This window comes from Stenotrophomonas maltophilia complex sp. Om-AH-Sm3 (assembly GCF_059337855.1).
Genome location: NZ_JBYBLQ010000007.1, coordinates 114,573 through 172,243 on the forward strand (window position 1 = coordinate 114,573; position 57,671 = coordinate 172,243).

The 57,671-nt window shown below is 67.0% G+C and carries 49 protein-coding genes and 1 tRNA gene (2 of these 50 cut by a window edge); 21 read left to right on the forward strand and 29 right to left on the reverse strand.

Features of this window, described 5'->3' with window-relative positions; translation table 11 throughout:
* From AC10QF_RS10735 to AC10QF_RS10755, 5 genes are all read left to right on the forward strand, one after another.
* Positions 1–995, forward strand: partial view of an amidohydrolase family protein gene (locus AC10QF_RS10735; RefSeq protein ID WP_494542169.1) — the 3' portion only. It extends 268 nt beyond the left edge of the window; 995 of the gene's 1,263 nt are visible here — the last part of the coding sequence; its start codon lies beyond the left edge, outside the window; the stop codon is at positions 993–995.
* A gap of 25 nt (positions 996–1,020) precedes the next feature.
* Positions 1,021–1,653, forward strand: coding sequence for a 2-hydroxychromene-2-carboxylate isomerase (locus AC10QF_RS10740; RefSeq protein ID WP_005419225.1), 633 nt, complete (start codon positions 1,021–1,023; stop codon positions 1,651–1,653).
* Positions 1,654–1,748: 95 nt separating this feature from the next.
* Positions 1,749–2,690, forward strand: a complete 942-nt coding sequence (locus AC10QF_RS10745) for a DegV family protein (RefSeq protein WP_053501128.1) — start codon at positions 1,749–1,751, stop codon at positions 2,688–2,690.
* Positions 2,691–2,767: 77 nt separating this feature from the next.
* A complete protein-coding gene (locus AC10QF_RS10750; protein WP_494542170.1) occupies positions 2,768–3,106 on the forward strand; it encodes a hypothetical protein in 339 nt (112 codons plus the stop codon).
* Between the two features lie 155 nt (positions 3,107–3,261).
* On the forward strand, positions 3,262–3,921 hold the full coding sequence (locus AC10QF_RS10755) for a DUF3916 domain-containing protein (protein ID WP_494542171.1): 660 nt from the start codon (positions 3,262–3,264) through the stop codon (positions 3,919–3,921).
* A gap of 277 nt (positions 3,922–4,198) precedes the next feature.
* On the opposite strand, the gene AC10QF_RS10760 is transcribed toward AC10QF_RS10755, so the two are convergent.
* The 6 genes from AC10QF_RS10760 to AC10QF_RS10785 all read right to left on the reverse strand — a co-directional run bounded on the left by AC10QF_RS10760 (position 4,199) and on the right by AC10QF_RS10785 (position 9,572).
* Positions 4,199–5,644, reverse strand: a complete 1,446-nt coding sequence (locus AC10QF_RS10760) for a GGDEF domain-containing protein (RefSeq protein WP_494542172.1) — start codon at positions 5,642–5,644, stop codon at positions 4,199–4,201.
* Positions 5,645–6,001: 357 nt separating this feature from the next.
* Positions 6,002–6,832: an S-formylglutathione hydrolase gene (fghA, locus tag AC10QF_RS10765; protein WP_494542173.1), complete on the reverse strand. Its 831-nt coding sequence runs from the start codon at positions 6,830–6,832 to the stop codon at positions 6,002–6,004.
* A gap of 22 nt (positions 6,833–6,854) precedes the next feature.
* Entirely contained in the window at positions 6,855–7,199 is a 345-nt protein-coding gene (locus tag AC10QF_RS10770) for a YqcC family protein (RefSeq protein ID WP_005419244.1), read from the reverse strand.
* Between the two features lie 8 nt (positions 7,200–7,207).
* On the reverse strand, positions 7,208–8,317 hold the full coding sequence (locus AC10QF_RS10775) for an S-(hydroxymethyl)glutathione dehydrogenase/class III alcohol dehydrogenase (protein ID WP_053500575.1): 1,110 nt from the start codon (positions 8,315–8,317) through the stop codon (positions 7,208–7,210).
* 58 nt (positions 8,318–8,375) lie between these two features.
* The gene (frmR, locus tag AC10QF_RS10780) at positions 8,376–8,651 is read right to left on the reverse strand and encodes a formaldehyde-responsive transcriptional repressor FrmR (protein WP_005411009.1); all 276 of its coding nucleotides are present in this window, start codon (positions 8,649–8,651) and stop codon (positions 8,376–8,378) included.
* Positions 8,652–8,894: 243 nt separating this feature from the next.
* The gene (locus AC10QF_RS10785) at positions 8,895–9,572 is read right to left on the reverse strand and encodes an SMI1/KNR4 family protein (protein WP_494542174.1); all 678 of its coding nucleotides are present in this window, start codon (positions 9,570–9,572) and stop codon (positions 8,895–8,897) included.
* 96 nt (positions 9,573–9,668) lie between these two features.
* Here AC10QF_RS10785 and AC10QF_RS10790 point away from each other — a divergent pair, with 96 nt between their 5' ends.
* Positions 9,669–10,103, forward strand: coding sequence for a VOC family protein (locus AC10QF_RS10790; RefSeq protein WP_065185381.1), 435 nt, complete (start codon positions 9,669–9,671; stop codon positions 10,101–10,103).
* A 126-nt stretch (positions 10,104–10,229) separates the two neighbouring features.
* Here the strand turns inward: AC10QF_RS10790 and AC10QF_RS10795 are convergent, their stop codons facing one another.
* A complete protein-coding gene (locus AC10QF_RS10795; RefSeq protein ID WP_188217688.1) occupies positions 10,230–11,114 on the reverse strand; it encodes a LysR family transcriptional regulator in 885 nt (294 codons plus the stop codon).
* 107 nt (positions 11,115–11,221) lie between these two features.
* Here AC10QF_RS10795 and AC10QF_RS10800 point away from each other — a divergent pair, with 107 nt between their 5' ends.
* A complete protein-coding gene (locus AC10QF_RS10800) occupies positions 11,222–12,280 on the forward strand; it encodes an NAD(P)-dependent alcohol dehydrogenase (RefSeq protein WP_111176753.1) in 1,059 nt (352 codons plus the stop codon).
* 121 nt (positions 12,281–12,401) lie between these two features.
* Here the strand turns inward: AC10QF_RS10800 and AC10QF_RS10805 are convergent, their stop codons facing one another.
* Positions 12,402–13,766, reverse strand: a complete 1,365-nt coding sequence (locus AC10QF_RS10805; protein ID WP_139727650.1) for a glutamate--cysteine ligase — start codon at positions 13,764–13,766, stop codon at positions 12,402–12,404.
* A 152-nt stretch (positions 13,767–13,918) separates the two neighbouring features.
* Here AC10QF_RS10805 and AC10QF_RS10810 point away from each other — a divergent pair, with 152 nt between their 5' ends.
* Together AC10QF_RS10810 and AC10QF_RS10815 are read left to right on the forward strand one after the other, a co-directional pair.
* The gene (locus AC10QF_RS10810) at positions 13,919–14,623 is read left to right on the forward strand and encodes a VIT1/CCC1 transporter family protein (protein WP_069139202.1); all 705 of its coding nucleotides are present in this window, start codon (positions 13,919–13,921) and stop codon (positions 14,621–14,623) included.
* Entirely contained in the window at positions 14,620–15,444 is an 825-nt protein-coding gene (locus tag AC10QF_RS10815; protein ID WP_494542175.1) for a helix-turn-helix transcriptional regulator, read from the forward strand. Before AC10QF_RS10810 ends, AC10QF_RS10815 begins: the two co-directional genes overlap by 4 nt.
* Before the next feature lie 603 nt (positions 15,445–16,047).
* Here AC10QF_RS10815 and pepQ read toward each other — a convergent pair.
* The 7 genes from pepQ to rph all read right to left on the reverse strand — a co-directional run bounded on the left by pepQ (position 16,048) and on the right by rph (position 23,294).
* Positions 16,048–17,379 (reverse strand): Xaa-Pro dipeptidase, encoded by a 1,332-nt coding sequence (pepQ, locus tag AC10QF_RS10820; protein ID WP_494542176.1) that lies wholly within the window; start codon positions 17,377–17,379, stop codon positions 16,048–16,050.
* A 75-nt stretch (positions 17,380–17,454) separates the two neighbouring features.
* Complete coding sequence (locus AC10QF_RS10825) at positions 17,455–17,829, reverse strand: PilZ domain-containing protein (RefSeq protein WP_171955734.1); 375 nt, start codon at positions 17,827–17,829, stop codon at positions 17,455–17,457.
* Positions 17,826–20,105, reverse strand: a complete 2,280-nt coding sequence (locus AC10QF_RS10830) for a DUF1631 family protein (protein ID WP_494542177.1) — start codon at positions 20,103–20,105, stop codon at positions 17,826–17,828. Before AC10QF_RS10830 ends, AC10QF_RS10825 begins: the two co-directional genes overlap by 4 nt.
* Before the next feature lie 201 nt (positions 20,106–20,306).
* On the reverse strand, positions 20,307–21,533 hold the full coding sequence (gene hemW, locus AC10QF_RS10835) for a radical SAM family heme chaperone HemW (protein ID WP_111128981.1): 1,227 nt from the start codon (positions 21,531–21,533) through the stop codon (positions 20,307–20,309).
* 56 nt (positions 21,534–21,589) lie between these two features.
* Positions 21,590–22,186, reverse strand: coding sequence for an RdgB/HAM1 family non-canonical purine NTP pyrophosphatase (gene rdgB, locus AC10QF_RS10840; RefSeq protein WP_069139265.1), 597 nt, complete (start codon positions 22,184–22,186; stop codon positions 21,590–21,592).
* A complete protein-coding gene (locus AC10QF_RS10845) occupies positions 22,183–22,572 on the reverse strand; it encodes a VOC family protein (protein WP_005418968.1) in 390 nt (129 codons plus the stop codon). The genes rdgB and AC10QF_RS10845 overlap by 4 nt, the downstream gene beginning before the upstream one ends.
* A complete protein-coding gene (gene rph, locus AC10QF_RS10850; RefSeq protein WP_494542178.1) occupies positions 22,569–23,294 on the reverse strand; it encodes a ribonuclease PH in 726 nt (241 codons plus the stop codon). The genes AC10QF_RS10845 and rph overlap by 4 nt, the downstream gene beginning before the upstream one ends.
* A 124-nt stretch (positions 23,295–23,418) precedes the next feature.
* On the opposite strand from rph, the gene AC10QF_RS10855 reads away from it, so the two are divergent.
* The gene (locus AC10QF_RS10855; RefSeq protein WP_494542179.1) at positions 23,419–24,279 is read left to right on the forward strand and encodes a YicC/YloC family endoribonuclease; all 861 of its coding nucleotides are present in this window, start codon (positions 23,419–23,421) and stop codon (positions 24,277–24,279) included.
* A gap of 57 nt (positions 24,280–24,336) precedes the next feature.
* Here the strand turns inward: AC10QF_RS10855 and selD are convergent, their stop codons facing one another.
* The 9 genes from selD to fdnG form a co-directional block, all read right to left on the reverse strand.
* The gene (gene selD / locus AC10QF_RS10860; protein ID WP_494542180.1) at positions 24,337–25,416 is read right to left on the reverse strand and encodes a selenide, water dikinase SelD; all 1,080 of its coding nucleotides are present in this window, start codon (positions 25,414–25,416) and stop codon (positions 24,337–24,339) included.
* A 26-nt stretch (positions 25,417–25,442) separates the two neighbouring features.
* Positions 25,443–25,538, reverse strand: a tRNA-Sec gene (locus AC10QF_RS10865).
* 24 nt (positions 25,539–25,562) lie between these two features.
* The gene (gene selB / locus AC10QF_RS10870; protein ID WP_494542181.1) at positions 25,563–27,494 is read right to left on the reverse strand and encodes a selenocysteine-specific translation elongation factor; all 1,932 of its coding nucleotides are present in this window, start codon (positions 27,492–27,494) and stop codon (positions 25,563–25,565) included.
* Positions 27,491–28,915, reverse strand: coding sequence for an L-seryl-tRNA(Sec) selenium transferase (gene selA, locus AC10QF_RS10875; protein ID WP_494542182.1), 1,425 nt, complete (start codon positions 28,913–28,915; stop codon positions 27,491–27,493). Before selA ends, selB begins: the two co-directional genes overlap by 4 nt.
* 3 nt (positions 28,916–28,918) lie before the next feature.
* On the reverse strand, positions 28,919–29,902 hold the full coding sequence (gene fdhE, locus AC10QF_RS10880; protein WP_069139269.1) for a formate dehydrogenase accessory protein FdhE: 984 nt from the start codon (positions 29,900–29,902) through the stop codon (positions 28,919–28,921).
* Positions 29,883–30,185, reverse strand: a complete 303-nt coding sequence (locus AC10QF_RS10885) for a hypothetical protein (RefSeq protein WP_494542183.1) — start codon at positions 30,183–30,185, stop codon at positions 29,883–29,885. The genes fdhE and AC10QF_RS10885 overlap by 20 nt, the downstream gene beginning before the upstream one ends.
* Positions 30,186–30,250: 65 nt before the next feature.
* The gene (locus tag AC10QF_RS10890) at positions 30,251–30,898 is read right to left on the reverse strand and encodes a formate dehydrogenase subunit gamma (RefSeq protein WP_005418959.1); all 648 of its coding nucleotides are present in this window, start codon (positions 30,896–30,898) and stop codon (positions 30,251–30,253) included.
* On the reverse strand, positions 30,895–31,812 hold the full coding sequence (fdxH, locus tag AC10QF_RS10895) for a formate dehydrogenase subunit beta (RefSeq protein WP_111178726.1): 918 nt from the start codon (positions 31,810–31,812) through the stop codon (positions 30,895–30,897). Before fdxH ends, AC10QF_RS10890 begins: the two co-directional genes overlap by 4 nt.
* 10 nt (positions 31,813–31,822) lie before the next feature.
* Complete coding sequence (fdnG, locus tag AC10QF_RS10900; RefSeq protein WP_146257516.1) at positions 31,823–34,891, reverse strand: formate dehydrogenase-N subunit alpha; 3,069 nt, start codon at positions 34,889–34,891, stop codon at positions 31,823–31,825.
* A 290-nt stretch (positions 34,892–35,181) separates the two neighbouring features.
* On the opposite strand from fdnG, the gene gmk reads away from it, so the two are divergent.
* The 5 genes from gmk to recG all read left to right on the forward strand — a co-directional run bounded on the left by gmk (position 35,182) and on the right by recG (position 41,212).
* A complete protein-coding gene (gmk, locus tag AC10QF_RS10905) occupies positions 35,182–35,847 on the forward strand; it encodes a guanylate kinase (RefSeq protein ID WP_005410878.1) in 666 nt (221 codons plus the stop codon).
* 110 nt (positions 35,848–35,957) lie between these two features.
* Positions 35,958–36,257, forward strand: a complete 300-nt coding sequence (rpoZ, locus tag AC10QF_RS10910; protein WP_005410877.1) for a DNA-directed RNA polymerase subunit omega — start codon at positions 35,958–35,960, stop codon at positions 36,255–36,257.
* A gap of 106 nt (positions 36,258–36,363) precedes the next feature.
* A complete protein-coding gene (locus tag AC10QF_RS10915) occupies positions 36,364–38,526 on the forward strand; it encodes a RelA/SpoT family protein (RefSeq protein ID WP_005410876.1) in 2,163 nt (720 codons plus the stop codon).
* Positions 38,527–38,706: 180 nt separating this feature from the next.
* A complete protein-coding gene (locus tag AC10QF_RS10920) occupies positions 38,707–39,093 on the forward strand; it encodes a RidA family protein (protein WP_005418954.1) in 387 nt (128 codons plus the stop codon).
* A 7-nt stretch (positions 39,094–39,100) separates the two neighbouring features.
* Positions 39,101–41,212, forward strand: coding sequence for an ATP-dependent DNA helicase RecG (gene recG / locus AC10QF_RS10925; protein ID WP_494542184.1), 2,112 nt, complete (start codon positions 39,101–39,103; stop codon positions 41,210–41,212).
* Between the two features lie 340 nt (positions 41,213–41,552).
* On the opposite strand, the gene AC10QF_RS10930 is transcribed toward recG, so the two are convergent.
* From AC10QF_RS10930 to AC10QF_RS10940, 3 genes are all read right to left on the reverse strand, one after another.
* Positions 41,553–44,384 carry an autotransporter family protein gene (locus AC10QF_RS10930; protein WP_494542185.1) on the reverse strand — a complete coding sequence of 944 codons (2,832 nt, stop codon included), beginning with the start codon at positions 44,382–44,384 and terminating at the stop codon, positions 41,553–41,555.
* Positions 44,385–44,598: 214 nt separating this feature from the next.
* A complete protein-coding gene (locus AC10QF_RS10935; RefSeq protein WP_447906233.1) occupies positions 44,599–45,318 on the reverse strand; it encodes a fimbrial biogenesis chaperone in 720 nt (239 codons plus the stop codon).
* Positions 45,319–45,376: 58 nt separating this feature from the next.
* Complete coding sequence (locus AC10QF_RS10940; RefSeq protein WP_447906234.1) at positions 45,377–45,889, reverse strand: fimbrial protein; 513 nt, start codon at positions 45,887–45,889, stop codon at positions 45,377–45,379.
* 219 nt (positions 45,890–46,108) lie between these two features.
* Between AC10QF_RS10940 and AC10QF_RS10945 the strand changes: the two genes are divergently transcribed.
* From AC10QF_RS10945 to AC10QF_RS10965, 5 genes are all read left to right on the forward strand, one after another.
* Positions 46,109–46,531: a hypothetical protein gene (locus AC10QF_RS10945; protein WP_447906235.1), complete on the forward strand. Its 423-nt coding sequence runs from the start codon at positions 46,109–46,111 to the stop codon at positions 46,529–46,531.
* A complete protein-coding gene (locus AC10QF_RS10950; RefSeq protein ID WP_494542186.1) occupies positions 46,518–47,141 on the forward strand; it encodes a fimbrial protein in 624 nt (207 codons plus the stop codon). Before AC10QF_RS10945 ends, AC10QF_RS10950 begins: the two co-directional genes overlap by 14 nt.
* 81 nt (positions 47,142–47,222) lie before the next feature.
* Positions 47,223–49,715 carry a fimbria/pilus outer membrane usher protein gene (locus AC10QF_RS10955; protein ID WP_447906237.1) on the forward strand — a complete coding sequence of 831 codons (2,493 nt, stop codon included), beginning with the start codon at positions 47,223–47,225 and terminating at the stop codon, positions 49,713–49,715.
* A gap of 30 nt (positions 49,716–49,745) precedes the next feature.
* The gene (locus tag AC10QF_RS10960; protein WP_494542187.1) at positions 49,746–50,255 is read left to right on the forward strand and encodes a fimbrial protein; all 510 of its coding nucleotides are present in this window, start codon (positions 49,746–49,748) and stop codon (positions 50,253–50,255) included.
* Positions 50,252–51,232, forward strand: a complete 981-nt coding sequence (locus AC10QF_RS10965) for a fimbrial protein (protein ID WP_494542188.1) — start codon at positions 50,252–50,254, stop codon at positions 51,230–51,232. Before AC10QF_RS10960 ends, AC10QF_RS10965 begins: the two co-directional genes overlap by 4 nt.
* Before the next feature lie 88 nt (positions 51,233–51,320).
* Here AC10QF_RS10965 and AC10QF_RS10970 read toward each other — a convergent pair whose 3' ends face one another.
* Positions 51,321–51,728, reverse strand: coding sequence for a hypothetical protein (locus tag AC10QF_RS10970; RefSeq protein WP_494542189.1), 408 nt, complete (start codon positions 51,726–51,728; stop codon positions 51,321–51,323).
* A 534-nt stretch (positions 51,729–52,262) separates the two neighbouring features.
* The gene (locus AC10QF_RS10975; protein ID WP_494542190.1) at positions 52,263–54,653 is read right to left on the reverse strand and encodes an autotransporter family protein; all 2,391 of its coding nucleotides are present in this window, start codon (positions 54,651–54,653) and stop codon (positions 52,263–52,265) included.
* Between the two features lie 313 nt (positions 54,654–54,966).
* Here AC10QF_RS10975 and AC10QF_RS10980 point away from each other — a divergent pair, with 313 nt between their 5' ends.
* Positions 54,967–57,671, forward strand: the 5' portion of a protein-coding gene (locus AC10QF_RS10980; protein WP_494542191.1) for an autotransporter family protein. The gene runs 544 nt beyond the window's last position; 2,705 of the gene's 3,249 nt are visible here — the first part of the coding sequence; its start codon is at positions 54,967–54,969; its stop codon lies beyond the right edge, outside the window.

The window sequence follows — 57,671 nt, forward strand, 5'->3', positions numbered from 1 at the left end:
TCACCGAGATCGGCATCGAAGAGGTCTCCGGTGAAGCGAGCACGGTCGACAGCACGTTGAAGATCGGCGAACAACCGTTGCGCCCCGAGTTCGATGTCACCCTGGCGTACAACCCGGCCTCGGTGCTGATCCCGGTGGCGCGCCTGGACGGCATCGGCTTCACCGCCCTGGGGGCGGCCACCGGTGGCGGCTTCGTTGCAGGCCAGGGTGGCGTGATGCGGCTGGACGGCAGCGCCGATCCCCTCGGGCCGCGCGCGCTGTTCCTGCGCCTGGGATCGGCCGCAGTGGAGCTGACCGGGCATTCGCGTGCGGCGCAATGGATGCTGCTGCAGCAGATGGTGGACGAGGCACGCGGCCAGGTCGCCGCGGACTCGCCGCATGCGCTGCTGACCCCGGCCGGGCGCCGCACGCTGGGCCGCTACCTGGCCGGCCAGGGCCGCATCGTGGTGGAGGTGGACCGCGCGGCGGACATCCGCCAGCTGCTGCGCTGGGCCGCCCGCGAGCAAGTGAAGATCGCCATCGCCGGTGGCAGCGAAGCCTGGCAGCTGGCGCCGGAGCTGGCCGCCGCACAGGTACCGGTGTTCGTCGATGTGTTGTCCAACCTGCCGGCCAGCTTCGACCAGATCGGTGCCACGCTGGAAAATGCGGCACGCCTGCAGCGTTCCGGCGTGGCGGTCTCGTTCGTGCAGCGAGGCGACGCCTCGCACAACGCCCGCAAGATGCGCCAGCTGGCCGGCAATGCCGTGGCCAATGGCCTGCCCTGGGCCGACGGCCTGGCCGGCCTGACCCGGGTGCCGGCGCGGGCGTTCGGCGTGGCCGACCAGATCGGCAGCATCGAGCCGGGCAAGCGTGCCGACCTGGTGCTGTGGGAGGGCGACCCGCTGGACGTGGCGCACTATGCCGAACAGGTCTGGCTGGGCGGCCGGGCGATGCCGATGCGCTCGCGCCAGACCGAACTGCGCGACCGCTACCTGCAGCGCAACGCGCAGCCCTGACCTCCAGTTATCCAAGGAAACCCGCATGGCCACCCTGCGCTGGTACTTCGACTTCGTCTCGCCCTATTCCTACCTGCACTGGCAGAAGCTGAAGCAGCTGCCCCAGTTCGCACAGATCCAGACCGTGCCGATCGCCTTCGGTGCCGTGCTGCATCACCTGGGCAACCTCGGGCCGGCCGAGATTCCGGCCAAGCGCCGCTTCATGTACCGCCAGCTGCTGTGGACTGCGCAGGCCGAAGGAACACCGCTGCGGTTCCCGCCGGGCCACCCGTTCAACCCGTTGTCTGCCCTGCGGCTGTGCCTGGCCGCCGGTGGCAGCGTGCAGGCGGTAGACGTGCTGTTCGACTGGATCTGGCGCGACGGCAATGCCGCCGATAGCGCCGAGGCCCTGCGCGAACCGGCTGCGCGGCTGGGGATCGAGGATGTCGCCAGCGCCACCGCGGCCCCCGCGGTCAAGGAGCAGCTGCGGAGGAACACCGAGGCCGCCATTGCTGCCGGCGTGTTCGGCGTACCGACCCTGGCCATCGATGACGAACTGTTCTGGGGCAACGACGCCCATCCGTTGATGGCCGCCGTGCTGGCCGATCCCGCCCTGCTGCAGCAGCCCGAATGGCAGCGCCTGGCCGAACTTCCGGTGGCCGTGCAGCGCAGTCGCTGAACAGGGCCTGGCGCGTTTCCCTCGCGCGCCACGCCAGAATTTGAGATAGATTTCACGTTTCCGAACCTACAACCGCCCTGGAGGGGGAGCCGCGGATGCGCATCGGAATCGTCGTCGACTCGGCCTGCGACCTGCCGCAGGACTTCATTGCCGAGCACAACATCGTGCTGCTGCCGATCACCGTACGAATCGGTGAAGCGGTTCTGGCCGATCATCGCGATGAGCAGGCCACGCTGAGTTTCCTGCATGCACACGTGGCCGAGCACGGTGCCGAGGCGGAGACCATCCCCTTCAGTGTCAACCAGATCCGCGACCTGTTCCTGCAGCAGCTGGTGATCGATTACGACCACGTGTTCTGCATGACCATCACCAAGACCCGCAGCCCGATCCACGACAATGCGCTGCAGGCCAGCTTCGCCATCCTCAACGATTACAAGCCGGTGCGGCAGGCAGCGGGCTACAACTCGCCGTTCGCCCTGCGCGTGCTCGATACCCAGAACCTGTTCGCTGCGCAGGCCGTGACCGCAGTGGAGGCGGTTCGCCTGCGTGACAGTGGTGCCAGCGTGCAGCAGATCCGCGAACGGCTGGAAGAACTGGCCGGCAATGTGCACGGCTACATGATCACCCGCGACCTGTACTACATGCGCGCGCGTGCACGACACAAGGGTGACCGCAGCGTCGGCCTGCTCAGCGCCGCACTGGGCAGCGCGCTGGACATCAAGCCGGTGCTGCACGGCTACCGTGGCCAGACCGGGCCGGTGGCCAAGATCAAGGGCTTCGACAGTGCCGTGCAGAAGCTGTTCGCGGTGGTCAGCCAGCGCGTGCGTGCCGGGCTGATGACGCCGACGGTATGCGTCAGCTACGGCGGTGAGCTGGATGAGCTGCGCAGCCTGCCCGGCTACGCACAGATGAAGGAGGTCTGCGCCGGCCATGGCGTGACCGTGTACGAATCGGTGATGAGCCTGACCGGCATGGTCAATGTCGGCAAGGGCGCGGTCACCGTGGGCTTTGCCGATGGGCCACATCGGTTTGAATGAAGGCCGACCGTGGCTGGAATCTGCACATCGATTCCACCGCGGTTGTGCCAGTCTTGCCGCACTTCAAGGAGAACTCCATGCCTGCGCAGTACCACATCAGCCTGCCCGATCCGTCCAAGGCCCGCGGCAACGACCCTGACCTGTCCTTCCATTCGCAGGGCGCCGCCGGTTTCGCCGAAGAGCTGCAGGACGCCCTGCGCAGCGGCACGCTGTTCGAACGGTGGAAGGCCAAGCAACCCGACCCGGATGCGGTGGAACCGCAGTGGGGCGTGACCGATCCGGACGCCACCGTGACCGGCGAGCAGAAGGACCTGCGCATCAACCTGGTCGCCACCACCCGTATCGACAGTGACGTGTTCAAGCAGCGCCTGCGCCTGCTGGCCGGCGGCCATTGGGAACTGCGCGACGTGCGTTGAGGCCCCCTACCCCGCCGGGCACGGCGCGGCGCTAACGTGCCCGTGTCGTGATCGACCCGGTGCCGATGACCATGCTTGGGTGGACGCCAACCTTGGGCGGCGCTTGCACAAACGACTGCCAACCAAGGGTGGCAATTACTGATGCACCGTCGGACATGGCCCGGCGCTTCCGAGGCATGCATCCGGTAGATGCCAACCTTGGTTGGCGCTTTCCAACGCGCCGCGCATGTGGCTGGCACACTGTGGGAATGAGAAACAGAGATGCCATCACCCGGCCGGGTACGCGCGGCGAGAAGAAGCTGCGCGATGCCCCACGCCGACTACGCGACCTGCAGCATTGGGCTGACTGCTTCAGCGGTGCGTTTCCCTCGTCGGAGGAGCTGGGCAGTCAAGCTCGCTACTGGAACTACAAGGTTCCGACCCGAGCAGGTCTGATCGAAGGCCCGGCCACCACCCTGAGAATCCAGCGTGCCTGCGCCCAATCGCTCATCAGCGCCTGCGCAAATCTGATCCAGTCGCGGCCCGCTTCACAGGCTACTGTGCGGGTAACCTGCTGCATCGCCCAGCCAGGGATGTTCTCCAGCGAGATTTGCCTTTACCTGGACGAAGCGTACTTCCAGGGCCACGTCGCCTCGACAGCGGATGGCCAGGTCACCGCCATCACCTCGCGCAGCCTTTCCGCCGAATGGCAGCTCGCCCTGCCTCGAGGCGTTGAGGAGCGAGGTGTGCAGGTCAGCATTCCTCCCACCGACCACGATGACGGTCTGGAACAGGAGTACTGGTTCTACGGCGAGGTCGCCGACAGGCGTTGGTGAACGAGGACGCAAGCTCGGTCGGCGCTTCCGGGAGGCGCTGCCAACCAAGGTTGGCAACTACCGAACCGCCGGGTAGTGCCCGCCGCTACCCAGCGCGCGGTACAGCGCCATGCGCACGATCGCAGCCCCGGCCTGACTGTACAGCGCGATGTCCTTGGATGGCCGGAACCCCCAACAGGCTGGTCCTGTACGACCAGCGGCGAGCCGGATTGGCCTGGCCGAACAGGATGAGGCGGTTTTGCGGCAATAGGCAGCAGCGCGTGACGGGCGGGTCTGCTCAGCAGTCCATCGTTCCGTGCGTGCTGCCCTCGTCGTCCAGCACGTGCGCATGCAGGATCACCTGGTTGCGGCCGGCACGCTTGGCGGCATACAGGCCGGCATCGGCGTCTGCCAGCAACTGATCGGCACTGGCCAGCGCCGGCGGATGCAGGTAACCCACGCCGACGCTGATGCTGACCGGGCCTTCCGGCAATGGCAGCGCTTCGACCGCTTCGCGCAGCCGTTCGGCCAGCGCCAGCACCCCCGACAACGGGCTTCCAGGCACGATGACGGCGAATTCTTCACCGCCATAACGCGCAACGCTGTCACCACCGCGACCGGCTATGGCCTTCAGCACCCCGGCCACCGCCTGCAGGCAACGATCACCGGCCGGATGGCCGTGGTGGTCGTTGAAGGCCTTGAAGTGGTCGATATCCACCAGCAGCAGGCCCAGCTCGGTGCCGCTGCGCCGCGCGCGATTCCATTCGGAGGTCAGCCGCGCGTCGAACTCGCGGCGATTGGCCACGCCGGTGAGGCCATCCTGCCGCGCCAGTTGATCCAGTGCTGCCTGGCGTTCCAGAAGATCGGTCTGCAGCAGGACGCTGCGCAGGCCGAAGCCGAGCGTGGCCACCACGAAACCCGCCACCGCCAGCGGTCGGGCATGGTCGACCACCAGAGTACCCACCACCAGCAGCAGCAAGGGCAGGATCATCGGCCCGGCAGCCTGCACCGTGCGCGACAGCCGCGGATGCGGCACTGCGCCCGTGACGGGCGCCCGGTCCAACGCCAGCACCGCCACCAGCAGGAACGGCAGGTCGATCAACAGATCATTGAAGGCTCCGAATGCATCTTCCGAGGTGTAATGGTTGATGTAGTAAGCCACCAGCAGATAAGCCAGTGCGTACAGCGCCAGCACCCGGAAGAAACCGCGCCGCTCGGGGACGTCACCGGCCAGCCAGCGCACCACCGCAAAGCCAGCGATGCACAGGTTCTGGATGTCGAACATACGCTGCATGTTCGACATCGCATGGGCATCGACATCGATGCGGGCTGCAAACGATTCGGTATGCACGAAGAACAGCACGCCCAGCAGCGCGGCCATTGCCGCATCGATCAGGCTGATGCCCGACCGCTCGCGGCGTGCGCGCGCCAGGATGAACACCAGTGGCACGCCGTACAGTACGTACAACAGCAGGCTGGCGTGGGGAGTGAAATCGGCCCGCCCGGCGCCCAGCGCGTCGATCATGTTGAACGCCATGCCGCCGGCCCACAGCAGCAGCGCCAATGCCATGGCCCGCCACCCCAGCGCCGCGCGGTCGCGGCGGGCCCGCCACAGGCAGGCCACCGCAGCCAGCAACGGGGCGCCGGTCAGAAAGACGAAGGAGCCCGCCCCGGCGGGACCGGGCCACAGGGCCAGCACCAGCCCATGGCACAGCACATACAGCAGCGCCAGCACTACCGGCATGCCTTCCCCCATCCGCAAGGCCGTATGGGCGCACGATAGCGCGCCGGCACGCCACAGCGGCGTGATCCACTGCGGCAAAACAACACGCCGCGGGCACCGCCAGGGTCGTGCCGGCCGCTGGCCCGCATCCGTGGGAATCACACGGCGGCAGGTTGCCGGCCAGCGGCCGGCACTACCGGAAGGCCCCCAGGCGTGGAGCGCGTGGGCGTGGTGGGGCTGGCATGCCACCACTGCGATCCACTGCGGCGAAACGACGCTCCGCGTGCACCGCCAGGGTCGTGCCAGCCGCTGGCTGGCATCCGAGGGAATCACGCGGCGGCAGGTTGCCGGCCAGCGGCCGGCACTACCGGACAGACGTCAGCCGTGCAGGGCGCGAGCGTGGTGGGCGACGTGCTCGCCGATGAAGCTGGCGATGAAATAGTAGCTGTGGTCGTAACCCGGCTGCAGGCGCAGGGTCAGCGGATGGCCGGCTGCGGCGCAGGCCTCCTGCAGGCGCTGCGGCTGCAGCTGGGTCTGCAGGAACTCGTCCGCCTCGCCCTGGTCGACCAGCAACGGCAGGCGCTCGCTGGCCGTCGCCAGCAACGCACACGCGTCCCACTGCGCCCAGTCGGCTGGGTTGTCGCCCAGATAAGCCGTGAACGCCTTCTGCCCCCACGGTACGTGGCTGGGCGCGACGATCGGTGAGAACGCCGACACACTGCGGTAGCGCCCCGGGTTGCGCAGCGCGATCACCAGCGCACCATGGCCACCCATCGAGTGGCCGCTGATGCCACGCGCCCCGGTGACCGGGAAGTTCGCCTCGATCAGCGCCGGCAGTTCCTGCGCCACATAGTCATGCATGCGGTAGTGCTTCGCCCACGGTGCACGGGTGGCGTTGAGGTAGAACCCCGCCCCCTTGCCCAGGTCATAGCCCTCGGCATCGGCCACGTCATTACCGCGCGGGCTGGTATCCGGCGCGACGATGATTACGCCGTGCTCGGCTGCATAGCGCTGCGCACCGGCCTTGGTGATGAAATTCTGCTCGGTGCAGGTCAGCCCGCTCAGCCAATACAGCACCGGCAGCTTCTGCGTTTCCGCCTGCGGCGGCAGGTACACGGCGAACTGCATGTCGCAGCCCAGCGTGGTCGAACGATGGCGGTAAACATCCTGCCAACCGCCGAAACAGGCGCGGTGTTCAATACGTTCCATGGAACTCTCCTGCGTGCCGGCGTCAGCCGTCACGTGTGTTGATCAACTCATCCAGCTGCGACAGCAGGCGCAGCAGCGGTTCGACACCAGGCTGGCCGTCCAGGTTGCGGTACGCTGCGACCGCCACGTCACTGCGCGGTGGCCATTGGCCATCGGCGCGGGCTTCGTGCAGGCGCGGCAGGAACACCTGCGCCAGCCAGTGCTCGAACGGCATTTCATCAATGCCGAAGGGTGAGTCCACTGCGCGCGGCGGACCCACGACGCCTTCGACCCAACCCAGCACGCGCAACGCCTGCTCGATCGGATCAACCAGGGCCGCGCGCGGATCTTCCGCACGCGGCCTGCGCAAGGCATCGAACCAGCCCACGCTGCGGCTCAGTAATGGACCACCGAACGGATCGACTTGCCTTCATGCATCAGGTCGAAGGCATCGTTGATCTTGTCCAGGCCCATGGTGTGGGTGACGAACGGGGCCAGTTCGATGTCGCCCTTCATCGCGTCCTCGACCATGCCCGGCAGCTGGCTGCGGCCCTTCACGCCACCAAAGGCAGTGCCCATCCACTTGCGGCCGGTCACCAGCTGGAACGGGCGGGTGGAGATCTCCTGCCCGGCACCGGCCACGCCGATCACCACGCTCTGGCCCCAGCCACGGTGCGCGCATTCCAGCGCCGCACGCATCACGTTGACGTTGCCGATGCACTCGAAGCTGTGGTCCACGCCCCAGGTGGTCATTTCAACGATGACCTGCTGGATCGGCTTGTCGAAGTCCTTCGGGTTGATGCAGTCGGTGGCGCCGAATTCGCGCGCCAGTTCGAACTTGGACGGATTGGTGTCCACCGCGATGATGCGGCCGGCCTTGGCCTGGCGCGCACCCTGGATCACCGCTAGGCCGATGCCACCCAAGCCGAACACCGCCACGCTGTCACCTTCCTGCACCTTGGCGGTGTTGTGCACCGCGCCGATGCCGGTGGTGACACCGCAGCCGAGCAGGCAGACGTGTTCCGGGTTGGCGTCCGGGTTGATCTTCGCCAGCGAGACTTCGGCAACGACGGTGTACTCACTGAAGGTCGAGCAGCCCATGTAGTGGTACAGCGGCTCGCCGTTGTAGCTGAAGCGGCTGGTGCCGTCGGGCATCACGCCCTTGCCTTGGGTGGCACGCACCGATACGCACAGGTTGGTCTTGCCGCTCTTGCAGAACAGGCACTCGCCGCACTCGGCGGTATACAGCGGAATCACGTGGTCGCCCGGCTTGACGCTGGTCACGCCCTCGCCCACTTCCACCACGATGCCCGCACCTTCATGGCCCAGCACCACCGGGAACAGGCCTTCCGGGTCATCGCCGGACAGGGTGAACGCATCGGTGTGGCAGACACCGGTATGGGTGATTTTCACCAGCACTTCGCCCTTCTTCGGCGGGGCGACGTCGATCTCGACGATCTGCAGCGGCTGGCCGGGACCAAAGGCGACGGCGGCACGGGACTTCATGATGGCTTCTCCAGGGACAGGCAATGACAGGATGGGCGGCGCCATGTTGCGCCGTCGTTTATTTCAGGTACGAGCGGATCAACGCGCTCATGTCGCGCACGCGTTCGGCGCGTTGCTCGTCGGAGGCAGCGGGCTGGCCGAATTCCTCGCGCAGATGGGCCTCCATCACCTCGGACATCAGGCCGTTGACCGCGCCACGGATGGCGGCGATCTGCTGCAGCACCGGCCCGCAGTCGGCGCCGGCTTCGAGCGCGCGGTCAAGCGCATCGCACTGGCCGCGGATGCGCCGCACGCGGGCCAGGACCTTCTTCTTCTCTTCGGGGGAGTGCGGCATGGCGAGGCCACCTCTGAACTATACTGGGGGATAGTATATATGCAAAAAGCAGAAGGGTTGACGCAATAGGCTGCTTGGCAGCTCTACGCCGGGTGCCTGCAGAAACCAGATGCAGCCACCGCACTGTCCTAGATGCACGTCATCCGCCGCGAGCTGGCCCAGCTGCCGCCGGCCCATGCCATCTGGTCGTTCGATGATAGGTAGCTGGAGCACGACCGATGGCGGCGCTCCGGCCTACCGGGTTCAGGCATCCTCGCGCACGTAAGCGAACGACTCGTCCAACCGCTCGAAGCCGATCACATCAGCGACGATGGCCTGTGCGTCGTCTTCGCTGATGTTTCCTTCTTCAATATCGTCAACGCGGGCGAACAACCGCTGCAACGCCGCGAACTGGTCGCCGCGCAGGAACGACTGGTGGCTCTGCAGCCAGCGCTGCAGGTTGCCGGCCAGCTCGCCGTGCGACAGCAGCGTATACGGCGCTTGGTAGTCGGCAACGGCTTCGACCATCTTGCGGAACAGGAAATCCTGGTAGTTGGCGGCCAGCACATCGGCACGATCATCGTCATGCCACACCAGCACGACGGGCGGCTCGGCAGAACCGGGCGCGTTGCTCCAGAAGCAGTAGCTGTCGCCGCCGCCGGTCCGCGCAAACGGCAGGAGCTGCAGGTCGGGACGCAGGGGATTGTAGTGGTCCTCGGCGGTCAGCTCCTGCCACGCCTCCAGCAGCTCATCGTGTTCCAACGGCTCGTAATCCTGGGCGTATAGCAACACCGGTGGATCCGCCTGCAGCGTCGGGAACACCACCTCGGACCAATCCGGATGGGGAGTGCCCCAGCTCAACCGACCCGCTGCATGCAACTGCTTGAACAGGGGCGGGAAGGCCTGGCCGGTGGCCTGTTCGATGTCGGATAGCGCGCTCATGGATGTCCTTGTCGATGGAGGCCGCCCAGCTTGCCCGAATCCGCGCAGGAGATGAACCGGCAGCAGCAGGTGGCGGGACTAGACTGCAACCACCGGATGCTGGAAATCACTGCCGTGAACGCCACTGCCCGCAACTTCATCGTCAACATCGACGTGCCCGACCTGGCCGCGGCCGAAGCGTTCTACCTGGCCGCGTTCGGGTTGCGCATCGGTCGTCGGCTCGGTACCGGCGCGGTGGAACTGCTCGGTGGGCCAACACCGCTCTACCTGCTGCAGAACGAGGCTGGCAGCGCCGCCACCGAAGACGGCGATGTGCGTGACTACGAGCGCCACTGGACCCCGCTGCACCTGGACTGGGTGGTGGAAGACATCGATGCCGCGTTGATGCGTGCGGTCGCGGCCGGAGCGATGCTCGAGCAACCGGTGCGCGAGCGCCGCTGGGGCCGTATCGCGGTGCTGGCCGATCCGTTCGGGCACGGCTTCTGCCTGATCCAGTTCAGTGGCGAAGGCTACGACGCGCTGGTCGAGTGAATTGCCGTCTGCATTGCGGGCGCCAATCCACGCATGGCGCGGATCTACTGATCCGCTTCAAGCAACGCGTGGAGGCTGTCGTTCGGCAGTAGATCCACGCCATGCGTGGATACGCACCACCGCGCGTCACTCCCGCAGCATGTCGACGAACGCACGCAACGCTCCGGGCATCTGCCGTTGCTTCGGGTAGTACAGCGCAAACCCGGCGAACGGTTCGCTCCAGTCTTCCAGCACCGCCACCATCTGCCCTGATTCGATATACGGCCGCGCGGTGTCTTCCAGCACGTAGGCCAGGCCGATGCCATCAAGCACTGCACCGACCACGGTGCCCTGCTCGCTCAACGTCAGCCGGCCCGGCACGTCGATCTCCAGCGCTTGCCCGCTACGCTCGAACTGCCATTTGTACAGATGCCCGCTGGCAAAGCGGAAGCGGATGCATTCATGCGCGGCCAGGTCGCGCGGATGCAGCGGCGCCGGATGCCGCCGCAGGTAATCCGGCGAGCCGACGATCAGCCCGCGCAGCGGTGGCCCCATCGGCACCGCCACCATGTCCTCGGGCACGAACTCGTGCAGGCGCACGCCCGCGTCGTAGCCCTCGGCGACGATATCGACCAGCCCATCATTTTCGGTCAGCTCCACCCGCACGTCGGGATGAGCGTGCAGGAAGCGCGCCAGCCGAGGCCGCAGCTGGGTCGCCACCGCCGCGCGGGTGGCGTTGATGCGCAGCAGGCCGGCCGGGGCGGCGCGGAAGTGGTTCATTTCTTCCAACGCGTCATGCACCTGCCCCAGCGCCGGCTGCAAGCGCTCCAGCAGGCGCTGCCCGGCCTCGGTCAGGGCCACGCTGCGCGTGGTGCGGTGGAACAGGCCCACGCCCAGTCGTTCTTCCAGCGCGCGGATCGCATAGCTCACCGCCGAGGTCGACAGCGCCAGCTCGGCGCCGGCGCGGCGGAAGCTGCGGTGGCGGGCAACCGCCGCGAACGCGGCCAGGTGGGAAAGGTTGTCAGTGGCCATGATTGTGCAGTTTTACTTGATGAATCATGCCGATATCCATGCTTCTTGCCGTGGGGAACGCGGCGTATTGTAAAGCGCCTTTCGATAAACCCTGCCAAGGATTCCCCATGTCCCTCGCCCGTGGTTACGCCGCCCATTCCCATACCGCTCCGCTGGTCCCCTATGAGTTCGAACGCCGTGCGGTCGGTCCCGACGATGTGCGCATCGAGATCCTCTACAGCGGCATCTGCCACTCCGACCTGCACCAGGCCCGCGATGACTGGGGTGGCTCGATCTACCCGATGGTGCCGGGCCACGAGATCATCGGCCGCGTCACCGAGGTCGGCAGCAACGTCACCCGCTTCAAGGTCGGCGACCACGCCGGCGTCGGCTGCATGGTCGACTCCTGCCGCCACTGCGATGCCTGCGAGCACGACCTGGAGCAGTACTGCGCCGAGGGCGCGACCTGGACCTACAACGGCCGTGAACGCGAAAGCGGCGCGCCGACCTACGGCGGCTATTCCGACCACGTGGTGGTCGAGCAGCGCTTCGTGGTGAAGGTGTCCGACACCCTCGACCTGAAGGCCGCCGCCCCGCTGCTGTGCGCCGGCATTACCACGTGGTCGCCGCTGCGCCATTGGAAGGTCGGCCCGGGCCAGAAGGTCGGCGTGATCGGCCTCGGCGGCCTCGGCCACATGGGCGTGAAGTTCGCCAAGGCGCTCGGTGCGCACGTGGTGATGATCACCACCACCCCGGAAAAGGGCGCCGATGCCAAGCGCCTGGGCGCCGATGAGGTGCTGGTCTCGCGCGATGCGGCGCAGATGAAGGCGCACGCCGGCAGCTTCGACTTCCTGCTCAATACCATCCCGGTCAGCCATGACACCAATCCGTACATGGGCCTGCTCAAGCGCGAAGCCACCATGTGCCTGGTGGGCGTGCTGACCGAACTGGACCCGCCGCTGACCGGCGGCAGCGTGATCTTCGGCCGCAAGCACCTGACCGGCTCGGCGATCGGCGGCATGGCCGAAACCCAGGAAATGATGGACTTCTGCGCCGAGCACGGCATCGTCAGCGACGTCGAGATGATCGACATCAGGAACGTCAACGAAGCCTGGGAGCGCATGGCGAAGAACGATGTGCGCTACCGCTTCGTGATCGACATGGCGACGTTGAAGAACGCGGCCTGATGTAGGGCAGATGCGAAAAAGAAAAACCCCGGCAATGCCGGGGTTTCTTTCTGGTAGTGCCGGCCGCTGGCCGGCGCCCCCGCCTGGCTGCCGGCCAGCGGCCGGCACTACCGCAATCCACTCAGTACGCGAACTCGCGGAACACCGGATCGACGTCACCATGCCAGCGGCCATGGAACAGCGCCAGCTTGCGCTCGGCCGGGGTCAGGCCGGATTCGACGATCTCCTGCAGCACGTCCAGGAACTTGCTCTCGTCCTGGCCGTCGGCATTGCGCGCCGCACGGCGCTTGAGGCCTTCCACGGAAATCCTGACCGCTTCCCGCGCCAGGTCACGCACGGTGCCATTGCGGAACGGCAGGTTCATTGCATGCTTCGGCACGCCGTCACGCAGCGCATGGCGCTCGGCCAGGGTGAAGTCACGCACCAGGTCCCAGGCAGCATCCAGCGCAGTGTCGTCGTACAGCAGGCCCACCCAGAACGCCGGCAGCGCACACAGGCGGCTCCACGGGCCACCATCGGCGCCGCGCATTTCCAGATACTTCTTCAGGCGCACTTCCGGAAACGCGGTGGTCATGTGGTCCGACCAGTCGCGCAGGGTCGGCAACGCGCCCGGCAGCACCGGCAGCTTGCCCTGCATGAAGTCGCGGAAACTCTGCCCGCTGGCGTCGTGGTAGGTGCCGTCGCGATAGGAGAAGTACATCGGCACGTCGAGCAGGTAATCGACATAGCGCTCGTAGCCGAATCCATCCTCGAATACGAAGTCGAGCATGCCGGTGCGGTCGGCGTCGGTGTCGGTCCAGATGTGCGAGCGATAGCTCAGGTAGCCGTTCGGCTTGCCTTCGGTGAACGGCGAATCGGCGAACAGCGCGGTGGCGATCGGCTGCAGCGCCAGGGACACGCGGAACTTCTTCACCATGTCCGCTTCGGTGGCGTAGTCCAGGTTCACCTGCACCGTGCAGGTACGGGTCATCATGTCCAGGCCCAGCGAACCGACCTTGGGCATGTACGCGCGCATGATCTTGTAGCGGCCCTTCGGCATCCACGGCATTTCATCGCGCTTCCACTTCGGCTGGAAGCCCATGCCGAGGAAACCCAACTGCAGTTCGCCGGCCACCTGCGCCACTTCGTTGAGGTGGGTGCCGGTCTCCACGCAGGTCTGGTGGATGGTCTCCAGCGCCGCACCGGACAGCTCCAGCTGGCCGGCCGGTTCCAGCGTCACCGAGGCCCCATCGCGCAGCAGGGCGATGGTGCGGCCATTCTCCTGTACCGGCTCCCAGCCGAAGCGGACCAGGCCGTTGAGCAGTGCTTCGATGCCGCGCTCCCCCTCGAAGGTCGGCGGGCGCAGGTCATCCAGGCGGAACCCGAACTTCTCGTGCTCGGTGCCGATGCGCCACTGCGCGCGGGGCTTCTCGCCGGAGGCGATCACCTCCACCAGCTGCGAGCGGTCGGTAATGGGGGTATCGGCGACGTGGCTGGGGCTCGACAAGGGGAGGGCTCGCTGGACGGTGGCGGGGGATGTGGGGCTCGCGGCCTTCCATCGCAAGGGCGCACTATAGCGTGGCACCTCGTTGCGTCATGCGACGGTGACGGGTTTCAGCATCCTACCGACGCCCTCTTGACCCTCGTACACTCAACGTCATGAGCCGCCATTCACGACACCCCGAACTGCACCGCTCCGAGCGCGTCGGCTGGCTGCGTGCCGCCGTGCTGGGCGCCAATGATGGCATCGTCTCGGTGGCCGGCCTGGTGGTTGGCGTGGCCGCCGGCGGCGCCTCCGTTACCACCATCCTCGCCACCGGCGTGGCCGGCACCGTGGCCGGTGCGATGTCCATGGCCGCCGGCGAGTACGTCTCGGTACAGACCCAGGCCGACACCGAGGACGCAGACCTGGCAATGGAAAGGCGCGAGCTGCGCGAAAATCCGCACAGCGAGCTGGAGGAGCTGGCTTCGATCTACCGCCACCGCGGCTTGGAGCCTGCGCTGGCACGGCAGGTGGCCGAACAGCTCACCGCCCATGATGCGCTGGGTGCCCACGCCCGCGACGAACTGGGCATCACCGATACCCTGCGCGCCCGCCCGCTGCAGGCAGCGCTGGCCTCGGCCGGTGCGTTCACCTGCGGCGCGGCGCTGCCGGTCCTGACCGCCCTGCTCGCACCGGTCGACAGGGTCGCACTGATGACCACGGCCAGTACCCTGCTCGGCCTGTGCCTGACCGGCGCAGTGGCGGCCAGGGCCGGCGGCGCACCGCCGGTTCGCGGCGCGATCCGGGTGATGTTCTGGGGCGCATTGGCGATGGCCGCGGCGGCCGGCGTCGGTCGCCTGTTCGGTGCCCACGTGTCATGACCGCCATGCTGCCACCGGCCACCGCACTGCTGGCCGAGATGGCCAGCCTGGCCGGCTGCGCACGCGCCGAAGGTTATGCGTGCATCACCGCTCGGCGCGAACATGGCGCCAGCTCGGTGGAGATTCCACAACCACAGTTCGCGATCCTGCTGGAAGGACGCAAGCAGGTGCGTACCGCGCACCAGTCGCTGGAGTTCATGCCCGGCGACATCCTGCTGCTGACCCAGCGCTGCCGCATCGATGTGGTCAACACTCCCGACCCACGCAGTGGCCGCTACCTCAGCGCCATCGTGCCGCTGTGTGCCGAAGTGCTGGTGGCCGCACGCACGCTGTGGAGCGGGGAGCTTCCCGCCGCCGGTCATGCGATGGCGCGGCTGCCGTTGATCGATCATGGCGCGATGCTGCGCCAGTGGCGGCAATCTCTGCAGGACGGCCGTTACAGCGAAGCGCGGCTGGCCCTGGCCTCGTTGGTACTGACCCTGTGCCGGCAGGGCCACGGCAACCTGCTGCTGCCGCAGGCGCCGAGCCTGGGCGAACAGATCCGCGACCGCATCGCCGCCGAACCCGCTCGCGACTGGCAATCGCGCGATGTGGAAGCGCTGTTCGCGCTGAGCGGCGCGACCCTGCGCCGTCGGCTCGCCGCCGAGGACACCAGCCTGCGCCAGCTGCTCACCGAGGCCCGGCTGGCGCATGGCATGCAGCTGCTCTACACCACCGACCTGCCGCTGAAGACCGTGGCCGCACGCGCGGGCTACCGCTCTGCGGCCAGTTTCAGCAAGCGCTTTGCCGAGCAGTACGGGCTGGCTCCCACAGACATTTGAGGGGTTCGGCAGGGCTGCGCCCTGCACCCGCCAAAGCAAGTGCAAGAGCCGAAGCAACAGCCAAAGCAACAGCAACAGCGGCTATCCGTGGGATGGCGGGGCGGTGTGGGTGGGCAGGACACGCCGTAAACCCATCCATGGGGGCTCGATGGCGCCATCCATGGCGCCAACGGTCCTGCCCACCCACACCGCCCCGCCTCTGACAGATCCCGTGCGCTGTCGGTGGGTGCCGACCGTTGGTCGGCACATCTGTCTGACATCGAATGAATCATCCACGCATGGCGTGAATCTACTGGCAATTGCGGTTGTTGGCGCGCGCGGCTGTTGGTGGGTGTCGACCTTGGTCGACACAGAGCGAGCGCAGCGAGCGACCCGCTTCTGCTTTTCTTTTTTCTTTTCCGTGGTTGGACGCGCGCAGGAAACTGTCAAAGGTGGGGCGGGTAGGCCATGCAGGGGCGTTGGCGCCATGGATGGCGCCATCGAGCTTACAGGGACGTACTTGCAGCGTCCCCTGCATGGCCTACCCGCTCCGCCAAGCGCGCATCACGCATGATGCCAGTCGACTAACAGTCGACTCTACCTGAGCGTCACACCACGAGGGGCTCAGCCGTTCGCCGCCGCAAACGCCGGCCGCGTCAGGTTGTCCGCCTCGCCATCAGTGCACAGCACTTCGTCTTCGATGCGGATGCCGCCATACGGACGGAAGAAGTCCACGCGGTCCCAGTTGATCGCATCGCCGTGGCCGGCGTCCTTCACTTCGTTCAACAGCATGTCGATGAAGTACAGGCCCGGTTCGATGGTCACCACCATGCCCGGTTCCAGCACGCGGGTCAGGCGCAGGTACGGGTGGCCCGCCGGGCGCTCGATGCGGCCGCCTTCGTCGCTGGCCGCGAATCCGGCCACGTCGTGCACCTGCAGGCCGATCAGGTGGCCGATACCATGCGGGAAGAACGCGGCGCTGACGCCGGTCTCCAGCGCGGTCTGCGGCGAGACCTTGATCACGCCGAAGTCCTTCAGTACGCCCATCAGCGAAAGATGTGCGTCCACGTGCAGCTGCTTGTAGTCGAAGCCCGGGCGCACCGCTGCGCACATCTGCTGCTGGGCAGCGTCGACGGCGGCGATCATCGCCGCAAATTCGTCGTGGCCCTTCGCGGCGTAGGTGCGGGTGATGTCGCTGGCGTAGCCGTGGGCACTGGCGCCGGCATCGATCAGGAAGCTGCGCAGCGGTTGCGGTGCCTTGCGGCCCAGCTCGGTGTAATGCAGCACAGCGGCATGTTCATTCAGCGCCACGATGTTGCCGTACGGCAGCTCATTGGCATCCTGGCCGACTGCCTGGCAGTACGCCATGTGGATGCTGAACTCGTCGGCGCCATTGCGGAATGCGGCCTCCGCAGCGCGGTGGCCGCGCACGCCCAGCACCTGCGCCTGGCGCATCAGTGCGATCTCATACGGTGTCTTGCTGCCGCGGTGCCATTCCAGGTAATTCACCACCGGCGCCGGGTTGTTCGGTACGTAGTTGCCCAGCGCGCTCTGCGGCTCGCCGAGGATCGCGCAGCGCGATGGATCGGCCGGCAGCAGCGCCAGCGCGTCTTCCGGCTTGCGGATGATGTGGATGTCGAAGTGATCCACCCACCAGCCGCTGGGGGCATCCGGCACCACGTGCCAGTAGTCGAAGGGCTGGTGGAAGATCACCGCCGGGCGCTTGCCGGGGCTGAACACGATCCAGCTGTTGGGCACGCGGGTCAGCGGCAGCCAGGCCTTGAACTGCGGATTGACCGCGTACGGGTAGTCGCGATCATCGAACACCTGGTAGTGCAGAGTGCCGCTGGGCACCACCAGGTGGTCGAAGCCGCCGCGGGCCAGCGCCTGTTCGGCACGTCGGCACAGCACGGCCAGGTGGTCGGGATACAAGGCGCCGGGGTCTTGCTGGATCATTGCGGTGGCTCGACACGGAAAACGGCCCTAGATTCTGCCGCATAGCGGGAAAAACCGCTGTGCTGGAACCGGCACTCAGGCCGTCGAAACCGGCCCCTCGTCGCTGTCTTCGCCCACCCACCGGCGCAGCAGCTGCCGATGCTCGCGCGACAGGGTGAGGAAGCGGAAGCCGGTCCAGCTCTGTCCGGGGGCGTGTGCGGGTTCGCTCCACAGCAGGTGCACGCCCACGTCGATGTCCTGATGGCGGCCATCGCCCAGCGGCAAGGGGAAGCGCAACTGGTACAGCGCATCCTCGCGCAACGGTGCGCTGGCCAGCATCAGCATGCCGGTTTCGGAGATATTGCCGAGCCGGCCCACCACGCTTTCGCGCATCTGGTCGGTGACCGGTACCAGGTCCGAGACCTGGCGGCGCGGCGCGCGGCGGGTATCCTGCGGCGGTTGGGTGATCATGCGGAAGTCTCCTGCGTATGGCCGGCCGCCAGTGCACGCAATGCGCCAAGGCTGGCCTCCCAGGCACGGTCAACCAGCCGGGCCTTGTCCTCAGTGACCAGCTGCGCCTGGCCGGCACTGATCTGCCGGGCCAGCGTATCCAGGTCGGTATCGGCGATCTTCTGCCCGCGCGGATTGACCAGCAGGGCGTGGCCGGTCAGCAGGCTGTACCAGGACAGGCGCTGGCGGCGCAGTGTGCCATCGCCGGTATCGATGTCGAACCAGCTGCCGAAGGGCAGGGAGGACAGCTGCTGGTAAGCGGCTTCCTCGGCACTGCTGCGCGGTGTGGCGGGCGTCGTGCCGGCGGCCGTACCGGCGTGCTCGCCCAGGCGCGCGCGCGCCTTCAGGCGGGCACTGAGTTCGGTACGCGAGGTGCTCTCGTCCTCGCCGCCAGGCGTGGCCAGCCTGCGTGCGACGGCGGCGGCTTCCTCGGCGTGGTAGCCGACCTGCAGCAGGGCGGCCTCGACCTCGGCAGCAAGCGTTGCATCGGTGCCGCCGGGCGCATCAACGGGTTGCGCGGTGATGGTGGCAATGCGTTGGGTCTGCTGCAGGCGTTCCTGCCACTGCGGTGAATCGTCGCCGTGGCGCAGGCGGGTCAGGGTGAGGGCATCGGCCCAGGCCTGGCGCAGCAGGGTCTGCACGAAGCGGGGCGGCTCCTGCGCGTCGCAGCACTGGTCGATCTGTGCACTGGCCTGGCGCCGGGCCAGCTCCAGCCGCTCCTTGCCGCGTGCAGCTTCCACATGGCGGCGCTCGGCCAGCTCGGCGCGATGCGCTGCGGCGCGCTGATGCTGCTGCACGTCCTCGTTCGCGCTGGCGAAGGCCTCCGGCGCCCGCGCATCCTGGCCCAGCAGGCCCTGCACGCTCTGTGCCATGCGCTGCAGCAACTGCGGGTCGACATCATCGTCGCCCAGCCAGTTGGCGCCGACTTCGGCAATCTGGTTGAGCAGTTCGCGCGCGGGGTGCTCGTCGCGCACGAAGAAGCCGGGGTCGGCCATTGCCGCACGTGCCAGCGGCACCTGCAGGCGCGCCAGCAGGGCGGCCGGCACCGGGTCCGGACGCTGCTGCTGCTGCACCTGCTGCATCAGCATGCGCAGCAGGTCGAGGCTGTCGCGGTCGTGGCTGCCCAGCTGGGCCTGCGTGCCATGCTCGCTGCGCAGTTGCGCCACCACGGCTGCCTGCAGGTCGGCTACGCCGGTGGCGGCGCTGGACTGCGCCTGCAAGCGTGCGAGGACCGCATCCACGGCCGCGCTCGGCACTGCATCGCGATCCGCAGGTGCTGCGCTGGCATGGCGTGCCTGCTGCAGCAGCGCATGCAGCGCGCTGCCCGTGGAGGTGGTCAAGCCCGGCAAGGCCGCGCCGGCCGTGCTGTCATCCTGGAAAGCGTCCTGCACCAGGCTCGACCAGGAGCCGGCCGGTGCCGATCCGTTCCAGCCGGTCAGTGGCGCGGCGGCACGCTTTGCCGGCTGCGTGGCGCGACCACCGCCCACCGACTGGGTGATGATCCGCCGGGTGCTGGATGAACGCGCCAGATAGGGGGTGTAGACCAGGCCGGGCAGCACGCCGTGCTGGGCCAACAGGGCATTGGCACGGTCGAGGATGTCGCCCAGGCGTTCCAGCACCTGGCGTTCGAAGCTGCGGTACAGCGCCAGCTGAACGTCGACAGTGAGCGAATCCTGTTCGGCAATCCGGCGCAGCATGGCGCACAGTGCCTGTGGTGCCAGCGGCAGGGTGTCGGCCTCGAAGGCCGGTGCCGCCGCCAGTACGCCCAGGCGTTGGCCCAGCAGGTTCAGCGTGTTGGTCGAACGCAGCGTCTCCCGCCGCACCATCTCGGTCAGCAGCAGGTCGCGGTCCACTTCATGTTCATCGACCAGCGACAGCCCGAGCATGCCGGGCAGCGGCGGCGGCGTGGAACCTGGGTTGAAGTGGGCCGTGGGTTCGCGCAGCCGTATCAGCGCATCGGCCACGGCATCAAGCATGCGGTCAGCGAAATGACCGGAGAAGGCATGCAACTGGCCGCGCTGGGCCATCAGCTCCGCCTGCAGCTGCGGATTGCGCGCGCGATCCGCGTCGTGCAGCAGCGTCTGCTCCAACGCTTCGACGGTCAGGATCAGCGGCGCGGCCAGCGTTTGCCGGCACAAGCCGATCAAGGCGCCCAGCAGCTCACGCACCCGCGGTGGCAGGTCGCTGGCGGCCAGGCGGGTTTTGTCGGCAGAGGTAATGGAAAAGACAGCTGACATCGGCGAGCGGTACCCGGATTCCCGCGGATCGATCTTGTGAATCTACCGTGTCGGCCGCAGTCGGCGCTACTTTAGGGTGAACGTGTCTCGCGTCTGCTGGGGAGGGACGACGGATGAACGGTAGTGCCGGTCGCTGGCCGGCAGCGCTGTCTCCACCGGAGTGCCGGCCAGCGGCCGGCACTACCCGCTACGGCGCAAGGTCTATTCCTCCAGGAACAGGCTCACCACATCGTTGGTGAATCGGCGGCCCAGCTCGGTTGGCTGTACGTGGCCGTCCGCCACATCCAGCCAGCCGCGCTGGACGGCCTCGGCCAGCGGTGCGTCCAGCACGCTGCGTGGCAGCCCGGTACGCGACTCGAAATCGCGCAGGCCGAAACCTTCGTGCAGGCGCAGCAGGTTGAGCATGTACTCGAACGGCAGCCGCTCGGGTGCGATCACATCGTCGCCACCGAACGAGGCCGGGGTGCCCGCGCTGTCCAGGTAGGCCTGCGGGTGCTTCAGCTTCCAGCGGCGCAGCACGTGTTCTTCGGCACCCGAGCTGATCTTGCCGTGCGCGCCAGCACCGATGCCCAGGTAGTCACCGAAACGCCAGTAGTTCAGGTTGTGCGCACTCTGGCGGCCAGGGCGTGCGTAGGCGCTGACTTCGTACTGGTTGAAACCGGCCTGCGCCAGCAGCGTCTGGCAGTGCTCCTGCATGTCCCAGGCGTTGTCTTCATCGGGAATGCCCTGCGGCGGCCGCGCGAAGAACACCGTGTTCGGTTCCAGGGTCAGCTGGTAGTGCGAGATATGGGCCGGTTGCAGTGCAAATGCGCGTTCCAGATCGGCCTCGGCACCGGCCAGGGTCTGTTCCGGCAGCGCGTACATCAGGTCGATGTTGAAGTTGTCGTAGCCCGCGTCCTGCGCCATCTTCACCGCGCGCTCGGCTTCGCCACTGTCGTGGATGCGGCCCAGACGCTTGAGCATGGCATCGTCGAAACTCTGGATGCCGAAACTGAGGCGATTCACCCCGGCCGCGCGGTAGCGGTCGAAGCGGCCATGTTCGGCGGTGCCCGGGTTGGTTTCCAGGGTGATTTCGGCATTGGGCGCGAAGCGCAGGCGTGCGCTGGCCTGCTGCAGGAAACGGTCGATCGCTTCCGGCGGGAACAGGCTGGGGGTGCCGCCGCCGAAGAACACGCTGTGCACCACCCGGCCCCAGACCAGCGGCAGGTCCTGGTCCAGGTCACGCAGCAGCGCGTCGATGTAGGCGTCGAACGGCAGCTCGCCCTTGGCCTGGTGCGAATTGAAATCGCAGTAGGGGCATTTGCGCACGCACCACGGCAGGTGCACGTACAGCGACAGCGGTGGTGGCACCAGTCGCGGCGGGCTGTCGTGGTCAGCGGAGCAGGCTTCGCCCGGCAGGTGGTTGCAGTGGTCGTGGTCGTGCGGCATGGGCTTCTTCGGTAGTGCCGGCCACTGGCCGGCTTCCCTGGTTCGATCGGGTGGCGTCAGTACAGCGTCGCCAGCTGTTGCTTGAGCTGCTGCAGGGCAATGGCGCGGTGGCTGATGGCGTTCTTCAGCGACGGCTCCATTTCCGCGGCGGTCAGGCCGTGGGTGGGGTCCAGGAACACCGGGTTGTAGCCGAAACCATTCGTGCCGCGCAGTTCGCGGATGATCTGGCCTTCCCAGCGGCCTTCGCAGATCAGCGGCTGCGGGTCGGTGGCGTGGCGCAGCAGCACGATCACCGCATAGAACCGGGCGCTGCGCTGGCCGTCGGGAACATCGGCCATCGCGTCCAGCAGCTTGGCGTTGTTGGCCGCGGCGTTGGTCGGGTGGCCGGCATAGCGCGCGCTGTACAGGCCGGGCGCGCCGCCGAGTGCGTCGACGATCAGGCCCGAATCATCGGCCAGTGCCGGCAGGCCGGTCGCTTCGCAGGCCGCGCGTGCCTTCAGCAGCGCATTCTCGACGAAGGTCAGGCCGGTCTCTTCCACGTCGCCCAGGCCCAGTTCGGCGGCCGAGGTGATCTGCAGCGGCAGGTCGGCGAGGATCTCCTGCATCTCCACCAGCTTGCCGGCGTTGTGGCTGGCCAGTACCAGTTTCTTCATTGACGGGGCTCCAGCAGGTCCCAGGTGTTGCCATACAGATCGCGGAATACCGCGACCGTTGCATAGGGTTCTTCTCGCGGCGCTTCCAGGAACTCGACTCCCGCGGCAAGCATCGCCGCGTGGTCGCGGTGGAAGTCGTCGGTGTTGAGGAAGAAGGCGACGCGGCCACCGGTCTGGTTGCCGATGCGGCTGCGCTGCGCCTCGTCGCTGGCACGGGCCAGCAGCAGGGCGGCGGCGCTGCCGTCGGTCGGGCCGACCACCACCCAGCGCTTGTGGCCCTGGTCGATGTCCTCCAGCAGTGCGAAGCCGAGCTTGCCGGTGTACCAGGCAATGGCTTCGTCATAGTCGGCCACCACCAGGGTGGTCAGGGCAAGGCGCCGGTTCATGCCGACAGCGCCGCCTGCTGCGCGGCCAGCAGCTCGGCCACGCCCTTTTCGGCCAGGCCCAGCAGCGCGTCCAGTTCATCGCGACGGAAGGCGTGGCCTTCGGCGGTGCCCTGCAGTTCGATGAAGCCACCACCGTCGTTCATCACCACGTTCATGTCGGTGTCGCAGTCGCTGTCTTCGGCGTAGTCCAGGTCCAGCACCGGGGCGCCGCGGTACACGCCCACCGACACCGCGGCCACCGCGCCCAGGATCGGGTTGCGCTTGATGTCGCCACGCTTCATCAGCACGTTCACCGCATCGACCAGGGCCACGTAGGCGCCGGTGATGGCGGCGGTGCGGGTGCCACCGTCGGCCTGCAGCACGTCGCAGTCCAGGGTGATGGTGCGCTCGCCCAGCGCGTTGCGGTCCACGCACGCGCGCAGGCTGCGGCCGATCAGGCGCTGGATCTCCAGCGTGCGGCCGCCCTGCTTGCCGCGGGCCGCTTCGCGATCACTGCGGGTATGGGTGGCGCGCGGCAACATGCCGTACTCGGCGGTGACCCAGCCTTCGCCCTTGCCGCGCAGGAAGCCCGGCACGCGGTTCTCGACGCTGGCGGTGCACAGCACGCGGGTTTCACCGAAGCACACCAGCACCGACCCTTCGGCGTGGCGGGTGAAGCCGCGTTGGATGACGACCGGGCGGAGCTGGTCGGGCTGGCGGCCGCTGGGGCGGGAATCGGACATGGTGCGGGTTCCGTAATGGCGAGGGAGTACGCCGCCACGCCCGCGGCCTTCACGGGGCGGGCAAGGGGGCTCTGGTGAGGGCGCTAGGGTACCATTCCCCCTTTGCACGCACCGGACACATTCCATGATTCGAAGCATGACCGCCTATGCCGGCGGCGAGCGGGTCACCCCGTGGGGCACGCTGGGCTGCGAGCTGCGCTCGGTCAACCACCGCTTCCTGGAGGTCGGCACCCGCCTGCCCGAGGAACTGCGGGCGCTGGAACCGCAGCTGCGCGAGCGCATCGCCGCGCGCCTGAGCCGCGGCAAGCTGGATCTGGTGATGCGGCTGCGTGCGCCGGAAGCACCGGCCAACCTGCAGGTGGACGAGGCCCTGCTGGGCCAGCTCGGCCGCCTGGCGCACCGGCTGACCTCCGATTTCCCCAACCTGCAGGTCAGCTTCACCGAGCTGCTGCAGCTGCCCGGCGTGACCCGTGGCGAGGCCACCGATGCCGCGGCCCTGCAGGCCGAGGCACTGGCCCTGCTGGACCAGGTGCTGGACGGCTTCGTCGAGGCGCGTGAACGCGAAGGCGGCAAGTTGTCGGCGGCCATCAGTGAGCGCGTGGACGGCATCGAACGCATCGCCAACGAAGTGCGCACCTTGATTCCGGCCATTCGCGACGGCCAGCGCGCCAAGCTGGCTGCACGCCTGGCCGACCTGCCGCACCCGGTCGATCCCGGCCGCGCCGAGCAGGAACTGGTGCTGTGGCTGCAGAAGCTGGACGTGGATGAGGAGCTGGATCGCCTCGGCAGCCACATTGTCGAGATCCGCCGCGTGCTCAGGCAGCGCGAGCCGGTCGGCCGCCGCCTGGACTTCCTGCTGCAGGAGTTCAACCGCGAAGCCAATACGCTGGGCTCGAAGTCAGTGGACAGCCGTACGTCCAATGCCGCGGTGGAGCTGAAGGTGCTGATCGACCAGATCCGCGAACAGGTGCAGAACATCGAGTGATGTTGCATCCAGCATTACAGCAGGGGCGCCTTCGGGCGCCCTTCTCATTACAGCGTCTCAGCGGACGCTGACACCCGGCAGGCCCGCGCTCAATCGCCCCACGACGGCTGCCTGGCCGAACCCTGCGTCGTGGAAGCAGGCCAGCACCGCGTCCACCGCTTCCGGGGCGCAGGACACCAGCAGCCCACCGCTGGTCTGTGGGTCGGTCAGCAGCGGCTGCCAGTGTGCCGGCAACCCATCGGCGAAACGCACCTCCGCACCATACGAGGCCCAGTTGCGGTTGGACGCGCCGGTCAAGCAGCCGCGCTGCAGCAGCTCCAGGGCCTGAGGCAGCAGCGGCACCTGTGCGCTGTCCAACTCCGCAGCGACACCACTGGCGCGACACACTTCCAGCAGGTGGCCGAGCAGGCCGAAACCGGTGACATCGGTCATCGCGTGCACACCGTCCAGCGCAGCCAGGGCCACGCCCACGGTGTTCAGGCGGGTGGTCGACGCGATCATCTGCTGGTAGCCGTCGGCGTCCAGCACTTCTTTCTTCAGCGCCGACGAATACACGCCCACGCCCAACGGCTTGCCCAGCACCAGTACATCGCCGGCGCGGGCATCGGCATTGCGCCTGAGCCGCTGCGGGTCGAGCACGCCGATCGCGGCCAGGCCATAGATGGGTTCCACCGAATCGATGCTGTGGCCTCCAGCGACCACGATGCCGGCATCGGCGCAGGCACGCTCGCCGCCCTGCAGGATGCTGCGGATGGTCTCCTGCGGCAGCGTGTTGATCGGCATGCCGACGATGGCCAGCGCGAACAAGGGCCGTGCGCCCATCGCGTACAGGTCCGACAGCGCATTGGTGGCGGCGATGCGGCCGAAGTCGAACGGGTCGTCGACAATCGGCATGAAGAAATCGGTGGTGGCGACGATCGCCTGATGGTCACCGAGGCGGTACACCGCGGCGTCGTCGCTGGTCTCGCGGCCGACCAGCAGTTCGGCCGGTGCCGGAAGCGCTGGCACGCCACGCAGCAGTTCGGACAGCACGCCCGGCGCGATCTTGCAGCCGCAGCCGCCGCCGTGTGCCAGCGAAGTCAGTCGTTGCGGGGCATCGGCCGTTGAAGGGGCGGGGGACTGCGCGTGCGTGGCCATGCCGACATCTCCTGCGGAAACACCAATGGCGGAAGGCAGCAGGAGTCGAACCTACCAGGGAGCGATCGACGCCCCCTACTGGGTTTGAAGCCCAGCCGCATGCCCGGATGCGCATGCCTTCCGAAAGTACGGCGGCACCGGTGGGCTCAGTCGCGGGCTGCGTTCCACTGCAGGTCGCCGCGTGGCCGATGCTGGTCACCGACGCGTCGAGTGTAGCCAACGCGGTTGAAGAACTCCAAGATCTGGATGCTGCGCTTGCGGCCCAGGCCGATGGTATCGCGGAAGGTGGCCGCATCCACCGTGCCGGTGGCCTGCGACAGCTGCGCGACGATCGCGGCCAGCTCGGCAATGCGGGCCGGTGCATAGAACAGGTCCGGCACTACCTGGAACAGTTCGCCACGCGCGGTGGCGCGGCGCAGGATGGCGCGGACCTCGTCTTCGGCCAGACCAACGTCGGTGGCCAGCGTGCGCACCCACGGTGGATCGAAGAGACCGGCGTGCAGCTGCGGCAGCACGCGTTCGAGCAGAAGTCGTTCGCGTTCCGGTGGCGCATGGTCATGGCCGGGCAGGCGCCACCAGGCGCCCACGCGCTGCACGCTGCCGTCGTCCAGCAGGCCCTGCAGCAGGGCATTCCACAGGCTCGCTGCAAGCGCGGGCAGCGTACTGCGCTGCAGGCGCCCGCTATCAACACCGGGCTCGTCCGGACGTCGCTCGTGCCAGCTGCGCAGCGACGTGATCACCTGTTCGCGAAGCGCCTGCCAGTGCGAAGCAAGGATGACCACCGTGTCTTCGCGGGTGACGATGCGCCGCGTGCCCGCAGGAAGATCGATCCGGTCGGCCGCGCGCCGGCAGTAGCGTTGCAGGGCGGCCATGGCTATGCCGAAGGAAGCCTGCTGCAACAGCGGGCCGATTCCCGCACCTGTGGCCAGTTGCTCCAGTGCGCCCAGCCAGGCGAGCCGTGCCGGGCTGCGCCGGCGCCGCTGTGGCGGGTCCGGATCGAGCACGATGCCACCACCCAGCGTGCGGACGGCCGCTGAATCACGGGCGATGAAGCGATCACCGCACATCGCGCAGACCGGTGCATCGAACACCAGTTGCACCAACTGTCCGTCGCCGTGATCGACGTCCTCCAGCAGCACCACATGGGCCTGCCGGTGCATCGTGCCCCAGTGGATGTGCAGCGGCGCCCAGTCGCGCAACGGTGTTGCCAGTGCGGAAAGCCGCAGGCGTACGTCGACGCGACGGGTCGCCAGCAGGGCGCGCGGGTCGGCGATCCAGTCGCCACGGTGGATGTCGTCGCGGGCGATGGCAGCCAGGTTCAACGCGCAGCGCTGCCCGGCCATGGCGTGTTCGCTGGCCTGGTTCTGCGCGTGGATGCTGCGTACGCGCACGTCAGTGGCGGCCGGCATCAGCTGCAGATGCTCACCCATGGCAGCGATGCCGCCGTGCACTGCGCCGGTCACCAGCGTGCCGTGGCCGGCCAGCGAGAACACGCGGTCCACCGGCATGCGGAACAGCTCGCTGCGCAGTTCGGCCTGGCGCGTGTTGGCGTTGTCCGACGCCCACGCGTGCAGCTGGGTACGCAGCGCGTTGATGCCAGAATCGTCGAGTGCGGTGCTGTTGCAGGCGAATACGGGGGAATCCTGCAGCGGCGTTCCGGCCAGCAGCGCGGCGATCTCGATCTCGACCCGGGCCAGGCGCGCGGCGTCCACGCGGTCGATCTTGGTCAGAGCGACTGCACCGCGATCCACGCCCAGCAGTTGCAGGATTGCCAGGTGCTCGCGGGTCTGCGGCATCACACCGTCGTCGGCGGCGATCACCAGCAGGGCGACATCGATGCCGGTGGCGCCGGCCACCATCGTATGCACGAAGCGTTCATGGCCCGGCACATCGACGAAGCCCAGCGTCGCCTCGGCACTCCCGCCGCCTGTGCTTTCCACCGGGACATAGGCATAGCCCAGCTCGATGGAGATACCGCGCGTGCGTTCTTCCTGCAGGCGATCGGTTTCGATGCCGGTCAGTGCGCGCACCAGGCTGGTCTTGCCATGGTCGATATGCCCGGCGGTGCCGACGATCATGCCTGCAGCGTGCTCCATTGCGCGAGGAAGGCGGCTTCGTCGGTGGGTTCCAGGCAGCGCAGGTCCAGCCACAGCGCGTCATCGGCAATGCGGCCCAGCACCGGCCGCGGCAGCTGGCGCAAGCGCTTGGCCAAGCGATCCAGCCCGCCGCGGCGCGCGCTGGTAACGCGCAGTCCGGCGCTTGCCAGCTGCGCCTGTGGCTGCGCGCCGCTGCCGATCTGGCTGTACATCGAGGCCCGTTCAAGCGCGTAGTCGGCGGCCAGCGACGCGCGCATCGGCTGCAGCAGGCGGTGTGCCTGCTCGTCGATGTCATCCCGCAGGCGCGAAAGGCTGCGCAGGGTCGGCAGCCGCAGTGCCAGCCGTTCCGGTTCGCGGTACAGGGCCAGCACGGCTTCCAGCGCGGCCAGGCCCATCTTGTCCATGCGCAGGGCACGCTTGAGCGGGTTGCGGTTGATCCGTGCGATCAGGTCGGCGCGGCCGGCGATGATGCCGGCCTGTGGCCCGCCCAGCAGCTTGTCGCCACTGAATGAGACCAGGTCGGCACCGGCCGCCAGTGTTTCCTGCACGGTGGGCTCGTGCGGCAGGCCGAAGGCCGCCAGATCGCACAGGCTGCCACTGCCCAGGTCCACCACCAGCGGCAGGCCGTGCTCGTGCGCGATCGCAGCCATCGCCGCAGTGTCGACCTTGGCAGTGAAGCCGGTGATCGCGTAGTTGCTGGCATGCACTTCCATCAGCAACGCGGTACGTGCGCCGATGGCATGGGCGAAGTCGGCCGGGTGGGTACGGTTGGTGGTACCCACTTCCAGCAGTCGCGCGCCGGCGCTGCGCATCACATCGGGAATGCGGAAGGCACCGCCGATCTCCACCAGTTCGCCGCGCGACACCACCACCTCGCGGCGGTTGGCCAGGCTGTTGAGCAGCAGCAGGACCGCCGCCGCATTGTTGTTGACCACGGTGGCGGCTTCGGCGCCGGTCAGTTCGCAGACCAGCGCCTGCACCCGTGCATCGCGGTCGCCGCGGCGGCCGCGGGTGATGTCGAATTCCAGATCGACCGGCGCGGTCATCGCGCGGGTGACCGCCTGCACGGCGGCATCGGGCAACAGGGCGCGGCCCAGGTTGGTGTGCAGCACGGTGCCGGTCAGGTTGAACATCGGCTTCAGGTCCAGCCGTGCATCGGCCGCCAGTGCGGCGTCGAGCGCCGCGACCAGCGACGGGCCGTTGATGGCCTGTTCGAGGCGTTCGGCCGAGAGCTGCGCGGCGCGGATACGGTCGCGTAGTTCCTGCAGGTGTGCGCGCAGTAGTTGGGTGATGCGGCTGCGGCCGTGGCGTTCGATCATGGCCGACAACGCAGGCAGGCGCAGCAGCCGGTCCAGCGAAGGCAGGGCGGCGGCCGATGCCGGCGTGGCGTGCGTGCGTGGCATAGGTCAGTCGCCGTCGGATTGCCACAGCAGCGGGTTCTGGCTGGCGCGCGCATAGCCTTCCTCGGCCAGCAGCAGGTCCAGCGCCAGCGTGCCGAGGTCATCGGCCACCGGCTCCAGTGACGGATCTTTCTCCAGGTACAGGATCTTGCGATAGCTGTGGCAGTGGTCGCAGGTCTCGGCGCGCACCGCACTCTCGCGCACCGCCTCGCCGCTGTCACCGTCCACCTCGGCCAGGGCGCGATAGGCAATGTCCTTGCCGGCGGCGCCGCACTGGCTGCACTGCACGCGCACGTAATGCCACTGGCAGGCACACAGCGAGCACGACAGGTAGCGATAGGCGGCGTAGGGCGGGCGCGCCTGCACCACGCTGGCCACCGGCAGCGTGCCACAGAGCGGGCACAACCCTGGCGCATCGGCCAGCGGCTTCAGGTCGGTCGGATGGAAGCTGGCGGCGAGCACCGCCCAGTACAACTGCAGCGCGTTCATCACCAGCAGCGCAGCGACGGCGTCGACCGAGGGCGCGTCATCGCGTTCCAGCACCGCATGCGCCTGTGCATCCAGCCACGCATCATCAGCGGCGGCGACGCGCTGTAGTTCCTGCCGGGTTTCCACAGGCAGCCCGGTTTCGTCGGCACAGTGCCGGCACAGCGTGCGCAGCCAGTCGCGCCAGCGCCCATCCAGTTGCAGTGTGTTGGCCGGCCGCAACGGCATGCCGGCGCTAGCCGCCGCGCTCGACTGCTGCGCGCGCGCCTGTGCCTGAAGCCCCTCGCGTTGCTGCGGCGTCAACTCATCCAGCAGCGCCTGCTGCGCATCGGCCAGCGCCGCCAGCAGCTGCAGGTAGCCACCGATGGCACTGTGTGCGGCCAGGCTGCGCAGGCGTGCCGCGCGCGTAGCGAACAGTGACCCGGTATCAGGCAGGATGATGCGCGGCACATCGCGCGAGGCGAGCGTCTCGATCTCACCGGGTTCAAGGATGCGTTGCGCCATGCAGGGCCAGCCGGAAGAACCAGGCTCCATCCTCGCTGTTGTCGGCGCTGGCGTCCAGCGTGTTGCCGGCCATTTGAAAGGTTGGGGTCAGAACCGTTTTCCACAGGAAAACGGTTCTGACCCCATCGGTTGGTTGAAAGTGGATCCCGAGCGTTGGTCGGGATTCGATCAGTGCCGACCAACGGTCGGCACCCACCGACAGATCGCGGCCAACTGTCAGCGGCTGGGCCGGGCCCCGGAGGGGTACTTGCAGCGTCTCCCGCAACCGGATCCACCCCGCCATCCCACGGCTAGCCGCTGTTGCTGTTGCCTTGGCTTGAAGCGGGTGCAGGGCCGCAGGCCCTGCAGCTACCCCTGTTCCCGCCGCCCGCGCAGGATGTCCCGGAACCACTGTCGGTGGTGCTTGTACGCCCACCCATAGGTCACCTTGCCCTGGGTCATCGCCCGCACCGACCCCTTGATCCAGATCGCCGCATAGATGTGCACCACGATCGCGCAGATCAGCACCCAGCCGAACAACGCATGGGCGAGCACCGAGAAGCGGATCACCCCGATCGGGAAAAAATGGCTGAAGTACTGCCGCCAGATCACGAAGCCGGTCAGCAACAGTGCCGACAGGCAGCCGATGATGGCCCAGAACAGCAGCTTCTGGCCGGCATTGAAGCGACCGACCGGCGGCAGCTTTTCATCCTCGTTGCGCAGTACATCGCGCATGCCGCGCATCCACGCGCGGTCGTCGGCGGTCGGCAGATTGTCGCGCCACATGCGCAACGCCAGCAGCGCAAAGCCCACCACCATGGCCAGGCCGATGAACGGATGCAGGATACGCGTCCACGGTCCGCCACCGAACAGCTGGGTCAACGGGAACAGGGCAGGGTGGAACAACGCCAGCCCGGACAGCGCGGTCAGCACGAAGCAGATCGCCACGATCCAGTGGTTGATGCGGGTCGGCGCGCGGTAACGGATGATCTGCCGCGGGTGCGGGGCGTACTTCATGGCCGCTGCTCCTCTTCGATCTTCTTCGCCTCGTGCTCGGCTTGTTCTTCTTCCTCGTCATTGACCGTGTTGCGGCCGATGCCGATGTAGTGCAGGAAGCCAGCAAAGGCCGTGGCGGCGATCGCCAGCACGCCCAGCGGCTTGGCTACGCCCTTCCAGACTTCCACCATCGGGCTGATGCGCGGGTCCTTGGGCAGGTCGGCGTAGAGCTCGGGCTTGTCCACATGCTGCAGCACGTACATCACGTGGGTACCGCCGACGCCCTGCGGGTCGTACAGGCCGGCGTTTTCATAGCCGCGTGATTTCAGGTCTTCCACGCGTCCGGCGGCGTGCTCGGTCATCGCCTGTTTGCTGCCGAAGGTGATCGCCCCGGTCGGGCAGGTCTTCACGCAGGCCGGCTCCTGGCCGACCGCCACCCGGTCCGAACACAACGTGCACTTGTACGCCTTGTGGTCCTTCTTGGAGATGCGCGGCACATCGAACGGGCAGCCGGTCACGCAGTAGCCGCAGCCGATGCAGTTCTCTTCCTGGAAGTCGACGATGCCGTTGGCATACTGGATGATCGCGCCGGGCGACGGGCAGGCCTTCAGGCAGCCCGGGTCGCTGCAGTGCATGCAGCCCTCCTTGCGGATCAGCCACTCCAGCTTGCCCTTCTCGTCCTCGTACTCGCGGAACTTCATCACCGTCCACGACTGTTCGCTCAGATCGGGCGGGTTGTCATAGCTGCCAACGCAGCTGCCCACTTCGTCGCGCAGGTCGTTCCACTCCATGCAGGCGACCTGGCAGGCCTTGCAGCCGATGCACTTGCTCACATCGATCAGCTTGGCGACCTGGCCGGTGTGCGCACCGCGCGCCTCCGGTGAGGGCGTGGTGGTGGCCGAGCGGCGGATGATGTCCAGCGATTGCAGTGACATGGCGTTTCTCCTACACCTTCTCGACCTTGACCAGGATGCACTTCGATTCGGGCGTCTGCGAGTTGCCGTCACCGATGGCATTGGTCAGCGTGTTGGCGATATATCCGGGCTTGGCCGCACCGAGGAAGCCCCAGTGGATCGGCACGCCCACCTGGTGCACGGTCTTTCCATCGATCTGCAGGGCCTTGATCCGCTTGGTCACCATCGCAACGGCTTCGATATGGCCACGCTTGGAACTCACGCGCACGCGGCTGCCGTTGGTGATGCCCAGCTCGTCGGCCAATGCCGCACCGATCTCGACGAACTGCTCGGGCTGGATGATGGCGTTGAGCTTGCCGTGCTTGGTCCAGAAGTGGAAATGCTCGGTCAGGCGGTAGGTGGTGGCCACATGCGGGAACTCGTCCGGCGAACCGATCTGTGCACGGTCGCTGGCGAACACGCGGGCCGCGGGGTTGTTCAGCGTCAGGGCCTGGCCGGGGCTGAGCGGGTTGCTGCGCAGCGGCGTATCAAAGGGCTCGTAGTGCTCCGGGAACGGTCCCTCGGCCATGCCGGCCTTGGCGAAGAAGCGGGCGATGCCTTCCGGGTTCATGATGAACGGGCCCATCCCGCCGGCGGGATCTTCGTCGGCCTTGAAGTCCGGCACGTCCACGTTGCCCCAGTTCTTGCCGTTCCAGGCCAGCAGCGTGCGGCGCGGATCGAAGGGCTGGCCGGCCACGTCGCACGAGGCGCGGTTGTACATCACGCGGCGGTTGGCCGGCCACGCCCAGGCCCAGCCCAGCGTGTTGCCGATGCCGGTCGGGTCACTGTTGTCACGCCGCGCCATCATGTTGCCGGTCGGACCCCAGGCGCCGATGTAGATCCAGCAGCCGGAGGCGGTGCTGCCGTCGTCGCGCAGCTCGCCAAACGCGGCCAGCTGCTCGCCGGCCTTGCGCACCAGCCTGGTCGGGTCCTTCGGATCGAACACGTCCACGAGCGCCTTGCCGTTGTATTCCATCGCCAGTTCTTCCGGCGTCGGCAGCTCCGGGTTGGAATACTTCCAGGCCAGGTCGCGTACCGGCTCCCACCACGCACCGCCATCCTTCTCGTACATCGCTTTGATGCGATGGAACAGCTCGGACATGATCTCGATGTCGCTGCGCGCTTCGCCCGGCGGGTTGGCCCCCTTCCAGTGCCACTGCAGCCAGCGCGAGGAATTCACCACCGCGCCGTTCTCCTCGGCGAAGGAAGTGGTGGGCAGGCGGAACACTTCGGTCTGGATCGTGCTCGGGTCGACGTCGTTTAGTGCGCCGTGGTTCTGCCAGAAGGCGATGGTCTCGGTTTCCAGCGGATCCATGCTGACCATGAACTTCAGCTTGGAGAACGCGCTGATCAGCTTGCCCTTGTTCGGCGCCGAAGCCAGGGGGTTGAAGCCCTGGCAGATGTAGCCGTGGATCTTGCCCTCGTTCATCAGCTCGTACGCCTGCAGCATGTCGTACGGCTTGTCGAGCTTGGGCAGGTAATCGAAGCACCAGTTGTTGTCGGCGGTGGCGGCATCGCCCCACCACGATTTCATCAAGCTGACGTGGAACTTCGGGTAGTTCTGCCAGAACGACATCTGGTTGGCGCGCAGGGGCTTCTGCGTGCGCTTGGCGATGTAGGCGTTGTAGTCCTGCTCATCCTGTTTCGGCAGCGTCAGGTAGCCGGGCAGCAGGTCGGACATCAGGCCGATGTCGGTCAGGCCCTGGATGTTGGAGTGCCCGCGCAGCGCGTTCATGCCGCCACCGGCCACGCCGATGTTGCCCAGCAGCAGCTGCACCATGGTGCCGGCACGCACGTTCTGCGCGCCGATCGAGTGCTGCGTCCAGCCCAGCGCGTACAGGATGGTCATCGCCTTGTCCTTGCCGGCGGTGGACGCGATCATGTCCCACACCTGGCGGATGCTGTCGGCCGGCGTGCCGCAGATGCGCTCGACCATCTCCACGGTGTAACGCGCGTAGTGTTGTTTCAGCAGGTTGTAGACGCAGCGCGGATCCTTCAGCGTCGGATCGCTGCGCACGAATCCATCGTCACCGTAGGCGTAGTCCCAGCTGGAACGGTCATAGCTGCGCTTTTCTTCGTTGTAGCCCGAATACAGGCCGTCCTTGAAGGCGAACTCGTCCTTCACCAGGAACGACATGTCGGTGTAGTTCAGCACGTACTCGTGCTGGATGCGGTCCTCGGTCAGCAGGTAGTTGATCAGGCCGCCCAGGAACACGATGTCGGTGCCGGTGCGGATCGGCGCGTACACATCGGCAACCGCGGCCGAGCGGTTGAAGCGCGGGTCGACCACGATCAGCCGGGCCTTGTTGTGGGCCTTGGCCTCGGTCACCCATTTGAACCCGCACGGATGCGCCTCGGCGGCGTTGCCACCCATGATCAGGATCAGGTCGGCATTCTTGATGTCGACCCAGTGATTCGTCATCGCACCACGGCCTAGCGTCGGGGCAAGACCTGCCACCGTCGGGCCGTGTCAGACACGTGCCTGGTTGTCGAATGCCAGCATGCCGAGGGAGCGGACGACCTTGTGGGTCAGCACCGCGGTTTCATTGCTGGTGGCCGAGGCCGCCAGCATGCCAGTGGTCAGCCAGCGGTTGACCGTCTGCCCGGCTTCGTTCTTCTGCACGAAGTTGGCATCGCGGTCTTCCTTCATCAGCCGCGCGATGCGGTCCAGCGCATCGTCCCAGCTCAGCCGCTTCCACTCGTTCGAGCCCGGCGCGCGGTACTCGGGGTAGAGCAGGCGCGACTTGCTGTGGATGATGTCGGCCAGGCCGGCACCCTTCGGGCACAGCGTGCCGCGGTTGACCGGATGGTCTGGGTCGCCCTCGATGTGGAAGATGCTGGGCTCGGCGTTCTTGGCGCCATCGCCGAGGCTGTACATCAGGATGCCGCAGGCCACCGAACAGTAGGTACAGGTGTTGCGGGTCTCGGTCGCGCGGGTCAGCTTGTATTGCCTGACCTCTGCGAGCGCGATGCCGGGCGCGAAGCCCATCAGTGCCAGGCTGGAGCCGACCAGGGTTGTCCCGGTCACTTTCAGGAACTGGCGGCGGCTCATCGATGGCATGCCGTTCTCCTGGGATGGCGGGGAGGCGCAGGCCTCCGGGCTGTCGTTGGGTACGGGCCGGTTATAGCACAGGCCTCCGGATGCCCATGTGGCACAAGGCGCGGCGCCTGCCGGACGGGCCCGGAAAGGGCCTGCTCTGGTAAAGTTGCGTGCCCGCCCCCTGGGGAAGCGTCTGCCGGGCCTGGTTCCAGGATGTTCCGCGCAGCCCCCGCCGTCCTGGCGCGATCCTCCGCGCCGGACCTGGAACACCGAGGAAAAATTTTGCGAAATCAACCAATTGGGTTCCGCGCATGAGCGCCCCGTCGAAGCCGTCGGACGCCGTTGCGCGCGGCACGCTGTACATCGTGGCCGCCCCCTCCGGCGCCGGCAAGAGCAGCATCGTCAATGCCACCCTGGCGCGTGACCCGCAGATCGCCCTGTCGATTTCCTTCACCTCGCGCGCGATGCGCCCCGGTGAGGTGAACGGCCAGCACTACCACTTCGTCAGTGCCGAGAAGTTCGAGCAGATGATCGCCGCGGGCGACTTCTTCGAACACGCCTGGGTGCACGGCGACTGGAAGGGTACGGCCCGGCAGTCGGTGGAACCGCAGCTGGCCGCCGGCCAGGACGTGCTGCTGGAGATCGACTGGCAGGGCGCGCAGCAGGTGCGGCAGCTGGTGCCGGGCACGGTCACCGTGTTCATCCTGCCGCCGTCCAAGCAGGCCCTGCAGGACCGCATGCGCAAGCGCGGCCAGGACAGCGAGGCGGTCATCGCCCAGCGGCTGGGCGCAGCCCGCGATGAAATGCTGCACTTCAACGAGTTCGACTACGTCATCGTCAACGAGGTGTTCGACACTGCCGTGGACGAGCTGTGCGCCATCTTCACTGCCAGCCGCCTGCGCCGGGAGGCCCAGAAGGTGCGCCACGCCGGCCTGATCCAGGCGCTGCTGACCCCCGATCCGGGTGCAACTGACTGATTCCAAAAGAATCGGGTAGGGGTTGGCTTGATTTTGTCCAGCCCCTGCCAGTACACTCCGTCCCCTTTCCCTCATTCGACTGAGCGGCCGACCGGTCGCCGGGAGCCCGTATGGCCCGCATCACCGTAGAAGATTGCCTGGAAGTCGTTAACAACCGTTTCGAACTGGTCATGATGGCGTCCAAGCGTGCCCGCCAGCTCGCCAACGGCGTGCAGGCCACGCTGGACAACAGCGAGACCGAGGACAAGCCGACCGTGCTGGCGCTGCGCGAAATCGCCGCCCGCAAGATCGACAACGCCCTGATCGACGAAGTCGAGAAGGCCGAGCGTGAGCGCGCCGAGCGCGAAGCGCTGGAGTGGGCTGCCGCCGAAGTGGTCGCCGACGAAGACATGTCCAAGAACGACGATTGATCGCATCGATCAACGTAATCGTTGGATACACCGAACAGCCCGCCCCGTGCGGGCTGTTTCGCATTCAGGATTTGCCGTAAACGTCGCGCTGGAATAGGCTTCGGGCATGAACCCAGGCCCCACTGCCAAGGTCGCCGCAGCCCCCGCTGCCGCCGTACCCGACTACGTCCTCCAGCTTGAACGCGCCGCCCATTACCTGCCGCCGGAACAGCTGCCGCTGTTGCGCCGTGCCTGGGAAGTCGGGGCCTCCGCGCACGCTGGGCAGACGCGCAAGTCGGGCGAGCCCTATATCACCCATCCGGTGGCCGTGGCCCAGGTGCTGGCCGAACTCGGCCTGGACGTGGAAGCGCTGATCGCCGCGATCCTGCACGACACCATCGAAGACACCCCGCTGACCCGCGAGGCGCTGGCCGCCGAGTTCGGCGAAGCCGTGGCCGAACTGGTCGACGGTGTCACCAAGCTGGACAAGCTGAAGTTCCGTGACCGCCAGGAGGCGGCCGCCGAGAGCTTCCGCAAGATGCTGCTGGCGATGTCGCGCGACCTGCGCGTGATCATGATCAAGCTGGCCGACCGCCTGCACAACATGCGCACGCTGGGCGCGCAGAGCCGCGAAGCGCGTGGCCGCATCGCCCGCGAGACGCTGGAGATCTACGCGCCCATCGCCCAGCGCCTGGGCATGAGCCTGGTCAAGAGCGAGCTGCAGAACCTGGGGTTCAAGGCGCTCTACCCATGGCGCCACGCCATCATCGAAAAACACATCCGCAGCCAGCCGGTGGTGCGCCGCGAAGCGATGGCGCAGGTGGAAGTGCAGCTGTCGCAGCGCCTGGCCAAGGAGGGCATCGAGCATCGGCTGATCAGCCGCATCAAGACCCCGTGGAGCATCTACAACAAGATGCGCGACGAGAACAAATCCTTCGACCAGGTGATGGATGTGTTCGGCTTCCGCCTGGTCGTGCGCAGCGTGCCCAGCTGCTACCACGCGCTGGGTTCGGTGCACGCCACCTTCAAGCCACTGGATGGGCGCTTCCGCGATTTCATCGCCATTCCCAAGGCCAACGGTTACCAGTCGCTGCACACGGTGCTGTTCGGGCCGTATGGCTCGCCGATCGAAGTGCAGATCCGTACCGAGGAAATGGACCTGATCGCCGAACGCGGCGTGGCCGCGCACTGGACCTACAAGTTCGGCGGCGATTCGCCCAACAGCGCACAGAGCCGTGCCCATGCGTGGATCGTCGAGCTGATCGACTCGCAGCGCGCCGCCGGTTCCTCGCTGGAATTCCTCGACAACGTCAAGGTCGACCTGTTCCCTGACGAGGTCTACCTGTTCACCCCGAAGGGCAAGATCCTGGCCCTGCCGCGCAACTCCACCGCGCTCGATTTCGCCTACGCCGTGCATACCGACGTGGGCAACATGGCGGTGGCTTCGCGCGTGGACAAGAAACTGGTGCCGCTGCGAACCAAGCTGGTGTCGGGCCAGTCGGTGGAGATCATCACCGCGCGCTCGGCCACGCCGAAACCGCAGTGGCTGGAATTCGTGGTGACCAGCAAGGCACGCACCGCCATCCGCCACCAGCTCAAGCAGCTGGAGCACGAAGATGCCGTGCAGCTCGGCCATCGCATGCTCGACCGCGCGCTGGAAGCGATGGATTCGTCGCTGGAGCGCCTGCCGAAAGGCCGCTTGGATGCGTTCCTGGCCGAACACCGCTTCCCGCGCCTGGAAGCGCTGCTGGCCGAGGTCGCACTGGGCAACTGGATGCCGACCCAGGCTGCGCAGGCGCTGATGGCCTACGCCGAACTGCGTGGCGGCCCGCATTCGCGCCACCACTCGCAGGAGAAGATCCTGATCAACGGCAGCGAGCGTGGCGTGGTGACCTTCGCCGGCTGCTGCCAGCCGATACCCGGCGACGAGATCATGGGCTACCACACCGCCGGCAAGGGCATCGTGGTGCACCGCATGGACTGCCCGAACCTGGCCGAGCTGCGCAAGTCGCCCGAGCGCTGGGTGCCGATCGGCTGGGACACCACCGTCTCCGGCGACTACGACACCTCGCTGGTGGTGGAAGTGGAGAACGGCACCGGCGTGCTGGCGCAGCTGGCCGCCGCCATCGCACAGAGCCATTCCAACATCGAACGCGTGGACTACCTGGACCGCGACTTCAACGCCGCCGTGCTGGCGTTCAACATCCAGGTGCGCGACCGCAACCACCTGGCCGAAGTGATGCGCCGCCTGCGCCGCCTGTCGGTCGTGCAATCGGTACGCCGCCAGTAGGTCCTGCGCGTACCGGTAGTGCCGGCCGCTGGCCGGCAACCCATGGATCCGCGACGGCATCGCGATTGCCGGCCAACGGCCGGCACTACCGAGGCGGCGCGGTAGATCCACGCCATGCGTGGATGCACCCCCAGCCGGTACAATCACCGCTCTGTTTTCCCCCAAGCACCGGAGCGACCCATGTCCCGCCAGATCATCAACACCGAAAAGGCCCCCGCCGCCATCGGCCCGTACTCGCAGGCCGTGCGCGCCGGCAACACCGTGTACTTCTCCGGCCAGATCCCGCTTGACCCGGCTACCGGCGACATCGTCGGCGCCGGTGACGTCGAAGCACAGGCCCGCCGCGCCTTCGACAACCTCAAGGCCGTGGCCGAAGCCGCAGGTGGTTCGCTGGACAAGGTCGTGCGCCTGGGCCTGTACCTGACCGACCTGGGCGAGTTCGCCAAGGTCAACGCGGTCATGCAGGACTACTTCCAGGCCCCGTACCCGGCCCGTTCCACCATCGAAGTCTCCGGCCTGCCGAAGGGCGCCAGCTTCGAGGTCGACGCGGTGATGGTCATCGACTGACCGCCACGTGGCACGCAAGGCGGCGGTCACCCCGGTCCTGTCACCGTCCGGCGAAGCATCCCTGGCGATGCTTGCCGGCGTCGGTCCGGCCGTGGCCGCCAAACTGCAGGCGCGTGGCCTGGCCACCCTGCAGGATCTCTGGCTTCATCTGCCGCTGCGCTATGAAGACCGGACCCGGCTGACCCGCATCGAAGACCTGCGCAACGGCGTGCCGGCGCAGGTGGAAGGGCGGGTGGTCGCGGTCGAGCGTGGCATGCGCTACCGGCCGATGCTGAAAGTGGCGGTGGAAGACGAAGGGCAGGGCACCCTGGTGCTGCGCTTTTTCCACTTCCGCCAGCAGCAGGTCGGGCAGTTCGCGGTCGGCACCCGGCTGCGCTGCTTCGGCACGCCCAAGCCCGGCCACCTCGGCCTGGAAATCGTCCATCCCAGCTACCAGGTGCTGGGCCGCAACGATGATCCCGAACTCGGCGACCGCCTCGACCCGGTGTATCCCACCGTCGAAGGGGTCGGCCCGATGACCATGCGCAAGCTGATCGGCCAGGCGCTGGACCGCCTGCCCGAGGAGAGCACGCTGGAATTGCTGCCCAGCGGCTGGCTCGATGGCCTGGGCCTGCCTTCGCTGCGCAGCGCGCTGCTGACCGTGCACCGTCCACCGCCGGATGCCGATCTGGCCGCGTTGGCGGCTGGTACCCACCCGGCGCAGCGTCGCCTGGCGATGGAAGAACTGCTGGCCCATCACCTCAGCCTGCGTCGCCAGCGCATTGCCTTGCAGGCACACCATGCGCCGCCGCTGGCCGGTCCTGGCAAGCTGGCCAAGGCGCTGCTGAAGCAGCTGCCGTTCGCGCTGACCGGCGCGCAGGCACGCGTGTTCAAGCAGATCCGTGAAGATCTCGCGCGCCCCAGCCCGATGCTGCGGCTGGTGCAGGGCGACGTGGGCTCCGGCAAGACCGTGGTGGCTGCGCTGGCCGCCATGCTGGCGGTGGAGCAGGGCAAGCAGGTCGCGCTGGCCGCACCCACCGAACTGCTGGCCGAGCAGCACCTCAACAATCTGCGCGGCTGGCTCGAACCGCTGGGCGTGCGCGTCTGCTGGCTGGCCGGCAAGGTCACCGGCAAGGCGCGCGCCAAGGTCATCGAGCAGGTCGCCACCGGCGAAGCGCAGGTCGTGGTTGGCACCCATGCGCTGATGCAGGACGCGGTGGTGTTCCAGGATCTGGCCTTGGCCATTGTCGACGAGCAGCACCGCTTTGGCGTGCACCAGCGGCTGGCCCTGCGTGACAAGGGGGCAGGCGCACACAGCGTGCCGCACCAGCTGGTGATGACCGCCACGCCCATTCCGCGCACGCTGGCGATGTCCGAATACGCGGACCTGGATGTATCGGCCATCGACGAACTGCCGCCCGGCCGCACCCCGGTGCAGACCGTGGCGCTGAACAACGATCGCCGTCCGGAACTGATCGAACGCATCGCGCTGGCCTGCCAGGAAGGGCGGCAGGTGTACTGGGTGTGCACGCTCATCGAGGAAAGCGAAGAACTGGATGCCACGCCCGCGCAGGCCACTTACGAATCGCTGCAGGCGTTGCTGCCCGGCGTGCGCGTGGGCCTGGTGCATGGCCGCCTGAAGGCGGCGGAAAAGCTGGCGACGATGGTGGCGTTCAAGGCCGGCGAGATCGACCTGCTGGTGGCCACCACCGTGATCGAAGTGGGCGTGGACGTACCCAATGCTTCGTTGATGGTGATCGAGAACGCCGAGCGTCTCGGCCTGGCCCAGCTGCACCAGCTGCGCGGTCGGGTGGGGCGTGGTTCGGCGGTGTCGCGCTGCGTGCTGCTGTACCAGGCGCCGCTTTCGCAGATGGCGCGCGAGCGCCTGCAGACGATGCGCGACACCAACGATGGCTTCGTCATTGCCGAAAAGGATCTGGAACTGCGCGGTCCCGGCGAACTGCTGGGCACCCGCCAGACCGGCCTGGCCGGCTTCCGCATTGCCGATCTGGCCCGCGATGCCGGCTTGTTGCCCGGCGTGCACGACCTGGCCGGGCGCCTGCTGGCCCAGCAACCGGCGCTGGCCGACCGCGTGGTCAACCGCTGGATCGGCACCGCCGTGCGCTACGCCTCGGCGTAGGGCGCCGGGCGCGCGACGAATCGGTAGCGCCGGGCCATGCCCGGCGGCCGTTCGCGCAGGGGTCGGATCCCTTTGCGCAGCAAAAGGCTCTGATCCCGTTTCCAAGACGGCTCATCCACACGTGGCGTGGCTCTACTCCGCGCTGCGCGCGTGAGTCGAGCATGGCTCGACTCTACAGTGGCCGCGGCCGGCCATATCCATGTTCATCGTTGTGTGCATGCAGGATCACGCAACACGTCAGGTGATGACGTGGCTTTGGTTGGTTGTGCCCAGCATCCGGCCAGAAATATCGCCCGATCGAGGGACATGTCGACGCGGTGCAGCCAAACGAAATAGCCTCTTACCAGCGGTAGTTCATCCCGAGCTGCGCACTGACCTGGTAGTAGCCACTGGCTTGCTGGCGGGCCCACCCAGCCCACACGCTCACGCCGTTGGCAAACTTCACTGACGCTCCGGCACTTACTTCGACACGATTGCGTGGAACGCGCGCGTCTACCAGTTCTCCGTCCATGTACACCCGCGATTCGGCGCGGTCGCGCAGCCAGTTTGCAGCCAGGTACGGCTGCACCTGCGCCGCAGGGTTTTCCCACCGCGTCACGCCGGACAGGCGGAGGCCTGCGCGACCGAACAGGCCATCGGCATCATCGGTGGTCACCACCGTGCCGTTGGCTTCAGTGTGACGCGTGCCGTCCCATTTGCTGTAGCCGACCTGCAATTGTGGTTCCAGAAACACATTACTGTGGCCGTTGCTCGCGCCAAAGCGGAACGCGTAGCCGGTCTCAAGCGCGCTCTGCCACGCGCGGCTGTCATAGTGCTCGGTTGCCAGGCCGACGCCTTCCACACGGTTACGGAACTGCGCCCGCTGCACGGTGCCATCCACGTAGAATCCGCTGTAGGAATCTGCCCCAATGCCCGCACGCCAAGTGCCATATACGCCCAACGCTTCACCCTTTACTTTGCCTCGGGCGTAGTAGCCGCTGAGAGCGTTGGTGGATGTGCTGGCGGCATTGCCGCTGGATAGCATGATGCCCACGCCACCGCCATTACGGGCACGCCACAGGTCAGCACCGACGCTCAGCGTCTGGCTGCTACCGTGGATGCCCAGCTGGCGGCTGGCCGCATCGAAGCCCCGACGAGCGCCGTCCACGCGCGCCCAGGCGCGGCCACCGTTCTGGCCTGTGCTGCGCTCGTGGTAGCCGATGCGCATCATTTCCTGCGAAGCACGCAGGTTAGCCAGATAGGCGCCGCCCTCAGGACGGATTACGGGATCAGGATGCGGAGGAGGGGCCAGGTTGCCATCTCCGGGATCGATGGGATCCACCGGATCCACCGGATCCGCCGGTTCGATCGGATCTACCGGATCTACCGGATCCACCGGATCCACCGGATCTATCGGATCTACCGGATCGACAGGCGGTGTGCAGCTGGAAGGATCTGCGTCGCACGGGTCCGGCGGCGTCGGCAATACCGAGCGCAGATACCAGTTGCCATCTGCGCCAGTGCCCTTGTGAAGGAAGTACTCGTACTGGCCGCCCACGGCGCGGCCGGCCAGAGTGAACTGTCCATTGGATGTTCCACCCACCGAGATAAGCTCGATGCCGTCCTGGGTCGCTGCTCCGACGCCTCCCACATTGGTCACCCGGATATTGGCGGTGCCTCGTGTGTCGCCGCCGATGACCAGTCGGTCGGTCGCCGCATCATCGCCGCCAAGCACGGTATTGAAAAGGAGAGTCCCGCCATCACCAGTGAAGTCGCCGCTGATCGCCAGCGTTTGGAAGGCATCGTCTCCGCCCAGTGCAAGCACTGCGTCAGGGCCGAGCAGCAGGCGGCCGATGCGGCTGTCGCCGGTCATATGCCACTGCGCATTGTGCAGGGCAATGGTCCGTCCGCCGTCGATCACCCCGGCCAAAGTGGCGCCGTCGCCCAGCGTGACGTCCAAGCCAGAGTCAGTGCGCTGGCCGATCAGATCGCCGGCCAGATGCGAGGCGTGAACCTGCAGGTCCACCTGCGCGCTGGCCTGTGCGCGCAGCAGGACGCCCGTTCCGGCGGTCAGCGAAGCACCGTTGCGAACGGTGATGGTGTTTCTGCCGGATATGCCCCCAGTAACCTGCACGGCGTCGCCATTGACGGAGGTAATCCGCGCGCCATCGAGCATGACGCTGGCTGTGTTGCCGGAATCGTCCACGCGCAGCCCCGCGCGATCTCCCTCGATACTCCCGCCCCGCGCAACCAGGGTGCCGCCGCCCTGCATCAGCACGCCCATGCCATTGGCCCCGCCACCCTGCAGACGGCTGTCGCGTAGTGCCAGCGTACTGGCACCCGAGAGCACGACCGCTGTGCCCGACGCTGCAGTGACGGTAGTGCCTTCCAGTCGCGCCTGCGCAGGTGCCGCCGCACTGGCGGTCGTGCTGATCACCACGCCGCCTGTGCGCCCGGCAAGGGTGCTGCCGGTGATGTCCGCTTCGCTGTTGATCATGGACACGGCGATTCCGCCTGCACTGATCCGGCTGTCAGCCACGCTGGCACGGCTGTCGGTCATTCTTAGGCCAATGCTGGTCAGCACATTGGACGTACTCAGATCCACATCGTCCAGACGAACGTTCGCCCTGTCCTCGACATCCACACCAATACGCCCGGCTGAAAGCACGGAGCGGGAGAGGCTCATATCAGTACCGGCGCGAATCGCCCAGATGCCTGTCCCGTCAGATTCAATATCCACCTGGTCGAGATAGGCAACGCTGTTGTTGATCAGCGCGGCATACCCACTACGGTCGACGTAGCCAAGGGTTCCGCCCCGCATATCGAGCCGGCCCCGCAGTACATTCACAAAATCAAGTCGGGCATCTTCTGCTGCAAGGCGCGAATCGGTCACGAATGCGTTAAGCACGCGCGAATGCGGTCGCAACTGCAGCACTGCCCCGTCGAGGACGAACCAGTCTTCCACGCGATCGCCGGGTTGTACGACATGCGTCGCGTCGGGTCCGGAGATAGTCGCGGCGAAGGCCTGCGACACGGGTAGAGTAAGGCCGGCCATAAGAGCGAGCGTCAGAGGGCGCGAGCGCGGAGCACAGCGGTTTGTCATCGTGTCGCACTCCTCGAGCGATAGGGGCATGCCAGAAATTGTCGCAGTTGGATCGATTGGCGCGGGCCGAGTGTTGCCCAGCAGATCCATTGACACCATGCAACAAGTTGCAAATTCCCGCGCCTGAGCCAATGCAATGAACCGAAGGCTGATGCTGCGCCGCCCGCTGGGTCGCACCGCCTCTCGCTTGGGCGCGGATGGCCGGACTGCGTGATTTCAGCGCATCACCGTCCATGCGGATCCGGCGGCGACGCAATTCGTTCGCCTGAGCATAGCTCAGCTCTACAGGACGCGTGTGGCTACCTCACGGTGTAATTTTGGCCTCGGCATCGCGCGGCGTGCCGTAATCGTCCAGCCACTGGAACGTCACCGACGACGGCATCGCCGTACCGGCCGGCAGTGGCAGGTTCAGCGCTCCGCCAGGGGCAATCATGCTTCCCTCCATTTTGCGGCCGTCGGCCAGGGTCAACGTGCTCAGGGTCACGTGGTACGCACTCGGGTTGGTCACCTGCAATGCGTCGCCTTGCGCGCGCCATTGCAGCTCCCCGGCGGCATCACGCGCACTGCCGGGCAGCCCGGCGGGGCGATGGAACAGCTTCACCCGGGTACGCACCGCAAACTGCAGAAGGTTCTTGTCCGCCGCATCCTTGGGCTTTGGCGGAATATCCAGCAGGTTGAAATAGAACACCGATTCGCGGTCAACGGGTAGCGGTGCTTCACCAGGACGCGGCGCGTACGTGATGCGGAATGCCTGCCCCTGGTGCGCCTGCAGCAGGCGCGGCTCGGCCGGGGTCAGCCGGAACGGGGTGCGCACGTGTTCCGGCCGGGCCGCGCTGTCGCCGTTGTCGATCCACACCTGCACCATTGCCGCCTGTTCGCCGCGGTTGCTGGCCTGCACGGTCACGTCGCGGCCCTTGGCGGCATCGTGCACGATGCGCGTGCCTTGAAGCGTCACCGCGGCGTGCGCGGGCAGCGGCATCGCGCCCGCCAGTGCGGCGGCCCATGCGATTGCTCGAAAGTTCATGGCTTGACTCCTGTGCACGCCGTTGCCGGCCGTGTCAGGGCCGGCAACAGGCAGGGCTTTACCTGTAGACAACCACGAAGTCGCCCGATGCGTTGGCCGTGCCGGCAGTGGCATTCTGGGCCGGCGAGGCGTACCACGCGCTGTAGTCAAGCTGGCCGCTGCCGGCAGCGGGGATGGTTACCCACTGCAGCGGGTCCTCGCCGATCTTCTGGTGGTTGCCGGCGACGTCATACAGGGCCACGCCCACGTTGGTGGCGCTGGAACCGGCGTTGAGCGCGAGGTTGCCGGTGGCACCATCCGGTGCGCCGCCAAAACGCACACCCACATCCTGATCGGCGCCCGAGCCGGAACAGTCCAGCAGGATGCTGAAGTTCTTCTGGCCAGCGCGGGTGTTGGCATTGATGGAGGTCAGCTCGACCTTGCCCATCGCCACGGTGATGGTGCCTGCGGCCGCCTGCACTGCGCAGGTGGTGGGCATGATTTCGCCGGTGATTTCCAGCTTCTCGGCAGACGCAACCGGCGCGACACCGACCAGCAGGCAGGCGCCCAAGGCGCGGATGAAGTTCGTCATGGGATTCTCTCGGTGGAGCGGAAAGGAGACGCCGACGAGCGCCCTGCGCCCTGTCAGCAGCGCGCAGTCTCCCCGCGCAGGCAGAGGGCGCCAATGAAAATAGTTGCAAATCGTGTTCATGGCCCGGTGATTGCAACAAGTCCAATGGGATCACGCGTGCGAGGTTTCTAGAGTACGGTTCGACCCGCGACCCGCGACCCAGCGGCCCGAGGCGCTCCCGTGATCACGCCCGGCCGTTTCCACATCCGCATCGTTCCCGGCCGCAGGATGTCGCCGCTGCTTGTATTGCTGGCAGCCACCACGGATGCAGCCGCCTGCCAGCGGCTCGGCAGCGCCTACCAGGGGCTGGACGATAACGGCTCGGTGCCCAACGTCGGCAGACCCGACTATCGGTTCGGTGGCACCGTCGGCTTTCTCCGCACAGCGTACCGCTGCCCGCCGAGCCCGATGTCCTTCCAGGTGGAAGTGGCGCTTGCAGGGCTTACCCACGTGCGTGACATCCATATGAGCGCGCCGTGTTTGCGGCTTGTCTTATCAACGATCCCGACCGTTCCATGCTCATCGGCATCCAACATCAGGTCATGGGTGGGGTTCAGGGGGCGGCTCGACGCCTCTGCATCCGGGCCGGATGGTCCAGCATGATGCGGGGACTCTCCCCAGTCACGCGGACCTCGATGTCGGCGTCGTCATCATGTATTTCCTCCCGGGGGGCGCCATGGAAAGCGTGCCCTACCACCATCTAGGCACCATCGAGACCTGGCCGGTAAGCGACCCCAGCCAGCGCCTGCGGCACCCTGTCTCACTCGGCTTCAAGGTACCTGCGTTGACCTGTGCGCTGGTACAGCGCGATGTCACGCTGGCTCCGGCGTCGGCCGAAAGGCTGCAACAGCCGGATGACACTGCAGGTGACACGCCCTTCGACGTGATGATGGCCTGCCCCACCGCGAAAATCGATGTAACGCTGAGTATGAGCGATGCAAACGATCCGGCCAGCACCGGCAGCGTGCTGACGCCTTCTACCGGCTCCGATGCAGGAGGCGTACGCATGCAACTGCTGCGCGGCGGCCAGCCAATGCAGCTCGGGAAACGTTGGAATTACGGTTACTCCAGCAAGGGTGACCAGCCGTTGAGCTTCAGCGCACGCTACCTGCGTGTCGCAGAGCCGCTGGCCGGGCGTGGTGAAGGGCGAGGCGGTGCTCACCGCGGATTACCGCTGAGTTCGCTCGCCGCTCCATTGCTGCAGTCGCAATAAATTCGATAGGCATCCGCGACACGCCTGCCTAGTCTTCGCCGCGACGCCCGCGCCTGTGCGGGCTGCGACCTGGCAATCCCCATGACTCCGCGTTTCTTCCCGTCTCGACCGGTCCCGCGATACAGTGCGCTGCCTGCCGCCATTGCCTTCGCGCTGTGCGGCGCGAGCCCTGCGGCCGTGGCCGACCACCTTGAGTTCAGCAGTGGCTTTCTCATCGGAGGACAGGCCATCGACCTGCAGCGCTATGCGCAGGGCAACCAGCTGCCCGATGGCGAATACCCTCTGGAACTGCTGACCAATGGCAATTTCCAGCGCAACGTGGACATTGCAGTGCGGGATGGCGTGCTGTGCCTGCCGACGGCCGTGGTGCGGCAGTTGGAGTTGAGGGACGAGATTCTTGCCGCGCTTGATGACGATCCGGATGCGTGTGTGGATCTGCCCGACCTTATCGAGGGTGCCACCGTTGAACTGGACAGCAGCGCATTGCAGCTGCACCTGGGCGTGCCACAGGCGGCGCAGGCACGCAGTGCGCGCGGGTACGTGGCACCGGACCAGCGCGATCGCGGCATCACCGCTGGCTTCATCGATTACAGCCTCAACCGCAACCGTAGCGGTGGACGTGACAGCACTTACCTGGGCGTCAACGCCGGGCTGAACGTGGGCGCTTGGCGGCTGCGCCATCGCTCGGCCGTCAGCCAGGGCTCGGAGGGCCGCCATCACGACGTGATCGGCAGTTCGCTGCAGCGCGACCTGCCCGGCTGGGACAGCCAGCTGTTGCTGGGCCAGGGCAATACCGGCGGCGAACTGTTCGAGAGTGTCGCCTTCACCGGCCTGCGGCTGGCCACCGACGAGCGCATGCTGCCCGATTCGCTGCGCGGCTTTGCGCCGGTGGTGCGCGGCATCGCCGAGGGCAACGCGGTGGTACGCATCCGCCAGAATGGCACCATCATCCACGAGACCACGGTGGCGCCGGGCCCGTTCGTCATCGACGATCTCTACCCCACCCACTTCGGGGGCGACCTTGAAGTCACCGTTACCGAGCCGGATGCCCGCGAGCAGCGCTTCACCGTCAACTTCTCCGCCGTGCCACAGGCATTGCGTCCGGGCGCCAGCCGCTTCAGCGCCACGGTCGGCCAACTGCGCGACACCAGCGATCGCTGGGACGAACTGCGCTTTGCCGAGGCCACCTACGCCCGCGGCATCAGCAACCGCTTGACGCTGCTGGGCGGTGCGCAGCTGGGTGAGGATTACCGGTCGCTGTTGGCCGGTGCAGCGGTGAATACACCGGTGGGCGCCTTCGGTGCAGACGTCACCCATTCGCGCGCGCAACCGCTGCATGCCGGGGCGGTCAGCGGCAACAGTGTCCGCATCAACTACCAGCGCTATGTCGCACGCAGCGGCACCCACTTCGGCCTGGCCGCCTACCGCTACAGCACGCGCGGCTACCTGTCGCTGGGTGATTTCGCCCGCGTGCGCAGCGACGACTGGGGCCATGCCAGCCGTGCCCGCCAGCGCTACCAGGTCAATTTCTCGCAGAAACTGGACCAGCGCAGCACGCTGTACCTCAGCGGCGGCCATACCCGCTACTGGGGTGATACACGGCGCCGCAGCGATGTGCAGCTGGGCGTGCAGACTGTGCTGGGTGTGGCCAACATCGGTGTCTCCGCGTTGCGCTACCAGCTCGACGCAGGGCACGCGGATACCCGCTATGGGCTCACCGTCAGCGTGCCATTGGGCCGTCGCCCCAGCACGCCGCGGTTCAACAGCCAGCTCAGCCACGCCGCCAGCGGCACGCAGGCACAGCTGGGCATCAACGGCGTGCTGGGCGAAAAGCGTGCTCTCAGTTACAGCGTGTCGGCCAGCGACGGCGGCGGCAGCCAGAGCAACGCCAGCGCCTACGCCACTTACCAGGGCAGCCGCGGCAACGTCAACGCGGGCTACAGCCGCAGCGGCAGTTACCGCAACCTGTCGCTGGGGGCCAGCGGCAGCGTCGCCCTGCACCGCGGTGGCATGAATCTGGGGCCGCCGGTAGGTGAGGGCTTTGCACTCATCCATGCCGAGGGGGCGGAGGGGGCGCAGGTGGGCTATGGCGGCCAGGTGCGCGTGGCGGGCAACGGCTATGCGCTGCTGCCGCACATCAGTCCGTACCGCTGGAACCAGATCGACCTGGATCCGTCCGGCCTGCCGATCGAGGTGGAACTGCTGCAGACCTCGCAGCGCGTGGCACCCACGGCCGGCAGCATCGTGCGCGTGGCCTTCAACGCAGCGCGGGAGCGCACGCTGTTCATCGATGTTACCGACGCACTGGGCCAGCCATTGCCATTCGCTGCGCGGGTGGAGGACGAGCACGGCGTGCCCAGGGGCGCCGTCGGGCAGGGCGGCGTCATCCAGCTGCGTGGCGCGCAGGAGGCCGGCACGCTGATCGTCGACCCGGAGGGCCCGAAGCGCTGCCGCTTGCATTACCGCATGCCCGATGCACCCGATGGCTACGGCCTGTCGTGGAGCCAGGCATTGTGCGCGCCCCTGGCTGCCCCCGCGCGGGGCCTGCAGGCCGCCGCGCCCGAAACGTACTGATCCGCCATTCCCTTCCACAGGAGATTTTCCATGACTGCTGCTGCCGTGCGTAACGCCTCGTTTCTCGCATTGATGGCCACCGCCCCTGCCGCACTGGCCGATTCCGCCACGCTCACCATCAGCGGCCGCGTGCTGCCCGGGACCTGCACCTTGAACGCGCCCGCCATCACGCTGGACCCGGTCAAAGCCAACGAACTCACCCAGGGGGACAACCAGCTCAAAGCCGGCACGCTGGATTTCACTGGCTGCGTGGGCGTGACCAAGGCCACCCTGTCCTTCGCCGGTACCGCCGCCGACGGCGACGCCGAGCGCTGGAAGAACACCGCTGCCACCGACGCGGCCGACGGCGTATCGATTGCGCTGCTGCAGGGCGCCACCGGCACGACCTACCTGAAGAACGGCGATACCGGCATTGACGTGCCGGTGACCGGTGCCACCGCCAGCTTTGCCCTGCGGGCCGGGTATTACCTGACCACGGTGGGCACAGTTACGGCGGGCGCGGTGCAGACTGAAATCACGGTGACGGCGGATTACCAATGAGCGCCGCCCGATGCAGTGTTCCCCGTACCGGCAAGATCGCCGCTGCAGCGCTTCTGGCGCTGTCCGGCATCGGCGCTGCCTGCGCGTGCACGTCACTGGAGCTGCCCCCTTTGAACCATGAGAGCGAGCATCCCACATACCCTTCATTTCCGAATCAACGGATCAGCTACACCACCATCATCCCCAAGATCCGCGGCTGTACGGTCGACGCCGAGGACCTGGGGATGGTCATCCGAGTGGAATTTCCGGGCCTGACGCCTGCCGGCACCATCTACTTCGACGGACAGAACCATCCTGCCTATGAGGCTGGCCCGGATTCGCCGCTCATGATTTTTCGCTGGTCACAAGCCAACCCGTTCTACCCGCCGGGTGTACCGTTGGCGCTGGGCGTCCCGACGCCCGTCCGTTCGTCCGCGGCGTCGAACATGCTGTTCAACCTGCATGTTGGCTTCTTTACGCGGCCGGACGATCACCGGCTGCGCACGATGGATATCAGTGGTGGAAGCGTCCACGTCGACGTCGGCGCCTATCCTGCGCTTGGCGGCAGCAGTGCGCTGCATCTGAGGTTGGTTTTCCCCGCTCCCACGTGCCCGCTGGATGATGCCGTCGAGGCATTGCAGGACGTACAGGCGGCCGAGCTGAACGCGCCGGGAAGCACCGCCAGGGAAAAGGTGATCGCCATCCGGATGAACTGCGGGACGGACGCCCCCAGAGCAACGATGACACTCACCGATGCGGGCGATGCAGCCAATACCGGCAGCTTGCTCACACCTACCGCCGATTCGGATGCCGGCGGCGTGCGGGTCCAGCTGCTGCGCAATGGCGCCGCGGTCCAGTTCGGGCAGCCGTGGAACTTCGATCCTGGCATCGGCGGCGTACATGACCACACATTCACGGCACGCTACTACCGCACCAGCGATGCGCTGATACCCGGGAGCGTGAAAGGCGAGGCAGTGTTGAACGCGGATTACCGATAGCGCACCACGGGCCATGCCCGGCGGCAACGGAACGCATGACGCGGGGTAGCGCCGGGCCATGCCCGGCGGCAACCAAAGGCCGTGCCTGTCAGGCCGCGTGCACCTGCAACCCCACGTATTCGCACAGGCCCCGACAGGCCAGCAGCAGCGCTTCGCGCGCCGCGTCGTCCAACTGCTGGCTTTCATCGCCATCCACGCGCACGCGTTCGCTGGCCTGCAGCAGTTCCACCAGGAAGGTCAGGCCAGCATTGGCGCGGTCGATACGGGACAGGGCCCAGCGTTGGCTCTGGGTGCGCCCGGCGGCAGGCAACGGTTGACCGTCGGCAGCATCCACTTCGTGGATGGTGCGCAGGCAACCCAACAGCGTGACGCCGTTGGCGGCGCCCGCCTGCAGGCTGGCCAGCGTGGTTTCGAGCGTGCGGGCCAGGTCATCGGGCAGGCGCGCAGCGGCCTCGCCGAGGGTGGCAAACAGAAAGGGATAGTGACTGGCGCTCATGGCGGCGTCCTCATGCGTGTGGCAAAGGAGCCACCCCGCTTGGCAGCAAGGGTGGCGGACGGTGCGTGGTTGCAATACCGGTGGTAACTCAGCGAAACGCCGGCGGGCACGAGGCCCCCACGCACCGCCCGCCATGAAGCACGCGGACGGATTGCCTGCCGGCGCCACGCACAGGAGGGCGCGACGCCGGCAGACAAGCGTAAACAAATGAGTTACCAAACGGGATTGCAAGCCCGTGCCACCCGTTGTCGGTGGCCCCACATGATTTGCACGCAGCGTTGGTGCTGCCAATGAGAAAAGTTTGAAAGTTCGAAAAACTCGCAAAGCGAGGGCGCAACGGGCGCGCGTGCCGATTGCGACAAACCTGTAGAGTCGAGCCCATGCTCGGCTGCTTCCGCCGGGGTTGGCGCCAAAAGCAGCCGAGCATGGGCTCGGTTCTACAAAAAGCAAAAAGCAGAAAGCAGGGTGCACCGGTTGGGTCGGGCCAAAACAAAAACGGTGCCGGATCTCACCGGCGCCGTTCTTTCACCTACCTCACCACTTATAGGCAACGCTCAGGTTCCCTGTGGCTTCGCGATAGCCATGGTCGCCGCGCATCACACCCAGCCCGCCCCATGCGCTGAAGCCGGAGCGGAATTCCACGCGCGCACCCGCGCTCAGTTCATAGCGGTTGCGCGGAATGCCCGCCTTCAGTACTTCATCGTCGAAGGCAATGCCATTGCCCGCCCCATCGCGGTACCAGTTGGCTGCCAGATACGGGCTGACCGAGGCCCCCACTGCCGGGCGCGATTCGCCCTGCAGACGCAGGCCGGCACGGCCCGACAGGCCGGTGTTACCAGAAGCGTGCACCACGGTGCCATTGGCCTCGGTGTGCACGTCGGTCTTCGCATCGGTGTAGATCAGCTGCAGTTCCGGCTGCAGGCTCAGCGCGGTGTTGCCGATCTGGCCAATGCCGAAGCGGTACCCAGCTTCCACCGAGCTCTGCCACACATCCGAGTCGTAGCGTTCCTCGGCCAGGCCTTCGCCCTGCACGCGGTTGCGGAACTGGCCGCGCTGCACGCTGGCATCCACATACAGCGCGTCGCTGGCCCAGTTGCCGTACACACCAAGCGCGCCGCCTTCCACCTTGCCGCGTGCGCTGTAACCGGTCAGCTGCGAACGCGAGGTCGCGCTGGACTGGGCAGCGGTGCCCATCACGCCCACGCGGCCACGGCCATCGTCGAACACGCCCAGATCGGCACCCAGCTGCACGCGCGAGCGCTGCACACGCAGGTCCAGCTGGTCTTCCACCGCCCCGAGCCTGCTCTGGTTCGCATCCACCCGTGCCCAGCCGCGCACGCCCTCGGCAGCAGGCGTGCCGCCCTGGCGGTCGCGCCAGGTATGGCGCAGCAGCTGGTCCAGCGCGAACTGGTTGGCCAGGTAGACACCGGCCTCCGGGCGCAGCACCGGTACCGGGTCGATGGGGTCCACCGGATCGATCGGCGTGATCGGCGTGCACTCGGGTAGTGTCGGGTCGGCCTGGCAGGGGTCCGGCGCCGTGGCCAGTTCCGAGCGCAGGTACCAGTTGCCATTGGCGTCCTTCACCAGGGAATACTCGTACTGCCCGCCCACGGCGCGGCCGACCAGGTCGAACTGCGCATTGGACGCACCACCGATATCGATCAGCTCGATGCCGCGCTCGGTCTTCGCCCCGGCGCCGCCGGCATTGAGCACGCGCACGTTGGCCTGGCCGTTGGCATCGCCGTTGATCACCAACGTGTCGGTCAGCGAGGTGTCATCGCCCAGCACGGTGTTGAACAGCAGGGTGCCGCCGTTGCCGGTGAATTCATCCACGGTGAGCGTGTTGAACGTACTGCCATCACCCAGGCCGACGGTGCCAGTGGCGCCCAGGGTGAGCTGGCCGACAGTGCTGTCGCCCGTCAGCAGCCAGGTGCTGTCGCCATCGATATTGGCGGACGTGACATTGTTGAAGCGGCCGTCGATGCGGGCGTTGTTGCGCAGGCGTACGTCCAGCGAGCCATTGGTGACGGTGGCGGGATCAAACGTCACATCGCCAGCCAGGCGCGAATCATCGACAGTGAAGCTCACGTCGGTGCGGGCCGGGGAGACGCCGTACTCGCTCCTCACCAGCAGGAGATTGCCGTCGGCGCCGCTCAGCTGGGCGTTGTTGCGCGCCGTGATGATGTAGCGGTTGCTTTCCAGCGGCATGACCTGGATGGCGGCACCCCGCTGCGAAACGAGCGTGGAGTCATCAACCGTCAGTGCTACTTCACCGGCCGGGTTGAGCGCGCCCCACAGCATGGCACCCACATTGGCACCGGTGACATGCGAGCCATTGACGATATCCATGCTGCCGAACTGCAGACGCACGCCCAGGCCGCTGTTATAGGGCGCGGTGGCGCCAGGGTTGTCCTCCACCTGGACACGCATGGCATCCAAGGTTGCGACCGAGTTGCGATCTCCGGAGCCGCCTGCCGCGGTGCGCAGGTCTACGCCTATCGCCAGGCTTCGCGGCACTAGATCAGCCGCGGCAATGATGATGGCGCCACCGCTCAGCCGTGCTACCGTGTTGTCACCTTCGAGGCCGATGCCACCGCCGCGGAAGGTGGTGCCGGTTGCCGTGAGGCGGGCATCACCCTGGAGCGTTACCGCACCGGATGCAGTGACCGATGTCACCGTACCGCCCTGCAGTGCCACCGAGGAGGTGTCTGCCACATCGATCGATTGCATGGCCGCCTCGCGACCGACCAGTGACGCGCCGTTCTTCAACGACCAGGCTTCCACCGGATCGCCGGCGACGACCTCGGCCGTCTGGCCATCCAGTTCGCCTGCTGCTGCGGGCGCGGAAGGAAGCGCCGACAGGGCGAGCATGAGGGCCGCTGCCAGCGGGCGCAGATTGGGCGAGAGGAAACCGTGGGGCGTCATGGTCATGTCCTTGCAGGGAAGACGGGGCGGACACACGAGCTGCTTCAATCGAACGGGTGAGAGATATAAGCCACGCGTTGTGAAGTCCTGTGAAGCAGCCATTTGCGACTGCAATTGTCCGTAACAGCCTGAAGTGTCCTTCCCGGACGGCCGCGCTCCCATGCAACAAGTTGCAAAAACGCCTGCAAGACCTGACCGTGTTCAGCTGGGAGTCGCGTCATGGGCGGGCATCGGGGGCGTATTGCAACCCTTTCGATGGCAGGCCGGCACAAGGGCGTGGAGCATGGCGCACCGATTTTCAGCGAGATTTCCGATGCATTTACGTCCCTTCCACCGCCACGCGTTGGCGGTCGCGCTTGCTGCCGTGCTGGCATCGCCGGGTGTCCCGGCCGCTGCGCAGCAGGTCGTTGCCGATGGCGATGAACAGAGCCCGGCTGCAGGCGACTACGCCACCACAGCGCCCGTGACGCCGGGCAATCCCGCCGGCTATGTCTTCCACGCGCTCAATGGCGGCAGCATTGTGCCCGCAGGTGAGGTGAACCTGAGCAGTAGTGGGGAGCGCGCGGCGGCGGCCCGCGTGGAGGGGGCCGGTAGCCGGATCGAGCTGGTCGGAGGCAGCGTGCTGACGACCGGACACGGGGCAGCGGGTCTCTCTGCTGACAGCGGCGGCCACGTGCAGCTTGTGGGTACACGCATCGATACCCAGGGCACCGCAGCAAGCGGCATTGCAGTAACGGGGGGCAGCGTGGCGGCAGCGGGCGTCACCCTCAGCACATACGGCGGGGGAGCGCATGGTGTGGAGCTGCGCCAGGGTACCGCAGGGCTGCGCGACAGCACCCTCAACATCCACGGCGGCGGTTCGCACGGTATCTACGTCGAGAACGGCAGCGTGCTGGTTGAAAACAGCACCATCAACCATGCAGGTGGTGGCGCGGGCGTGTGGGCAGAGGCAAGGGGCAGCGGCGATGTCACCCTGCGCAACGTCCGCATCAACGGTACCGGTGGCGGTGCCATGGGCGTGATGGCTGGGCTGGGAAGTACCGTAGTGCTGCAGGATGTGGATATCGTGCTGTCGCACGCACAGTCGGGTGCCGGATTGACCGTAGGTGGTGAAGTGCAGATGCACGGGGGACGCATCCACGCCGGGGGAGACAATGCCACGGCGGTAAGCTTTGCCTCGCGCGGCGGAAAAGTGCTGCTGGACGGCACGGATGTCTACGGCCACTTCGGCATCCTGATGATGGAGGATGCCGAACTGACCCTGCGCAACGTCTCGCTTGAGGGAGAAGTGAACGGCCTCAACGTCAACCAGCGGGGAGGCGTGGTCGATGTGTCCGGCTCGACCATTACGACGTCGCGCGGTGCAGCGATCTCCGTCGCCAACGACTCGCAGGTGAGCATCGCGGGCTCCATCATTACTGCAGGTGGTAACCAGGCGCAGGCAGTTGCCGTGATGGGCGGCAATACCCAGGTCGCCAACAGCGCGTTGCAAACCTCCGGCAGCAATGGCCATGCGTTGTACGTACAAGGCGCGCCGGGCCGCGCACCGGTTGCGACCGTCAGCGCTACCGACATTCTCACCGGGGGCGCGGGGGCCATCGGTGCGATCGCTCGCCTGGGTGGCACGGTACATCTAAGCGACAGCGTGGTGCGCACCACCGGCCTCAACGCCCATGGCGTGCTCTCCGGCGGCACCGGGGAAATGAGGTTGGCCAACACCCACGTGCGTACCGAAGGCGAGGGTGCGTGGGCGGCGGTGATCAACGACAACGGTCGCCTCGACATTGACGGCGGCTCGCTGGTCAGTGCGCAGCACGGTGGCGTGTGGCTGCGCAGCAGCCGTGACCCGGGCTTGACCCTGGCCAACGGCGCGCTCCTCTCGGGCGGCAATGGCATCGCACTGGCACTGGACGCAGCGGTCGCCGGGCGTTTCGATGTGGCGCTGGATGGCGGCTCGCAGATGCTGGGCGACATCGTCATTACTCCGGAGGACGAGGACGCTGGGCTGGTGCCGCAGTCTGATGTGCATGTGCGGCTGAGCAACGGCTCGCTGTGGCAGGGCGCTTCCGGGTTGGTGCAGACGATGGCCATTGAGAGCGGCAGCCAGTGGACGTTGGCCGGTGATGCCACCGTGGGTGAGCTGCAGCTGCTCAACAGTGGTCTGGCATTGTCCGATGGCAGCGGCACGTTCAATACGCTGACGGTGGAAGGAAATCTGCACAGCGAGGCGGCGCAGTTCCTGTTCAATGGTGCGCTGGCCGGTGATGGCAGCACAGTGGATCGATTGCACGTGCGCGGTGATGCAACCGGCGATGCGTCAATCCGCGTGAGCAACGTGGGCGGCGTGGGCGCACCGACGCGCGAGGGCATCGCGTTGATCCAGATCGATGGCGCATCGCTGGCGGACTACCGGTTGGCGGGTCGGGCCGTGGGCGGTTCGTACGAATACTTCCTGCACAAGGGCAGTGTTTCCGATCCCGGGGATGGCAACTGGTACCTGCGCTCGGAGCTGGGTGATCCCTGCGATCTCGACCCGACTGCACCGGGCTGCGTGGTTGATCCGGGCCCGGGGCCGGGACCGGATCCGGGCGACGGTGGCGAAGAAGGTGGCGGTGGTGGTGGTGACCCCGTGCGGCCGCCGCCGGTGCTGCGCCCGGAGGCAGGTGCCTACCTGGCCAACCAGTCGGCCGCGCTGAACATGTTTGCGCACCGGATGCATGATCGGGGCCCCCTGGCATCGCCTGATGACGGGCGCCATGCATGGGCGCGGGTGGGTCGCAGCACTGCTGATTTCAGCGCCGTGGGTGGCCAGCTGGCGGTGGATGGCTCGACCTCGCTGCTGCAGATCGGCAGCGATGTGTGGCGCACCGGCAATGCGACGCTCGGGGTGATGCTGGGCAGTGGCCGCGCTGACAGCAGCGTGGTCTCGCGCGTGACCGGCTACAGCGCCAAGGGGCGGGTGCGCGGGACGGCCGTGGGTGCCTACGGTACGTGGCTGCAGAACCCCGGTGCGCAGGA

Bases quoted from the DNA above. Each gene is read 5' to 3' on its own strand.
- AC10QF_RS10855 (WP_494542179.1), top strand. From the start codon at position 23,419: ATGATTCGAAGCATGACCGCCTATGCCGGCGGCGAGCGGGTCACCCCG.
- AC10QF_RS10965 (WP_494542188.1), top strand. From the start codon at position 50,252: ATGAGCGCCGCCCGATGCAGTGTTCCCCGTACCGGCAAGATCGCCGCT.
- AC10QF_RS10750 (WP_494542170.1), top strand. From the start codon at position 2,768: ATGCCTGCGCAGTACCACATCAGCCTGCCCGATCCGTCCAAGGCCCGC.
- AC10QF_RS10830 (WP_494542177.1), bottom strand. From the start codon at position 20,105: ATGTCAGCTGTCTTTTCCATTACCTCTGCCGACAAAACCCGCCTGGCC.
- AC10QF_RS10810 (WP_069139202.1), top strand. From the start codon at position 13,919: ATGAGCCGCCATTCACGACACCCCGAACTGCACCGCTCCGAGCGCGTC.
- AC10QF_RS10940 (WP_447906234.1), bottom strand. From the start codon at position 45,889: ATGACGAACTTCATCCGCGCCTTGGGCGCCTGCCTGCTGGTCGGTGTC.
- fghA (WP_494542173.1), bottom strand. From the start codon at position 6,832: ATGGAACGTATTGAACACCGCGCCTGTTTCGGCGGTTGGCAGGATGTT.
- AC10QF_RS10935 (WP_447906233.1), bottom strand. From the start codon at position 45,318: ATGAACTTTCGAGCAATCGCATGGGCCGCCGCACTGGCGGGCGCGATG.
- AC10QF_RS10790 (WP_065185381.1), top strand. From the start codon at position 9,669: ATGCTGGAAATCACTGCCGTGAACGCCACTGCCCGCAACTTCATCGTC.
- AC10QF_RS10890 (WP_005418959.1), bottom strand. From the start codon at position 30,898: ATGAAGTACGCCCCGCACCCGCGGCAGATCATCCGTTACCGCGCGCCG.
- selA (WP_494542182.1), bottom strand. From the start codon at position 28,915: ATGCCACGCACGCACGCCACGCCGGCATCGGCCGCCGCCCTGCCTTCG.
- rpoZ (WP_005410877.1), top strand. From the start codon at position 35,958: ATGGCCCGCATCACCGTAGAAGATTGCCTGGAAGTCGTTAACAACCGT.
- AC10QF_RS10740 (WP_005419225.1), top strand. From the start codon at position 1,021: ATGGCCACCCTGCGCTGGTACTTCGACTTCGTCTCGCCCTATTCCTAC.
- selB (WP_494542181.1), bottom strand. From the start codon at position 27,494: ATGATCGTCGGCACCGCCGGGCATATCGACCATGGCAAGACCAGCCTG.
- fdxH (WP_111178726.1), bottom strand. From the start codon at position 31,812: ATGTCACTGCAATCGCTGGACATCATCCGCCGCTCGGCCACCACCACG.
- AC10QF_RS10950 (WP_494542186.1), top strand. From the start codon at position 46,518: ATGGTCCAGCATGATGCGGGGACTCTCCCCAGTCACGCGGACCTCGAT.
- AC10QF_RS10885 (WP_494542183.1), bottom strand. From the start codon at position 30,185: ATGGCGGGGTGGATCCGGTTGCGGGAGACGCTGCAAGTACCCCTCCGG.
- rdgB (WP_069139265.1), bottom strand. From the start codon at position 22,186: ATGAAGAAACTGGTACTGGCCAGCCACAACGCCGGCAAGCTGGTGGAG.
- frmR (WP_005411009.1), bottom strand. From the start codon at position 8,651: ATGCCGCACTCCCCCGAAGAGAAGAAGAAGGTCCTGGCCCGCGTGCGG.
- AC10QF_RS10815 (WP_494542175.1), top strand. From the start codon at position 14,620: ATGACCGCCATGCTGCCACCGGCCACCGCACTGCTGGCCGAGATGGCC.
- AC10QF_RS10955 (WP_447906237.1), top strand. From the start codon at position 47,223: ATGACTCCGCGTTTCTTCCCGTCTCGACCGGTCCCGCGATACAGTGCG.
- AC10QF_RS10745 (WP_053501128.1), top strand. From the start codon at position 1,749: ATGCGCATCGGAATCGTCGTCGACTCGGCCTGCGACCTGCCGCAGGAC.
- rph (WP_494542178.1), bottom strand. From the start codon at position 23,294: ATGTCCGATTCCCGCCCCAGCGGCCGCCAGCCCGACCAGCTCCGCCCG.
- AC10QF_RS10970 (WP_494542189.1), bottom strand. From the start codon at position 51,728: ATGAGCGCCAGTCACTATCCCTTTCTGTTTGCCACCCTCGGCGAGGCC.
- AC10QF_RS10785 (WP_494542174.1), bottom strand. From the start codon at position 9,572: ATGAGCGCGCTATCCGACATCGAACAGGCCACCGGCCAGGCCTTCCCG.
- pepQ (WP_494542176.1), bottom strand. From the start codon at position 17,379: ATGATCCAGCAAGACCCCGGCGCCTTGTATCCCGACCACCTGGCCGTG.
- AC10QF_RS10920 (WP_005418954.1), top strand. From the start codon at position 38,707: ATGTCCCGCCAGATCATCAACACCGAAAAGGCCCCCGCCGCCATCGGC.
- gmk (WP_005410878.1), top strand. From the start codon at position 35,182: ATGAGCGCCCCGTCGAAGCCGTCGGACGCCGTTGCGCGCGGCACGCTG.
- AC10QF_RS10960 (WP_494542187.1), top strand. From the start codon at position 49,746: ATGACTGCTGCTGCCGTGCGTAACGCCTCGTTTCTCGCATTGATGGCC.
- AC10QF_RS10755 (WP_494542171.1), top strand. From the start codon at position 3,262: ATGGCCCGGCGCTTCCGAGGCATGCATCCGGTAGATGCCAACCTTGGT.
- AC10QF_RS10930 (WP_494542185.1), bottom strand. From the start codon at position 44,384: ATGGATCTGCTGGGCAACACTCGGCCCGCGCCAATCGATCCAACTGCG.
- AC10QF_RS10775 (WP_053500575.1), bottom strand. From the start codon at position 8,317: ATGAAGTCCCGTGCCGCCGTCGCCTTTGGTCCCGGCCAGCCGCTGCAG.
- hemW (WP_111128981.1), bottom strand. From the start codon at position 21,533: ATGCCGCACGACCACGACCACTGCAACCACCTGCCGGGCGAAGCCTGC.
- AC10QF_RS10825 (WP_171955734.1), bottom strand. From the start codon at position 17,829: ATGATCACCCAACCGCCGCAGGATACCCGCCGCGCGCCGCGCCGCCAG.
- AC10QF_RS10915 (WP_005410876.1), top strand. From the start codon at position 36,364: ATGAACCCAGGCCCCACTGCCAAGGTCGCCGCAGCCCCCGCTGCCGCC.
- selD (WP_494542180.1), bottom strand. From the start codon at position 25,416: ATGGCCACGCACGCGCAGTCCCCCGCCCCTTCAACGGCCGATGCCCCG.
- AC10QF_RS10760 (WP_494542172.1), bottom strand. From the start codon at position 5,644: ATGCCGGTAGTGCTGGCGCTGCTGTATGTGCTGTGCCATGGGCTGGTG.
- AC10QF_RS10800 (WP_111176753.1), top strand. From the start codon at position 11,222: ATGTCCCTCGCCCGTGGTTACGCCGCCCATTCCCATACCGCTCCGCTG.
- AC10QF_RS10795 (WP_188217688.1), bottom strand. From the start codon at position 11,114: ATGGCCACTGACAACCTTTCCCACCTGGCCGCGTTCGCGGCGGTTGCC.
- AC10QF_RS10845 (WP_005418968.1), bottom strand. From the start codon at position 22,572: ATGAACCGGCGCCTTGCCCTGACCACCCTGGTGGTGGCCGACTATGAC.
- AC10QF_RS10975 (WP_494542190.1), bottom strand. From the start codon at position 54,653: ATGACGCCCCACGGTTTCCTCTCGCCCAATCTGCGCCCGCTGGCAGCG.
- fdhE (WP_069139269.1), bottom strand. From the start codon at position 29,902: ATGGCGCAACGCATCCTTGAACCCGGTGAGATCGAGACGCTCGCCTCG.